The 57,671-nt window shown below is 69.3% G+C and carries 45 protein-coding genes, 3 rRNA genes and 1 pseudogene (2 of these 49 cut by a window edge); 25 read left to right on the top strand and 24 right to left on the bottom strand.

Going from position 1 to position 57,671, the window contains the following annotated elements; all coding sequences use genetic code 11:
* Positions 1-920 carry the 3' portion of a DUF58 domain-containing protein gene (locus RPQ07_RS22635; protein ID WP_313946000.1) on the top strand. It extends 391 nt beyond the left edge of the window, so only the last 920 of its 1,311 coding nucleotides appear in the window; its start codon lies beyond the left edge, outside the window; its stop codon occupies positions 918-920.
* 93 nt (positions 921-1,013) lie between these two features.
* Here the strand turns inward: RPQ07_RS22635 and rrf are convergent.
* From rrf to RPQ07_RS22615, 4 genes are all read right to left on the bottom strand, one after another.
* A 5S ribosomal RNA gene (rrf, locus tag RPQ07_RS22630) occupies positions 1,014-1,130 on the bottom strand.
* Between the two features lie 88 nt (positions 1,131-1,218).
* A 23S ribosomal RNA gene (locus RPQ07_RS22625) occupies positions 1,219-4,343 on the bottom strand.
* Positions 4,344-4,653: 310 nt separating this feature from the next.
* Positions 4,654-6,176 (bottom strand): 16S ribosomal RNA (locus tag RPQ07_RS22620).
* The 16S, 23S and 5S rRNA genes sit together here, the layout of an rRNA operon.
* Positions 6,177-6,767: 591 nt before the next feature.
* Positions 6,768-7,775: a stage II sporulation protein M gene (locus RPQ07_RS22615; RefSeq protein ID WP_313945999.1), complete on the bottom strand. Its 1,008-nt coding sequence runs from the start codon at positions 7,773-7,775 to the stop codon at positions 6,768-6,770.
* A gap of 121 nt (positions 7,776-7,896) precedes the next feature.
* Between RPQ07_RS22615 and RPQ07_RS22610 the strand changes: the two genes are divergently transcribed.
* Positions 7,897-8,958: an RDD family protein gene (locus tag RPQ07_RS22610; protein WP_313945998.1), complete on the top strand. Its 1,062-nt coding sequence runs from the start codon at positions 7,897-7,899 to the stop codon at positions 8,956-8,958.
* Between the two features lie 74 nt (positions 8,959-9,032).
* Here RPQ07_RS22610 and RPQ07_RS22605 read toward each other — a convergent pair whose 3' ends face one another.
* Both RPQ07_RS22605 and ahcY read right to left on the bottom strand, forming a co-directional pair.
* Positions 9,033-9,647, bottom strand: a complete 615-nt coding sequence (locus tag RPQ07_RS22605) for a hypothetical protein (RefSeq protein ID WP_313945997.1) — start codon at positions 9,645-9,647, stop codon at positions 9,033-9,035.
* Between the two features lie 353 nt (positions 9,648-10,000).
* The gene (gene ahcY, locus RPQ07_RS22600; RefSeq protein ID WP_313945996.1) at positions 10,001-11,458 is read right to left on the bottom strand and encodes an adenosylhomocysteinase; all 1,458 of its coding nucleotides are present in this window, start codon (positions 11,456-11,458) and stop codon (positions 10,001-10,003) included.
* Positions 11,459-11,902: 444 nt separating this feature from the next.
* On the opposite strand from ahcY, the gene RPQ07_RS22595 reads away from it, so the two are divergent.
* Positions 11,903-13,996 (top strand): fructose-specific PTS transporter subunit EIIC, encoded by a 2,094-nt coding sequence (locus tag RPQ07_RS22595; protein ID WP_413777846.1) that lies wholly within the window; start codon positions 11,903-11,905, stop codon positions 13,994-13,996.
* Between the two features lie 135 nt (positions 13,997-14,131).
* The gene (lepB, locus tag RPQ07_RS22590) at positions 14,132-14,830 is read left to right on the top strand and encodes a signal peptidase I (RefSeq protein WP_313945994.1); all 699 of its coding nucleotides are present in this window, start codon (positions 14,132-14,134) and stop codon (positions 14,828-14,830) included.
* Positions 14,831-14,913: 83 nt separating this feature from the next.
* On the opposite strand, the gene RPQ07_RS22585 is transcribed toward lepB, so the two are convergent.
* The 7 genes from RPQ07_RS22585 to RPQ07_RS22555 form a co-directional block, all read right to left on the bottom strand.
* Positions 14,914-15,894: a cation diffusion facilitator family transporter gene (locus RPQ07_RS22585; RefSeq protein ID WP_313945993.1), complete on the bottom strand. Its 981-nt coding sequence runs from the start codon at positions 15,892-15,894 to the stop codon at positions 14,914-14,916.
* A 99-nt stretch (positions 15,895-15,993) separates the two neighbouring features.
* Complete coding sequence (gene manA, locus RPQ07_RS22580) at positions 15,994-17,169, bottom strand: mannose-6-phosphate isomerase, class I (RefSeq protein ID WP_313945992.1); 1,176 nt, start codon at positions 17,167-17,169, stop codon at positions 15,994-15,996.
* A gap of 91 nt (positions 17,170-17,260) precedes the next feature.
* The gene (locus RPQ07_RS22575; protein WP_313945991.1) at positions 17,261-18,397 is read right to left on the bottom strand and encodes an SIS domain-containing protein; all 1,137 of its coding nucleotides are present in this window, start codon (positions 18,395-18,397) and stop codon (positions 17,261-17,263) included.
* A gap of 34 nt (positions 18,398-18,431) precedes the next feature.
* Positions 18,432-18,614: a Trm112 family protein gene (locus RPQ07_RS22570; protein ID WP_313945990.1), complete on the bottom strand. Its 183-nt coding sequence runs from the start codon at positions 18,612-18,614 to the stop codon at positions 18,432-18,434.
* Positions 18,615-18,920: 306 nt separating this feature from the next.
* The gene (locus tag RPQ07_RS22565) at positions 18,921-20,285 is read right to left on the bottom strand and encodes a phosphomannomutase/phosphoglucomutase (protein WP_313945989.1); all 1,365 of its coding nucleotides are present in this window, start codon (positions 20,283-20,285) and stop codon (positions 18,921-18,923) included.
* Positions 20,286-20,335: 50 nt separating this feature from the next.
* Entirely contained in the window at positions 20,336-21,952 is a 1,617-nt protein-coding gene (locus tag RPQ07_RS22560) for an L-lactate permease (RefSeq protein ID WP_313945988.1), read from the bottom strand.
* 250 nt (positions 21,953-22,202) lie between these two features.
* Positions 22,203-22,631, bottom strand: coding sequence for a metallopeptidase family protein (locus RPQ07_RS22555; RefSeq protein WP_313945987.1), 429 nt, complete (start codon positions 22,629-22,631; stop codon positions 22,203-22,205).
* A gap of 274 nt (positions 22,632-22,905) precedes the next feature.
* On the opposite strand from RPQ07_RS22555, the gene RPQ07_RS22550 reads away from it, so the two are divergent.
* Positions 22,906-23,328, top strand: a complete 423-nt coding sequence (locus RPQ07_RS22550) for a DUF3499 domain-containing protein (protein WP_313945986.1) — start codon at positions 22,906-22,908, stop codon at positions 23,326-23,328.
* A gap of 78 nt (positions 23,329-23,406) precedes the next feature.
* Here RPQ07_RS22550 and RPQ07_RS22545 read toward each other — a convergent pair whose 3' ends face one another.
* From RPQ07_RS22545 to RPQ07_RS22535, 3 genes are all read right to left on the bottom strand, one after another.
* Positions 23,407-24,924, bottom strand: coding sequence for a DUF5719 family protein (locus RPQ07_RS22545; protein ID WP_313945985.1), 1,518 nt, complete (start codon positions 24,922-24,924; stop codon positions 23,407-23,409).
* The gene (locus RPQ07_RS22540) at positions 24,921-28,778 is read right to left on the bottom strand and encodes a glycosyltransferase family 2 protein (RefSeq protein ID WP_313945984.1); all 3,858 of its coding nucleotides are present in this window, start codon (positions 28,776-28,778) and stop codon (positions 24,921-24,923) included. Before RPQ07_RS22540 ends, RPQ07_RS22545 begins: the two co-directional genes overlap by 4 nt.
* Before the next feature lie 241 nt (positions 28,779-29,019).
* The gene (locus tag RPQ07_RS22535; protein WP_023541320.1) at positions 29,020-29,283 is read right to left on the bottom strand and encodes a WhiB family transcriptional regulator; all 264 of its coding nucleotides are present in this window, start codon (positions 29,281-29,283) and stop codon (positions 29,020-29,022) included.
* Positions 29,284-29,946: 663 nt separating this feature from the next.
* Here RPQ07_RS22535 and RPQ07_RS22530 point away from each other — a divergent pair.
* The 3 genes from RPQ07_RS22530 to RPQ07_RS22520 are packed head-to-tail and all read left to right on the top strand — an operon-like array spanning position 29,947 to position 32,711.
* Complete coding sequence (locus RPQ07_RS22530; protein WP_313945983.1) at positions 29,947-30,447, top strand: cysteine dioxygenase; 501 nt, start codon at positions 29,947-29,949, stop codon at positions 30,445-30,447.
* A 12-nt stretch (positions 30,448-30,459) separates the two neighbouring features.
* On the top strand, positions 30,460-31,416 hold the full coding sequence (cofD, locus tag RPQ07_RS22525; RefSeq protein WP_313945982.1) for a 2-phospho-L-lactate transferase: 957 nt from the start codon (positions 30,460-30,462) through the stop codon (positions 31,414-31,416).
* Positions 31,413-32,711 (top strand): coenzyme F420-0:L-glutamate ligase, encoded by a 1,299-nt coding sequence (locus tag RPQ07_RS22520; RefSeq protein WP_313945981.1) that lies wholly within the window; start codon positions 31,413-31,415, stop codon positions 32,709-32,711. Before cofD ends, RPQ07_RS22520 begins: the two co-directional genes overlap by 4 nt.
* Before the next feature lie 181 nt (positions 32,712-32,892).
* Here RPQ07_RS22520 and RPQ07_RS22515 read toward each other — a convergent pair whose 3' ends face one another.
* From RPQ07_RS22515 to RPQ07_RS22505, 3 genes are all read right to left on the bottom strand, one after another.
* A complete protein-coding gene (locus RPQ07_RS22515; RefSeq protein ID WP_313945980.1) occupies positions 32,893-33,909 on the bottom strand; it encodes a DNA-3-methyladenine glycosylase 2 family protein in 1,017 nt (338 codons plus the stop codon).
* A 98-nt stretch (positions 33,910-34,007) separates the two neighbouring features.
* Positions 34,008-35,090 carry an NDP-sugar synthase gene (locus tag RPQ07_RS22510; RefSeq protein ID WP_313945979.1) on the bottom strand — a complete coding sequence of 361 codons (1,083 nt, stop codon included), beginning with the start codon at positions 35,088-35,090 and terminating at the stop codon, positions 34,008-34,010.
* Positions 35,091-35,175: 85 nt separating this feature from the next.
* Positions 35,176-36,525 (bottom strand): peptidoglycan recognition protein, encoded by a 1,350-nt coding sequence (locus RPQ07_RS22505; RefSeq protein ID WP_313945978.1) that lies wholly within the window; start codon positions 36,523-36,525, stop codon positions 35,176-35,178.
* 128 nt (positions 36,526-36,653) lie between these two features.
* On the opposite strand from RPQ07_RS22505, the gene RPQ07_RS22500 reads away from it, so the two are divergent.
* The 4 genes from RPQ07_RS22500 to RPQ07_RS22485 all read left to right on the top strand — a co-directional run bounded on the left by RPQ07_RS22500 (position 36,654) and on the right by RPQ07_RS22485 (position 43,038).
* Complete coding sequence (locus tag RPQ07_RS22500) at positions 36,654-37,406, top strand: TIGR03089 family protein (protein ID WP_313945977.1); 753 nt, start codon at positions 36,654-36,656, stop codon at positions 37,404-37,406.
* Positions 37,407-37,577: 171 nt separating this feature from the next.
* A complete protein-coding gene (locus RPQ07_RS22495) occupies positions 37,578-39,308 on the top strand; it encodes an LCP family protein (RefSeq protein ID WP_313945976.1) in 1,731 nt (576 codons plus the stop codon).
* 220 nt (positions 39,309-39,528) lie between these two features.
* On the top strand, positions 39,529-41,274 hold the full coding sequence (locus RPQ07_RS22490) for an LCP family protein (protein ID WP_313945975.1): 1,746 nt from the start codon (positions 39,529-39,531) through the stop codon (positions 41,272-41,274).
* 51 nt (positions 41,275-41,325) lie between these two features.
* A complete protein-coding gene (locus RPQ07_RS22485; protein WP_313945974.1) occupies positions 41,326-43,038 on the top strand; it encodes an LCP family protein in 1,713 nt (570 codons plus the stop codon).
* A gap of 80 nt (positions 43,039-43,118) precedes the next feature.
* Here RPQ07_RS22485 and RPQ07_RS22480 read toward each other — a convergent pair whose 3' ends face one another.
* Entirely contained in the window at positions 43,119-44,135 is a 1,017-nt protein-coding gene (locus tag RPQ07_RS22480; RefSeq protein WP_313945973.1) for a glycosyltransferase family 2 protein, read from the bottom strand.
* A gap of 211 nt (positions 44,136-44,346) precedes the next feature.
* Here RPQ07_RS22480 and RPQ07_RS22475 point away from each other — a divergent pair, with 211 nt between their 5' ends.
* The gene (locus tag RPQ07_RS22475) at positions 44,347-45,711 is read left to right on the top strand and encodes an LCP family protein (RefSeq protein WP_313948985.1); all 1,365 of its coding nucleotides are present in this window, start codon (positions 44,347-44,349) and stop codon (positions 45,709-45,711) included.
* A 31-nt stretch (positions 45,712-45,742) separates the two neighbouring features.
* Here RPQ07_RS22475 and RPQ07_RS22470 read toward each other — a convergent pair whose 3' ends face one another.
* Entirely contained in the window at positions 45,743-46,291 is a 549-nt protein-coding gene (locus RPQ07_RS22470) for an acyl-CoA thioesterase (protein ID WP_313945972.1), read from the bottom strand.
* 118 nt (positions 46,292-46,409) lie between these two features.
* Here RPQ07_RS22470 and RPQ07_RS22465 point away from each other — a divergent pair, with 118 nt between their 5' ends.
* Entirely contained in the window at positions 46,410-47,615 is a 1,206-nt protein-coding gene (locus RPQ07_RS22465) for an LCP family protein (RefSeq protein ID WP_313945971.1), read from the top strand.
* A gap of 143 nt (positions 47,616-47,758) precedes the next feature.
* Here the strand turns inward: RPQ07_RS22465 and RPQ07_RS22460 are convergent, their stop codons facing one another.
* Positions 47,759-47,965 (bottom strand): DUF397 domain-containing protein, encoded by a 207-nt coding sequence (locus tag RPQ07_RS22460; protein WP_313945970.1) that lies wholly within the window; start codon positions 47,963-47,965, stop codon positions 47,759-47,761.
* Positions 47,962-48,837 carry a helix-turn-helix domain-containing protein gene (locus RPQ07_RS22455; RefSeq protein ID WP_413777765.1) on the bottom strand — a complete coding sequence of 292 codons (876 nt, stop codon included), beginning with the start codon at positions 48,835-48,837 and terminating at the stop codon, positions 47,962-47,964. The genes RPQ07_RS22460 and RPQ07_RS22455 overlap by 4 nt, the downstream gene beginning before the upstream one ends.
* A gap of 144 nt (positions 48,838-48,981) precedes the next feature.
* On the opposite strand from RPQ07_RS22455, the gene RPQ07_RS22450 reads away from it, so the two are divergent.
* The 11 genes and pseudogenes from RPQ07_RS22450 (at position 48,982) to RPQ07_RS22400 (ending at position 56,236) form a co-directional block, all read left to right on the top strand.
* A complete protein-coding gene (locus RPQ07_RS22450) occupies positions 48,982-49,422 on the top strand; it encodes an ATP-binding protein (RefSeq protein WP_313945969.1) in 441 nt (146 codons plus the stop codon).
* 280 nt (positions 49,423-49,702) lie between these two features.
* Entirely contained in the window at positions 49,703-50,707 is a 1,005-nt protein-coding gene (locus RPQ07_RS22445) for a helix-turn-helix domain-containing protein (protein ID WP_313945968.1), read from the top strand.
* A gap of 44 nt (positions 50,708-50,751) precedes the next feature.
* Complete coding sequence (locus RPQ07_RS22440; RefSeq protein ID WP_313945967.1) at positions 50,752-51,078, top strand: hypothetical protein; 327 nt, start codon at positions 50,752-50,754, stop codon at positions 51,076-51,078.
* Between the two features lie 201 nt (positions 51,079-51,279).
* A pseudogene (locus tag RPQ07_RS22435) lies at positions 51,280-51,407 on the top strand (LytR family transcriptional regulator); the annotation flags it as partial.
* A 174-nt stretch (positions 51,408-51,581) separates the two neighbouring features.
* Positions 51,582-51,989, top strand: a complete 408-nt coding sequence (locus tag RPQ07_RS22430; RefSeq protein WP_313945966.1) for a YciI family protein — start codon at positions 51,582-51,584, stop codon at positions 51,987-51,989.
* 8 nt (positions 51,990-51,997) lie between these two features.
* Positions 51,998-53,143 carry an RNA polymerase sigma factor gene (locus RPQ07_RS22425; protein ID WP_313945965.1) on the top strand — a complete coding sequence of 382 codons (1,146 nt, stop codon included), beginning with the start codon at positions 51,998-52,000 and terminating at the stop codon, positions 53,141-53,143.
* A 224-nt stretch (positions 53,144-53,367) separates the two neighbouring features.
* Complete coding sequence (locus RPQ07_RS22420; protein WP_313945964.1) at positions 53,368-53,559, top strand: hypothetical protein; 192 nt, start codon at positions 53,368-53,370, stop codon at positions 53,557-53,559.
* Positions 53,543-54,070 (top strand): DUF6879 family protein, encoded by a 528-nt coding sequence (locus tag RPQ07_RS22415; RefSeq protein WP_313945963.1) that lies wholly within the window; start codon positions 53,543-53,545, stop codon positions 54,068-54,070. The genes RPQ07_RS22420 and RPQ07_RS22415 overlap by 17 nt, the downstream gene beginning before the upstream one ends.
* A complete protein-coding gene (locus tag RPQ07_RS22410; protein WP_313945962.1) occupies positions 54,067-54,897 on the top strand; it encodes a helix-turn-helix transcriptional regulator in 831 nt (276 codons plus the stop codon). Before RPQ07_RS22415 ends, RPQ07_RS22410 begins: the two co-directional genes overlap by 4 nt.
* A gap of 353 nt (positions 54,898-55,250) precedes the next feature.
* Positions 55,251-55,691, top strand: a complete 441-nt coding sequence (locus RPQ07_RS22405; RefSeq protein WP_313945961.1) for a hypothetical protein — start codon at positions 55,251-55,253, stop codon at positions 55,689-55,691.
* Between the two features lie 116 nt (positions 55,692-55,807).
* Positions 55,808-56,236 (top strand): hypothetical protein, encoded by a 429-nt coding sequence (locus tag RPQ07_RS22400; RefSeq protein WP_313945960.1) that lies wholly within the window; start codon positions 55,808-55,810, stop codon positions 56,234-56,236.
* Between the two features lie 297 nt (positions 56,237-56,533).
* Here the strand turns inward: RPQ07_RS22400 and RPQ07_RS22395 are convergent, their stop codons facing one another.
* Positions 56,534-57,671, bottom strand: partial view of an acyl-CoA dehydrogenase gene (locus RPQ07_RS22395; protein WP_384443602.1) — the 3' portion only. It continues 44 nt past the right edge of the window; the window shows 1,138 of its 1,182 coding nt (coding positions 45-1,182); the start codon falls outside the window, past its right edge — the gene reads right to left on this strand; the stop codon is at positions 56,534-56,536.

Genomic DNA, 57,671 nt, shown 5'->3' with positions numbered 1-57,671 from the left:
ATGCCGAGCGGGTCACCGTCCGGTCGTACGGCCCTCTCGGCCTCGCCGCCCGCCAGAGCAATCACAGCGTCGCCTGGACGGTCCGCGTCCTGCCTCCGTTCGCCAGCCGCAAGCACCTGCCGTCCCGCCTGGCCCGGCTGCGAGAACTCGACGGCCGCACCAGCGTCCTGATCCGTGGGCAGGGGACGGAGTTCGACAGTCTTCGTGACTACGTGCCCGGCGACGACACCCGCTCCATCGACTGGCGGGCCACCGCCCGTCGGACGACTGTTGCCGTGCGCACGTGGCGCCCGGAACGCGACCGCCACATCCTCGTCGTGCTCGACACCGGCCGCACATCCGCCGGCCGAGTGGGAGATGTCCCGCGTCTCGACGCGGCGATGGACGCCGCCCTGCTCCTCACCGCGCTTGCCTCACGCGCCGGCGACCGGGTCGATCTCCTGGCGTACGACCGTCGTGTCCGCGCCCAGGTGCAGGGACGATCCGCGGGCGAACTTCTGCCCGCCATGGTCAACGCGCTCGCTCCCCTGGAGCCGGAACTCGTCGAGACCGACGCGCGTGGCCTGAGTGCAGCAGCTCTCAAGAGCGCTCCGCGACGATCGCTGATCGTGCTGCTCACGGGCCTCGATGCTGCCCCCATCGAAGAGGGCCTGCTCCCGGTCCTGCCTCAGCTCACCCAACGGCACACCGTGCTCGTGGCCGCGGTGGCTGATCCGCACATCCAGGAGATGTCCGCTGCGCGTGGGGATGTGGAGGCCGTCTACGACGCCGCGGCGGGTACGCAGTCCCAGGCTCAGCGGCGCCGCACAGCGGAGCAACTTCAGCGCCATGGCGTCATTGTCGTGGACGCGACCCCGGACGATCTCGCTCCGGCCCTCGCCGACACCTATTTGGCACTGAAAGCAGCTGGCAAGCTGTAGAGAGGCGAATGCGGAGCCCAAGGGCTTTCGCCCATTCGCCCCGGAACGCAGAAAGGCCCCGCACCAGAGGTGCGGGGCCTTCCCACAATGATTGTTCGGCGGCGTCCTACTCTCCCACAGGGTCCCCCCTGCAGTACCATCGGCGCTGAAAGGCTTAGCTTCCGGGTTCGGAATGTAACCGGGCGTTTCCCTAACGCAATGACCACCGAAACACTATGAAGATATCGACCCGGAACCCACACAGACGGGGGTTCGACAGTTCGTTACTTCAGAACTAACACAGTGGACGCGAGCAACTGAGGACAAGCCCTCGGCCTATTAGTACCGGTCAACTCCACCCATTACTGGGCTTCCATATCCGGCCTATCAACCCAGTCGTCTACTGGGAGCCTTACCCTCTCAAGGAGGTGGGAATACTCATCTCGAAGCAGGCTTCCCGCTTAGATGCTTTCAGCGGTTATCCCTCCCGAACGTAGCCAACCAGCCATGCCCTTGGCAGGACAACTGGCACACCAGAGGTTCGTCCGTCCCGGTCCTCTCGTACTAGGGACAGCCCTTCTCAATATTCCTACGCGCACAGCGGATAGGGACCGAACTGTCTCACGACGTTCTAAACCCAGCTCGCGTACCGCTTTAATGGGCGAACAGCCCAACCCTTGGGACCGACTCCAGCCCCAGGATGCGACGAGCCGACATCGAGGTGCCAAACCATCCCGTCGATATGGACTCTTGGGGAAGATCAGCCTGTTATCCCCGGGGTACCTTTTATCCGTTGAGCGACGGCGCTTCCACAAGCCACCGCCGGATCACTAGTCCCGACTTTCGTCCCTGCTCGACCCGTCGGTCTCACAGTCAAGCTCCCTTGTGCACTTACACTCAACACCTGATTGCCAACCAGGCTGAGGGAACCTTTGGGCGCCTCCGTTACCCTTTGGGAGGCAACCGCCCCAGTTAAACTACCCATCAGACACTGTCCCTGATCCGGATCACGGACCCAGGTTAGACATCCAGCACGACCAGAGTGGTATTTCAACGATGACTCCACAACCACTGGCGTGGCCGCTTCACAGTCTCCCACCTATCCTACACAAGCCGAACCGAACACCAATATCAAACTGTAGTAAAGGTCCCGGGGTCTTTCCGTCCTGCTGCGCGAAACGAGCATCTTTACTCGTAGTGCAATTTCACCGGGCCTATGGTTGAGACAGTCGAGAAGTCGTTACGCCATTCGTGCAGGTCGGAACTTACCCGACAAGGAATTTCGCTACCTTAGGATGGTTATAGTTACCACCGCCGTTTTACTGGCGCTTAAGTTCTCAGCTTCGCACGCCCGAAAGCGTACTAACCGGTCCCCTTAACGTTCCAGCACCGGGCAGGCGTCAGTCCGTATACATCGCCTTACGGCTTCGCACGGACCTGTGTTTTTAGTAAACAGTCGCTTCTCGCTGGTCTCTGCGGCCACCCCCAGCTCGAGGAGCAAGTCCTCTCACCAGTGATGGCCCCCCCTTCTCCCGAAGTTACGGGGGCATTTTGCCGAGTTCCTTAACCATAGTTCACCCGAACGCCTCGGTATTCTCTACCTGACCACCTGAGTCGGTTTAGGGTACGGGCCGCCATGAAACTCGCTAGAGGCTTTTCTCGACAGCATAGGATCATCCACTTCACCACAATCGGCTCGGCATCAGGTCTCAGCCTTAACGAGGGACGGATTTGCCTACCCCTCGGCCTACACCCTTACCCGGGACAACCACCGCCCGGGCTGGACTACCTTCCTGCGTCACCCCATCGCTTACCTACTACCACCTTGGATCGCCGGCTCCACCACTTTCCTTTCCCCGAAGGGTCCGGAACGGCTTCACGGGCTTAGCATTAATGGGCTCGATATTGGGCGTTTCAAAGCGGGTACCGGAATATCAACCGGTTGTCCATCGACTACGCCTGTCGGCCTCGCCTTAGGTCCCGACTTACCCTGGGCAGATCAGCTTGACCCAGGAACCCTTAGTCAATCGGCGCACACGTTTCTCACGTGTGTATCGCTACTCATGCCTGCATTCTCACTCGTGAACCGTCCACCACTGCCTTCCGGCGCGGCTTCACCCGGCACACGACGCTCCCCTACCCATCCCAGCGGGCGTTGGCCCTATGTGCTGGAATGACACGACTTCGGCGGTACGCTTGAGCCCCGCTACATTGTCGGCGCGGAATCACTTGACCAGTGAGCTATTACGCACTCTTTCAAGGGTGGCTGCTTCTAAGCCAACCTCCTGGTTGTCTCTGCGACTCCACATCCTTTCCCACTTAGCGTACGCTTAGGGGCCTTAGTCGATGCTCTGGGCTGTTTCCCTCTCGACCATGGAGCTTATCCCCCACAGTCTCACTGCCGTGCTCTCACTTACCGGCATTCGGAGTTTGGCTAAGGTCAGTAACCCGGTAGGGCCCATCGCCTATCCAGTGCTCTACCTCCGGCAAGAAACACACGACGCTGCACCTAAATGCATTTCGGGGAGAACCAGCTATCACGGAGTTTGATTGGCCTTTCACCCCTAACCACAGGTCATCCCCCAGGTTTTCAACCCTGGTGGGTTCGGTCCTCCACGACCTCTTACAGCCGCTTCAACCTGCCCATGGCTAGATCACTCCGCTTCGGGTCTTGAGCGCGCTACTATGTCGCCCTATTCGGACTCGCTTTCGCTACGGCTTCCCCACACGGGTTAACCTCGCAACACACCGCAAACTCGCAGGCTCATTCTTCAAAAGGCACGCAGTCACGACGCAAGGAACAAGTTCCTTGCGCGACGCTCCCACGGCTTGTAGGCACACGGTTTCAGGTACTATTTCACTCCGCTCCCGCGGTACTCTTCACCATTCCCTCACGGTACTATCCGCTATCGGTCACCAGGGAATATTTAGGCTTAACGGGTGGTCCCGCCAGATTCACACGGGATTTCTCGGGCCCCGTGCTACTTGGGTGTCTCTTAAACGAGCCGCATGAATTTCAGCTACGGGGGTCTTACCCTCTACGCCGGACCTTTCGCATGTCCTTCGCCTATCCATACGGTTTCTGACTCGTCTCACCGCCGGCAGACGATGATAAAGAGATCCCACAACCCCGCATGCGCAACCCCTGCCGGGTATCACACGCATACGGTTTGGCCTCATCCGGTTTCGCTCGCCACTACTCCCGGAATCACGGTTGTTTTCTCTTCCTGAGGGTACTGAGATGTTTCACTTCCCCTCGTTCCCTCCACACTGCCTATGTGTTCAGCAGCGGGTGACAGCCCATGACGACTGCCGGGTTTCCCCATTCGGAAACCCCCGGATCAAAGCCTGGTTGACGACTCCCCGGGGACTATCGTGGCCTCCCACGTCCTTCATCGGTTCCTGGTGCCAAGGCATCCACCGTGCGCCCTTAAAAACTTGGCCACAGATGCTCGCGTCCACTGTGCAGTTCTCAAGCAACGACCAGCCACCCACCACCCCGCTGAAAACAGCGAGTTCACTGGGGCCGGCATCGCGAAGGTTCAGACAACTTTCTGTCCGTACCCTCAGATACCCAACAGCGCGCCCGGCACGACCAGTCGAATCCTGTGTTCCACGCCGAAGCAGTACTAACAGTCATCATCTGAGCCGTGCCGAATAGTCAACGTTCCACCCATGAGCAACCAGCACCGGACATTCGCCGATGTACTGGCCTCTGACCTGATCCGAAGATCCGGTAAGAAGTGCTCCTTAGAAAGGAGGTGATCCAGCCGCACCTTCCGGTACGGCTACCTTGTTACGACTTCGTCCCAATCGCCAGTCCCACCTTCGACAGCTCCCTCCCACAAGGGGTTGGGCCACCGGCTTCGGGTGTTACCGACTTTCGTGACGTGACGGGCGGTGTGTACAAGGCCCGGGAACGTATTCACCGCAGCAATGCTGATCTGCGATTACTAGCAACTCCGACTTCATGGGGTCGAGTTGCAGACCCCAATCCGAACTGAGACCGGCTTTTGAGATTCGCTCCGCCTCGCGGCATCGCAGCTCATTGTACCGGCCATTGTAGCACGTGTGCAGCCCAAGACATAAGGGGCATGATGACTTGACGTCGTCCCCACCTTCCTCCGAGTTGACCCCGGCAGTCTCCTGTGAGTCCCCATCACCCCGAAGGGCATGCTGGCAACACAGAACAAGGGTTGCGCTCGTTGCGGGACTTAACCCAACATCTCACGACACGAGCTGACGACAGCCATGCACCACCTGTCACCCGACCACAAGGGGGCACCATCTCTGATGCTTTCCGGGCGATGTCAAGCCTTGGTAAGGTTCTTCGCGTTGCGTCGAATTAAGCCACATGCTCCGCTGCTTGTGCGGGCCCCCGTCAATTCCTTTGAGTTTTAGCCTTGCGGCCGTACTCCCCAGGCGGGGAACCAATGCGTTAGCTGCGGCACCGACGACGTGGAATGTCGCCAACACCTAGTTCCCAACGTTTACGGCGTGGACTACCAGGGTATCTAATCCTGTTCGCTCCCCACGCTTTCGCTCCTCAGCGTCAGTAATGGCCCAGAGATCCGCCTTCGCCACCGGTGTTCCTCCTGATATCTGCGCATTTCACCGCTACACCAGGAATTCCGATCTCCCCTACCACACTCTAGCTAGCCCGTATCGAATGCAGACCCGGGGTTAAGCCCCGGGCTTTCACATCCGACGTGACAAGCCGCCTACGAGCTCTTTACGCCCAATAATTCCGGACAACGCTTGCGCCCTACGTACTACCGCGGCTGCTGGCACGTAGTTAGCCGGCGCTTCTTCTGCAGGTACCGTCACTTTCGCTTCTTCCCTGCTGAAAGAGGTTTACAACCCGAAGGCCGTCATCCCTCACGCGGCGTCGCTGCATCAGGCTTTCGCCCATTGTGCAATATTCCCCACTGCTGCCTCCCGTAGGAGTCTGGGCCGTGTCTCAGTCCCAGTGTGGCCGGTCGCCCTCTCAGGCCGGCTACCCGTCGTCGCCTTGGTAGGCCATCACCCCACCAACAAGCTGATAGGCCGCGGGCTCATCCTTCACCGCCGGAGCTTTCAACCCCTTCCCATGCAGGAAGGAGTGTTATCCGGTATTAGACCCCGTTTCCAGGGCTTGTCCCAGAGTGAAGGGCAGATTGCCCACGTGTTACTCACCCGTTCGCCACTAATCCACCCCGAAGGGCTTCATCGTTCGACTTGCATGTGTTAAGCACGCCGCCAGCGTTCGTCCTGAGCCAGGATCAAACTCTCCATGAATGTTTTCCCGTAATCGGGATGAACACCACAAGAGCGGAACAGCCGATCGGAATAAGACCGACTGTTCACAGCGTCCTCGCTGTGTCATTGCCTACCAACCACAAGGGCCGGCAGGACTTTCAAAGGAACCTCGCCATCCGAAGATGGACGGGGTATCAACATATCTGGCGTTGACTTTTGGCACGCTGTTGAGTTCTCAAGGAACGGACGCTTCCTTTGTACTCACCCTCTCGGGCTTTCCTCCGGGCGCTTCCCTTCGGTCTTGCGTTTCCAACCCTACCAGATTCTTTTTCCGTTCCGTTTCCGGTGGAGTTTGAATCCGATGGCCGATTGGAGTGGCCTTTGCCTTTCGGCTGCACCGACTTTATCAGAAGCATTTCGGCCGAGCTAATCAGCCTGAGTGATCCGGATAAGGAGTCGATTGGCTCTGCGGAAATTTGAATTTCCGTTGAGAGCGAGAGAGACATTATCAACTGCTCTCGGCCTTGTCCAGTCCGAGGCAACCCTCAAAATCTACCTCCCCACATCCGCCGTGTCAACGGTTTTTGCGGGCGGAGAGGACACTAGCAGGTCAGACGGGCCGGACGCACATCAGGCAGCGGCCGGGAGTTCGGCACTGCGGTCGGCCTCGTCGACGTCGCCCGTGTCGCCCGCCCGGGCCGCTCGTCCGCCCAGAACGTAGACGTATGCCAGGAAGGCCAGTTCAGCGACGATGCCGATGGTGATGCGGGCCCACGTGGGCAGGCCGGACGGGGTGACGAAGCCTTCGATCACGCCCGCCACGAAGAGCACCAGGGCCAGGCCGATAGCCATTCCGAGCGCGGCGCGCCCTTGCTGGGCGAGCGCCGTCCGGCGGGACAGAGGGCCGGGGTCGATGAGCGTCCAGCCAAGGCGTAGGCCCGTACCCGCGGCGACGAAGACAGCGGTCAGTTCGAGGAGACCGTGCGGCAGAACGAGGCCCAGGAACGTGTCGAGACGGCCGGCCGAGGACATCAGGCCGATGCCGACGCCCAGATTGAGCATGTTGAGGAACAGGATCCAGATCACCGGGAGGCACAGGAAGGCGCCGAGGGTGAGGCACATGGCGGCTGCCCGTGCGTTGTTCGTCCAGACCTGGGCGGCGAAGGAGGCCGCGGGGTGGCTGGAGTAGTACGTCTCGTACTCGCCACCCGGTTGCGTGAGCCGGCGGAGTTCGTCGGGCGCGGCGATCGACGACTGGACCTCGGGGTGGACGCCGATCCACCAGCCGATGATCGCGGCGAGGAGGGTGGAGAGCACGGCGGTCGGTATCCACCAGTGGCGGGAGCGGTAGACGGCCGCCGGGAAGCCGGCGGTGACGAAGCGGACCGCGTCCCGCCAGGTGGCTCGCCGGGTTCCCGTGACCGTGGAGCGGGCGCGGGCGACGAGCTGCGTGAGGCGGCCGGTGAGTACCGGGTCGGGGGCGCTCGACTGTATGAGGGACAGGTGCGTGGCGGTGCGCTGGTAGAGCGCGACGAGTTCGTCGGCTTCGGCGCCCGTGAGTCGGCGGCCTCGGTGCAGTAGGTGGTCCAGGCGGTCCCACTCGGCACGGTGGGCGGTCACGAAGACATCGAGGTCCATGGTCGGCTGCTGCTCCAGGCACTGGGTGCGTACGGTTCGTACTACTGCGGCGCGCTGCGGATCAGCTTGGCAGACTGATGAAGCAAGGGGCAGGGACGGTCGACGGCGGAGGGCGGCAGCGGTGAGTGCGCTAGTGACGGGGGACGCGGTCGTACTGGGGCTGCAGTCGGCGAAACTGCCGAGTCGAGCACTCGCCATAGTGATCGACCTGGTGGTCGTGTGGGCCGCTTACCTGTTCATATCCATAGGCCTCGCCGTGGCGACGGCCTCACTGGACGAGGCGGCCGTCATGGCGGTGTCGATCGCGTCGTTCCTCCTGGTCCTGGTGGGTGCGCCGATAGCCGTGGAGACCCTGAGCCGTGGGCGCTCGCTGGGGAAGCTCGCCTGCGGACTGCGGGTCGTGCGCGATGACGGCGGGCCGATCCGCTTCCGTCACGCGCTGGTGCGCGGGGCGATGGGAGTGGTCGAGATCCTGATGTCGTTCGGAGTCATCGCGTGCATCGCGTCGCTGGTGTCGGCGCGGGGCCGGCGCATCGGGGATGTCTTCGCGGGGACGCTGGTCGTACGGGAGCGGGTGCCCGCCACACGCGGGAACGTCCTGCCCCCTCCGCCCCCGTGGCTCGTGGGCCGCTTCGCGGAGCTGGACCTGTCGGCAGTGCCCGATCACCTGTGGCTGGCGATACGGCAGTTTCTGACGCGGATGCGCCAGTTGGACCCGGCGGTGAGCTGGTCGATGGCGGAACGGCTGGCGGGTGACCTGGCCGAACGCACGGGGGCGCCCGCGCCGCAGGGTGTGCCTCCGGCCGCTTATCTGGCCGCTGTGGTGAACGAGCGGCAGGCCCGGGATGCGCGACGCGCCTTCGGGGCGGGGGGCGTTGGAGGTGCGCCGATGACCGGGACGGGCCAGATGCAGGCGGCAGCACCCGGGTTCGGCTCCCCGGCCACCGGAGCGAGTGGCGGTGCGGGCGCGGCAGCCGCGGGTGCGGCAATGGGGAACACTGTGAGCCCTGGTGCAGGCTGGACCGGCGGTGGCAGTGAGGCTGCCGGTTCTCAGGCGACGCCCGTAGCGCTCGGGCCGGCCAAGGAAGTCGGTCCCCGCATCCCGACCGGGCCGACCCGCGGTGCCGGTGACCGCGCCGATGGCGGCGCACCGCGGTCGACGGGCTTCGCGCCTCCCGCTTAGGGGCAGGCAGCCGGTCAGAAGCAGCTACCGAACCCGGCGTGGCGGGCTGCCGTGGGCCTCGCTGCGATCGCTCGTCAGGGCAGGGCCGACGGTGGTGTCTCGAGGTCCTCGAGTTCGATGCCGGGCGCCGCGAGAACCACGTCCCCCGCGATGTGCACCGCGTGCTGCTCCCCTGTGTCCAGGGCGCTGACCTGGTATTCGTCCACGGTCAGAGGGCCATTGTCAGTGGCATGCGCTTCACTCTTCACCAGGGCCCAGGACTGATCCACCGTGCGGGGGGCGAGGACTGGATCCGTGAAGGCGACCAGGCGGACGCGCGTCGCCGGGGAGCCGGGGGTGAGCTGCAGCAGGCGGGCGGTCGCGATGAGGAAGGCGGGGGACGTGCCGGTGAAGGCGTGGGCGCGGACATTGCCTTCGGTGGCATGAGTGCCGGTGGGGTCGGTGCGGACCCAGGTGACGCCGTCGAGTGCGGCGCCACGGACTTGCCAGCTGGATGCGTGGAGTTCGAGGCGGATGGGACGGCCGAGTTCGTCGAGGGCGAGGTCGACGGAGCCTGCGTGGTCGCCGGAGGGGGTGGTGATCTGCGAGACGTAGCGCCAGCCGGACGGGCCGGGGGCGCATTGGAAGTGTTCGTTGCCGAGGGGGGTGTGATCGTGCGGATCGTGGAGCGAATAGCGGCCGCGGGGCATGGGGGCGTCGGTGTCCTTGGGCGGTGAGGCTCGTGCCGGAGAGCCGGAGCCGTTCGGGGAGGGTACGGGGCAGGCCCCCGACACGGGGGTGCGGGGGCCTGCCTGGTGCCACTGTCGGCTGTGCTGTCTGTTGACCACGGGCTGCTGACCGCCGCCTGCGGCGGGTGGTGTGACGGCTACCTGCCGCGAGGCTGTCCGGCCGCCGACGGCCACCTGTGGCGGAGGCTGTCACGCTGCCGTCGGCCGCCGGAAGCTGTCCGGCTTCCGTCAGCCGGCCTGTCGCCCAGGTCCGACCGACGGCCGACTGTCCACCTGCGCCGTGCAGGGGGCAGCCGGCCGGGGTCGGCAGACGATCAGTAGCGGTAGTGGTCCGACTTGTACGGGCCCTCGACCTGCACACCGATGTACGAGGCCTGCTCGGGGCGGAGCGTCGTGAGCTTCACGCCGAGCGCGTCCAGGTGCAGCCGGGCGACCTTCTCGTCGAGGTGCTTCGGCAGCACGTAGACGTCGGTCGGGTACTCCTGCGGCTTGGTGAAGAGCTCGATCTGCGCCAGGGTCTGGTCGGCGAAGCTGTTGGACATCACGAACGAGGGGTGACCCGTCGCGTTGCCCAGGTTCAGCAGGCGGCCCTCCGACAGCACGATGATGACCTTGCCGTCGGGGAACTTCCAGGTGTGGACCTGGGGCTTGACCTCGTCCTTGACGATGCCCGGGATCTGCGCCAGGCCGGCCATGTCGATCTCGTTGTCGAAGTGGCCGATGTTCCCGACGATGGCCTGGTGCTTCATCTTGGTCATGTCGGCGGCCATGATGATGTCCTTGTTGCCCGTGGTGGTGATGAACAGGTCGGCCGTGCCGACGACCTCGTCGAGCGTGGTGACCTGGTAGCCGTCCATCGCCGCCTGGAGGGCGCAGATGGGGTCGATCTCGGTGATGATCACGCGGGCGCCCTGGCCGCGGAGGGACTCCGCGCAGCCCTTGCCGACGTCGCCGTAGCCGCAGACGACCGCGACCTTGCCGCCGATCAGGACGTCGGTGGCGCGGTTGATGCCGTCGACGAGCGAGTGGCGGCAGCCGTACTTGTTGTCGAACTTGGACTTGGTGACCGCGTCGTTGACGTTGATCGCCGGGAAGAGGAGGGTGCCGTCGCGGTGCATCTCGTACAGACGGTGAACACCGGTGGTGGTCTCTTCGGTGACGCCGCGGATCTCGGACGCCAGGCGGGTCCACTTCTGCGGGTCCTCGGAGAGGGTGCGGTTCAGCAGGCGGAGGATGTAGGCGTACTCCTCGCTGTCCGCGGTGGCCGGGTCGGGGGCCTCGCCGGCCTTCTCGAACTCAACGCCCTTGTGGACCAGGAGCGTGGCGTCACCGCCGTCGTCGAGGATCATGTTCGGACCGCCGGTGGGCGTGCCGGGCCAGGTCAGCGCCTGCTCCGTGCACCACCAGTACTCCTCCAGCGTCTCGCCCTTCCAGGCGAAGACCGGGACGCCCGCGGGGCTGTCCGGCGTGCCGTTGGGGCCGACCGCGATCGCGGCGGCGGCGTGGTCCTGGGTGGAGAAGATGTTGCAGGACGCCCAGCGGACCTCGGCGCCGAGGGCGACCAGGGTCTCGATGAGGACGGCGGTCTGCACGGTCATGTGCAGCGAGCCGGTGATGCGCGCGCCGGCGAGCGGCTGCTGCGCGGCGTACTCCTTGCGGATCGACATCAGGCCGGGCATCTCGTGCTCGGCGAGGGTGATCTCCTTGCGGCCGAAGTCGGCGAGCGAAAGGTCGGCGACCTTGAAGTCCTGGCCGGTGGCGACAGTCGTCATGGGCGAGCTGCTCCTCGTGGTTGGGTCGAGGTGGGTACGGCTGGCTCTGCGGCGGCGGACACAGGAATGCCCGGGCCACTCGCAGCGCAGTCCGTCGGAGGCCCTCTCTCCCTCGGCCGGTCCGTGAGGACCGCCCGACCGCCATCAGCAGCGACGTCTGAGTCTGGTCACGAATCTACACCGATCCCTGCGGTCGGCCCCAGCCCGCCCCGGGGCGCCCGGGAGCAGGATTCGGCCACATCCCAGGGGCCTTGTCCTTTAAGTGCCGGGCCACCAGGGCTTTTGATGTGGCGCAAACGTGTTGCACGATGCTGCGGGATCGGGAATCTGCACGATCTGCGCCACAAGCGTTAGGAGAAACACGTGACCAGTCCGGAGAGCGAGAAGCGGAAGGTCAGGCTTCTCGCGGTGACCGCCTGTCCGACCGGCATCGCGCACACCTACATGGCCGCGGAGAAGCTGGCACAGGCCGCGGAGGCGCTCGGCGTCGAGATCAAGGTGGAGACGCAGGGCTCCATCGGCGCCGAGAACGTCCTGACTGACAACGATGTCAGAAACGCTGACGGCATCATCATCGCCGCCGACAAGGACGTCGACCGCAGCCGTTTCGTGGGCAAGAAGGTGCTGGCCGTCGGGGTGGCCGAAGGGATCCACCACCCGGAGAGTCTGATCGAGCAGGTGCAGAGCGCGCCCGTGCACGCTGCGGACGGCGGCAGTGGCGGCGGATCGGCAGCCGGCGGATCCGGGGCGGCCGGGGGTGGCAAGGAGCGCAGCACCGTCTACAAGGCGCTGATGAACGGCGTCTCGTACATGATCCCGTTCGTAGTCGTCGGCGGACTGCTCATCGCTATATCCCTCGCCCTCGGCGGTGACGCGACGGCCAAGGGCTATGTGATTCCCGAGGGGAGTTTCTGGGCGGATGTGAACGCCGTCGGTGTCATCGGCTTCGAGCTGATGATCCCGATCCTGTCCGGATACATCGCCTACGCGATCGCCGACCGGCCCGCGCTGGTGCCGGGCATGATCGGTGGCTGGATCGCCGGGCACGGGGAGTTCTACGACTCCGAGGCGGGCGCGGGGTTCATCGGCGCCATCGTCACCGGGTTCCTGGCCGGATATCTGGTCCTGTGGATCAAGAAGGTCAAGGTCCCCAAGTTCGCGCAGCCGATCATGCCGATCATCGTGATCCCGATCGTGGCGACGACGGCGCTGAGTCTGTTCTTCATCTACGTCATCGGTGAACCCATCGCCTGGGTGTTCACGCATCTCACCGACTGGCTGAGCGGGATGACCGGAACCAGTGCGGTACTGCTGGGTGCGCTGCTGGGGCTCATGATCGCGTTCGACATGGGCGGGCCGGTCAACAAAACCGCGTTCCTCTTCGGCGCCGGGCTCATCGCGACCGGCAACCAGACCGTCATGGGCATGTGCGCCGCCGCGATCCCGGTGATGCCGCTCGGTCAGGGGCTCGCCACGCTGATACGGCGCAGGCTCTACTCGCAGCAGGAGCGCGAGACCGGTATGGCGGCGCTGTTCATGGGCATGTTCGGCATCTCCGAGGGCGCGATTCCGTTCGCCGCCGCACGGCCGGCACAGGTGATCCCGGCGAACATGCTCGGTGGTGCGGTGGCTGGAGCGATCGCCGGTGTCGCCTCGGTCGAGGACGCGGTACCGCACGGCGGACCGATCGTGGCGGTGCTCGGGGCGATCGGCGGGGTGCCGATGTTCTTCCTCGCCGTGGCCGTCGGCACCCTCGTCACGGCGATCACGACGAATGCGCTGATCGACATCAAGGAGCGTGGCAACCGCGGTGCGGCGGCACTCGCGACCGCGGGAGCCGGAGCCGTGTCCGGGACGGGGGCCGCGCCTCTCGTACCCGAGCCGGTGCTCGCCGGCGCCGGAGCGGGACCCGGAGCGGGAGCCGGCACCGCGGCCGTGCTCACGAAGGCACCTGCCGCTCCCCCGGCGGCCTCCCCCGCCACCGAGCCCCCGGCCGAACCCGAGGCTGCGCCCCAGGCCCAGACCGAGCCCGAGACTGAGCCCCGGCCTGAGCCCCTGGCCGAGGCCGACGCTGCCGACGACGACGTGCTGTCCGGGTATCTCACCGGGCAGACCGTGAAGGTACGGCTGGAGGCCGGGACCAAGGACGCCGCCATCCGTGAGATGGCCGCGATGCTCGCCACCACCGGGAAGGTCACCGACCTGGAGGCGCTGGTGGCGGCGGCATTCGCCCGTGAGGAACAGGGGTCCACCGGGCTCGGCGAGGATATCGCCATTCCGCACGCCAAGACCGACGCGGTCACGGCCCCGGTGGTCGGGTTCGCGCGGTCGGCCGAGGGCGTGGAGTGGGGTTCGCTCGACGGTACGCAGGCCAAGCTGATCTTCATGATCACGGTGCCGGAGGCGGCCGCGGGCGACGAACACCTGCGGATCCTCGCGATGCTGTCGCGCAAGCTGATGGACACCGGCTTCCGCGAGCGGCTGTCGGCCGCGCCCGACGAGGCGGCGGTCCTCACGGTGTTGCGTGAAGTTCAGTAGCCGTACGCCTGCCGGCACAGGTGCGTGCAGGAGCAGGCCCTAGGCATGACTCAGGGCCATGCACCCCGGGCCCCGCGCGAGAATCGCGCGGGGCCCGGGCCTGTACGGGCCGGGGTGGCGACGTGGGGGGACCACATGACAGCCGGACGCTCGAGGCGGGATCTGCGCGTTGCCGGGTTAGTGCTGCTGGTGGCGGGTCTGCTGGGAATGGCGGGGATGCTGGTGCCGCTCCTGGGGTACTCGGTGCGCGCCGCGAACGGCGATTCGATGACGCCCGGCTTCGCGCAGGGCGACCCCGTCTTCTTCGAGGAGGTGGGTCCCGGTGACGTACGGCGTGGCGACATCGTCCTGTTCCGCGCTCCGTCTCCCGTCGGCCAGGAGACGATGAAGCGGGTGGTGGGCGTCGGCGGGGACAGTGTCGCCTGCTGCGACAGCGGTGAGCGCGTCACCGTGAACGGGAAGCCGTTGCGAGAGCCGTATCTCAGGGACGGAGACGCGATCGGCGGTGCGCCTCCGTACGACGTGAAGGTGCCGGACGGGCAGGTCTTCCTGCTCGGGGACAACCGGATGGATTCCCTCGACTCACGCTTCTTCGAGGGCGGCGGCACGGTGCCGGTGGCGGCGGTGAAGGGCCGCGCGGACGACACCGCCGTGCCGATGCTGCTGGTCGCGGGTGTCACGGTGTCGGGCGTGGCCCTTCTGGCCGGAGTAGGGCTCGCTCTGGCCGGCCGGGTGGCGGGGCGGCGTCGTGCGCGGGCGGCCGGGCAGTTCCCCGGGTCGCCTCCTCCCGGCGCCCCGCCGACTGCCCCTGCCCGACCGACCGGCACGCGGTGAGCAAGCAACGACAGGGCCCCCGGACCGTGTGGTCCGGGGGCCCTCCTGCGCGTATGCAGGATGCCGTTCGCGCGCCCGAGGCGTCAGTGCGCTCCGTCCGGGGCCGGGCCGCCGCCCGGGGACTTCGCCGGGTTCACGCCCGCTTCGGCCGCCGCAGCGTCGTAGATGTCCGGCTCCAGGTAGATGACGCGGGCGATCGGGACGGCGGCGCGAATGCGGTCCTCGGCGGCGTTGATCGCGTGGGCGATCTCCGTGGCCGTGTCGTCGTGCTCCACCGCGACCTTCGCCGCGACCAGAAGCTCCTCGGGACCGAGGTGGAGGGTGCGCATGTGGATGATGCGCGTGACCACCTGGCCGTCCACGAGCGCTTCCTTGATCTTCTCGACGTCCTCGACGCCGGCCGCCTCACCCAGCAGGAGCGACTTCGTCTCCGCGGCCAGGACGATCGCGATGACGATCAGCAGGACACCGATGCAGAGGGTGCCGATGCCGTCCCACACGCCGTTGCCGGTGCCCAGGGCGAGACCGACGCCACCGAGCGCCAGGAACAGACCGACGAGCGCGCCCAGGTCCTCCAGCAGGACGACGGGGAGCTCGGGCGCCTTGGCCCGGCGTACGAACTGCGTCCAGGACAGCGCCCCGCGGATCGCGTTGGACTCCTTGATGGCCGTGCGGAAGGAGAACGTCTCGGCGATGATCGCGAAGACGAGGACGCCGACCGGCCAGTACCAGGCCTCGATCGGGTGCGGGTGCTTGATCTTCTCGTAGCCCTCGTAGATCGCGAACATGCCGCCGACCGAGAAGAGGACGATGGAGACGAGGAAGGCGTAGATGTAGCGCTCGCGGCCGTAGCCGAAGGGGTGTTGCGGGGTCGCCTCGCGCTGGGCCTTCTTGCCGCCGAGCAGCAGCAGGCCCTGGTTGCCGGAGTCGGCGAGCGAGTGGACGCTTTCGGCGAGCATCGACGACGAGCCGCTGAACAGGAACGCCACGAACTTCGCTACCGCGATTGCGAGATTGGCGGCCAGTGCCGCCACGATCGCCTTGGTTCCGCCTGACGCGCTCATGTGTGCGGTATGTCCCTTCGTCCTGACGTCGGTCGCCGGTTCGGTCTTTGCCCGGTCTTTGCGGTGCGCCATTGTTGCAGCACCGGAAGGCGGTCGGCGTCAGACCACCACAGTGGCGCGGAAGAGGGTCCCGGTACCGCCCCTGGTGCCCGCGATCTCCGTCTTGTCACCTGCGGGGACGAACACGGACTCCCCTGGTGCGAGGGCCAGTTCGCCGACGGTGACACCCCCGGCGGTGCAGAGCAGGATCTGCGGGGTCGGCGCGGTGATGTCGCGTGCGGCCGCTCCCGGCGCGAGGACGAAACGCGAGAGCCGGAACTCGTCGGTGGGGGTGTCGTACAGCTCCTCACCGGACGGGGAGGCCTCCGGGCGCAGTACGCCGGGGTCGCCCGCCTCGAAGCGGACGATGCGCAGCAGTTCGGGGACGTCCACGTGCTTGGGGGTCAGTCCGCAGCGCAGGACGTTGTCGGAGTTGGCCATGATCTCGACACCGAGGCCGTCGAGATACGCGTGCGGAACTCCGGCACCGAGGAACAGGGCCTCACCGGGCTGCAGTTGGACGTGGTTGAGCAGCATCGCGGCGATGACGCCCGGGTCGCCCGGGTAGTGGTGGGCGATGGCGGCGTACGGGATGTACGGGCCGCCGAGCCGTTCCGCGGAGAGCGCGGCCGCGTGGACGGTCTTCGTCATCTCCTCGGGGTCGGCGGTCAGCACCGCGGTCAGGACCTCGCGGAGCGCGGACTCCTCCGGGCGGGCGTGCAGCAGGTCGACGTACGGCTCCAGGGTGTCGACGCCGAGGCCGGAGAGCAGTGCCGCGGCCTCCAGCGGGTCCCGGAACCCGCACAGCCCGTCGAACGGCGTGAGCGCGCAGATCAGTTCGGGCTTGTGGTTGGCGTCCTTGTAGTTGCGGTGCGGGGCGTCGACCGGGACGCCCGCGCTCTCCTCGGCGGCGTAACCCGCCTTCGCCTGCTCGAGGTTCGGATGTACCTGGAGGGAGAGCGGGCCGCCCGCGGCGAGGATCTTGAGGAGGAAGGGGAGACGCGGGCCGAACTTCTCGACGACCGCGCTGCCGAGTTCACCGGCCGGGTCGGCGGCGATCACGTCCGACAGCGCGCGTTCGCCCGCTTCCCTGGTGAGACGGGACGGAGCTCCCGGGTGGGCGCCCATCCACATCTCGGCCTGCGGCTCACCGGTGGGTTCGATGCCGAGCAGCTCCGGGATCGCGGTCGTGGATCCCCAAGCGTAGGGGCGCACGGTGTTGGCGAGGCGGTCCATGATCTTTCGGCTTCTCCCTGCTTCATTGCTGTACTGCTGTACTGCGGTGGTGCGGTGAAACGGCGGTGCGGCGAACCGCGGTGCGCTGGTGCTACGCAGGGTGGCCCAGCGCCGCGAGCGCCAGGTAAACAGCGGCGAAATCGGTGACGGCGAGGAGCTCGGCGATCGATTCGAGTTCCGAGCCCTCCTCGGGTTCGAGCTCGCTGATGGGGGTGTCGTGGCCGAGCGCCAGTTCACGCGCCGCGGGAGCCGCGGTCAGTCCGCCGACGGGCCGGTCGCGCAGCAGGACGACCCGGGCACGCAACGCCTGCGGCTCGTCCACACGATCGCGGAAGAAGTCGTCCGGGTCGGCGCCGGCGGCGAAGTCGCTGACGAGGAGCCCGCCGTGCGCGGGGAGCGCTTCGGGCAGTTCGGCGGCGAGCGCGGGGCATCCGGCCAGCTCGGCCAGTACGGCGGCGAACCGGCGGCCCACCGGCGCTGCTCCCCCGCCTTCCGTCCAGACCAGCGGAAGGCTGTCGGCGAGCTCGGCGGCGAGCGTCTTGGCCGGATTGCTGTACGTGGCGATCGCCGGGCCGCAGCGCTCGGCCGTGCGGTCCAGACGTTCCGCGACCTTCTCCAGGATCTCCGGTGGGGCCTCCAGCAGTCCGACCCGGTCGAGCAGGGCCAGCAGCGGGGTGAACAGCGCCCACAGCGCGCCGGGGCTCGCGGCCTGCGTCTCCTCGTACAGCTCGTGCGGGGCGGTGGCCATCGGGACGACCATGCCGTGCGTACCGTCGACGGCCTCGGCGAGCGGGGAGTTGCGCGGGGCGACGGCGACGACGGTGGCCCCCCGGCGGTACGCCTGCTCCGCGAGGAGCGCGAGACCCGGTTCGCTGCCGTCGGTGGTGGCGATGAGCAGCAGGTCCACCGAGCCGGCCCAGCCGGGGAGCGCCCAGCGCAGTGCGCCGGCCGCGGGTGCGACACCGGTGGGATGCAGGCGGGTGACGGGGGCGAACGCACCGGCGAGTGCGCCGATCAGATCGGCGACTCCGGTGGCGGCGTGTCCGGGGCCGGCGACGAGGACGGCACGGGGGCGGCCCTCGGGCTTCAGCTCGGAGATGCCGGCCTCCGCGGCGTGCCGGGCGGCGGTGCGGACCCGCGCCCCGGCCTCGGCGGCGCCACGGAGCAGTCCTCGGCGATCGGCTCGGGCCAGGGCTTCCGGATCGTCGAGGAGCGACTCGTCGAGCATGGGATGGGGTCTCCGATCGCCGTGCGGTGGTGGGTCAGGCGGGGCGGCGTGCTTCGTCGACGAGAAGGACGGGGATGCCGTCGCGTACGGGGTAGGCCAGGCCGCAGTCCTTGCCGGTGCAGATCAGCTCGGGGGTCTGTTCCGCCGTGCTGTCGCTGAGCGGTGCGTGGCAGGCCGGGCACGCGAGGATCTCCAGGAGACCGGCTTCGAGCGGCATGTGTGAGGTTCCCTTCGGGGGCGGACCGGTGCGGTGGTCGCCGAACACGCGGTCGCGGTCATGCGGATTGGGCCACGTCAGCCTACCGCCGGGGGGTGGGGTGCGGCGCGTTCTGGGGGTGAGGGAACGGGCCGCGTACGGGCGCCACCCCTCGGCGGCTCATGGCCGCCGTGCGGGGCGCCGCGTCTCGTACCCACCCGGCGCGCACCGCCCGACCGTGCCGCACCCCTCGTGTACGCCGAGTACGCCGAGCACGTAAGCCGGGCACGTACGCCGAGCACGTACGCCGAGACCCGGACTCGCGCCTCAGCTCTCCCGCACCAGCGCGAGGACCTCGTCCCGCACCTTTGCCATCGTCGCCTCGTCCCGTGCCTCCACGTTCAGGCGCAGCAGCGGTTCCGTGTTCGAGGGGCGGAGGTTGAACCACCAGTCGTCGGCCGAGACCGTGAGGCCGTCCATGTCGTCCGTCGTCACGCCGGGGCGCTGAGTGAATTCCGCCTTCACCGCCGCGGTGCGGCCCGCCTGGTCCGCGACCGTGGAGTTGATCTCGCCGGAGCCGCGGTAGCGGTCGTACTGCGCGACGAGCGCGGAGAGCGGACCGTCCTGGGAGCCGAGCGCCGCCAGGACGTGGAGGGCCGCGAGCATGCCGGTGTCCGCGTTCCAGAAGTCGCGGAAGTAGTAGTGGGCCGAGTGCTCACCGCCGAAGATCGCTCCCGTGTGCGCCATCTCCTGCTTGATGAAGGAGTGGCCCACCCGGGTGCGGACCGGCTTGCCGCCGTTCTCGCGGACGACCTCGGGGACCGACCAGGACGTGATCAGGTTGTGGATCACCGTGCCGCCGGGATGCTTCGCCAGTTCGCGCGCCGCGACGAGTGCCGTGATCGCGGACGGGGAGATGCCCTCGCCGCGCTCGTCGACGACGAAGCACCGGTCGGCGTCCCCGTCGAACGCGATGCCGAGGTCGGCGCCTTCGAGCCGGACGCGTTCCTGGAGGTCGACGATGTTCGCCGGGTCCAGCGGGTTCGCCTCGTGGTTGGGGAAGGTGCCGTCCAGTTCGAAGTACATCGGGACGAGGGTGAGGGGCAGGGACGCGAAGACGGTGGGGACCGTGTGGCCGCCCATCCCGTTGCCGGCGTCCACGACGACCTTCAGCGGGCGCATCGCGGAGAGGTCCACGAGCGACAGCAGGTGGGCGGCGTAGTCGGTCAGGGTGTCCCGCTCGGTCACCGTGCCGGGCGAGGCCGCCGGGGCCGGGGCGCCTTCCGCCGACCACTGCTCGGCCAGCGCGCGGATGTCCGCGAGACCGGTGTCCTGGCCGACCGGGGCCGCGCCCGCCCGGCACATCTTGATGCCGTTGTACTGCGCGGGATTGTGGGAGGCGGTGAACATCGCCCCGGGCAGGTCGTAGTGCCCGGACGCGAAGTACAGCTGGTCCGTCGAGCAGAGCCCGATCAGGGTGACGTCGGCGCCACGGGCCGCCGCGCCGCGGGCGAAGGCGCCCGACAGCCCGGGCGACGTGGGGCGCATGTCATGGCCGACGACGATCGCGTCCGCGCCCGTCACCTGCACGAAGGCGGCCCCGAACAGCTCGGCCAGCGCCTCGTCCCACTGGTCCGGCACCACCCCGCGGACGTCGTACGCCTTCACGATCTGTGACAGATCAGCGGTCACGGGCCAGCCTCCTGAAAGTCTCTGCGGTCGCACCAAACTACCCGCACAAACTAAGGCAGCATCCATCCCAGTACCGCGGTGCTCTGCGCGGTCACGATCAGGCACATGACCAGGAGCAGTCCCAGGCTCCACGGCAGCACCTTGCGCAGGAGATCGCCCTCCTTGCCCGCGAGCCCCACGGCCGCGCAGGCGATCGTCAGATTCTGCGGGGAGATCATCTTGCCGAGCACTCCGCCGGAGCTGTTGGCCGCCGCGAGCAGTTCCGGCGACAGTCCGGACTCGCGTGCCGCCGACACCTGGAGCGCGCCGAAGAGCGCGTTCGCGGAGGTGTCCGAGCCGGAGACGGCGACGCCGAACCAGCCCAGTACGGGCGACAGGAACGCGAGCCCGGCACCCGCCGCGGCGACGAACTGGCCGATGGTGGCGGCCTGCCCGGACAGGTTCATCACATACGCGAGGGCCAGGACGGAGATCACCGTGAGGATCGCGAACCGCAGCTCGTGCACGGTCGCCACCCACTCGCGCGCCGCGTCCGCCGCTCGTACGCCGAGGACGACGGCGGTCAGCGCCCCGGCCAGGAGCACCAGCGTCCCGCCGGTGGCGATCAACGGCAGGGTGAACTCATTGGCGCCGACCGGCTTCCCGTCCGGGTCCGCCACCTGCAGCAGGGGCCAGTCGAAGATCTGCGTCGCCTGCGCGAGCAGCCGTTTGACCGGCGGGATCTGGGCGATCGAGAAGATCACGACGATGAGCGCGTACGGGGCGTAGGCGCGCACCACCTCCCGGCGGGGGTCCTCGCGGTCGAGCTCCTCGCTGCGCACGCCGGTCAGTACGGCCGCCCGCACCGGCTCCTCGGCGGGCCTGCGTGCGCCCGGTACGGCGATCAGGGCGGCCGCGCCCGCCAAGGCGGCGGCGATGTCGGCGAGTTGGGCGGAGACGTAGTTGGCCGCCGCGAACTGGGCCACGGCGAAGGCGACTCCGCAGGCGAGCGCGGGCACCCAGGTCTCCCGCAGCCCTCGCCGCCCGTCGACGAGAAAGACCAGCACCAGCGGTACGACGAGGGCGAGCAGCGGGGTCTGCCGGCCGACCACCGCGGCGACCGTGTCCAGCGGCAGGCCGGTGACCTGGGCGAGTGTCACCACGGGGGTGCCCATGGCGCCGAAGGCCACGGGCGCGGTGTTGGCGACGAGGGAGACGACCGCCGCCTTCACCGGGTCGAAGCCGAGCGCGACGAGCATCACCGAGCAGATGGCGACGGGGGCGCCGAATCCGGCGAGCGCTTCGAGCAGTGCTCCGAAGCAGAAGGCGATCACCAGCGCCTGGATGCGCGGATCGTCGGAGAGCCGGCCGAAGGAGCGGCGCAGGATGTCGAAGTGCTGGGTGCGGACGGTCATCCGGTACACCCACAGGGCGTTGACGACGATCCACATGATGGGGAAGAGCCCGAAGAGCACTCCCTGCGCCCCGGCCGAGAGGGTCTGGCCGAGCGGCATCGTGAAGGCGGCCCAGGCGACCAGCACGGCGACGGCGAGGCCGATCAGTCCGGCGAGGTGGGCTCTCATGCGTACGGCACCGAGGAGCACCAGGACGGTGACCAGCGGGAGGGCGGCGACGAGGGCGGACAGGGCAAGCGAGTTGCCGACGGGTTCCAGGTCCTGCACGAACACGACAGACCTACCTCCGGATTCCGTGATGCGGAAAGCGATCTCTCACCGACCCAGGAATGGTCGTGTCCCCGACAAGCGGAGGTCAATGGTCCGCACAGGGGTTCGTTCGGCTTTCAAGGAATCCGGCGCCCGGCAGGGGGTGGATCCGCGGCCGGCAGGGGTGTGGATCCGCGGGCGGCCGGCCGGCCTCCGGCGGAAGCGGGCTCAGTCCCGCCCGGACAACGTGCTCAGCCCCGCCCGGACAGCGTGCTCAGTCCTGCCCGTACCGCGGGTCCACGGACTCCGGAGCCAGCCCGAGCAGCTCCGCGACCTGCTCCACCACGACCTCGTGCACCAGCAGCGCGCGCTCGTCGCGGTTCTTCGTACGGATCTCCACCGGACGCCGGTAGACCACGATCCGGGCGGGCCGCCCCTTGTCCGCGGGGGCCGAGGCGCCCAGCGGTACCGCCTCGTCCGGCGCTCCCGGCACGTCCAGCACCAGAAAGTCCACCTCGGCCAGCTGCGGCCAGCGCCGCTCCAACCGCTCCATCGAGTCCTGCACCAGGTCACGGAACGATTCGGCCCGGCTCGCCGCGAGCGGCACCTGGGGCGGTGCGACGGGTCCGCGCATCCCGCGACCATGGCGGTCGCGACGGCGTGGCCGCGGCTCGATCGGTGGGGGCGGTACAGGACTGTCCATCACTGACGCAGGGTAGCTCTCCGGGGCGGGCGGCGATCGCGCGCCCGCGCCGAGGAGGCACGATGTCGCAATGTGAGCGTTCCGGCGATCCTTCGGCCCGCTTGCGGGCCGTCCGGCGATCGTCGGCGACGTCGTGATTGACCTCATTTACGCCAAGTCATGACCGGATCACGGGTGGTCGCCGTCCCGGCGCTTCTCCTTCCGCGCAGGTCAGGCCAGTTGCCCGAGACGCCCTCGCAGCGGGCGTCGTACCACGACACGGTGGAGTGACCTGGTGGAGAGTCGTCGCAGCCCGCTCAAGAGTGCGGTACCGTCCAACGTCGTGAGCCCTGTACGTCGCTGTTCGCGCACCGCGTGCGGCCGCCCTGCCGTCGCGACACTGACGTACGTCTATGCCGATTCGACTGCGGTCCTCGGCCCGCTCGCCACCTACGCCGAGCCCCACTGCTACGACCTGTGTGCGGAACACAGCGAGCGGCTGACCGCCCCGCGCGGCTGGGAGGTGGTGCGGCTCACCGATGGCTCCGCCCCGTCCCGCCCCAGCGGCGACGATCTCGAAGCGCTCGCCAACGCCGTACGGGAAGCCGCGCGCCCTCAGGGCAGAGCGGCCGAGGCGCAGAACGGCCGACGGACGGCCGACCCACGGGAGGTCGCCCGCCGGGGCCATCTGCGGGTGCTGCGCTCACCCGACTCCTGAGCGCCGGCACCCCGCACAGCGGTCAACCGCCGTCGGTCGCGACACCCGCACCTCCCTGAGCCGCCGAGACGCCCCCTGTCAGTCGTCCAGTACCGACAGGTCCTGCCGCGCCTTCGGCACCGCCACCGTCCCCCGGTCGTCCGGCAGCGTCTGCACCGTGAACATCGGGATGCCGTCCTGCGGCAGCGCCAGCATCCGCGAGGCATGCACCGGACCGCCCGAGACCGTCTCCACCGTCAGGGCGTACGTGCCCTTCAGACCGGTCGGCACCGGCGGCACGACCGCCGTCGTCGTCCCCGCTTTGACCTTGTAGGTCTTCACGGCGGGGGTGCCGCCCTCGGTGCCCGCCGACGCGGTGACCTTGACCTCGCCCGCCGCACCGGGTGCGGTCAGCGAGAGCGTCGCGCCCTTGGCCGGGTTGCCGGAGACCGTCGCCCGCGCCCCGACGGCCGCCGTGGCCGGGATGAACGCGACCTCCTGCTTGTCGCCCTTGCCGCGGACGACCCGCAGCGCCGCCACGACCGGGGTCGCCCGGCCGCTCTGGGACGGGCTGAGGATCAGCGACCCGGCCTCGCCCTTGGTGACGTCGGCCAGGTCGACACTCGCGGTCATCCCTGACTTCACATGCAGGGTCTCGTGGCCGGCCGGCACGATCGCGCCGTCGGGAGCCGCGAGCTGGATCTTCACGTCCGCGTCGTCCTCACCGGGGGCGAAGGCCACCAGCCGCACGGAGGTGGCGTCGGCGGGGATCCCGGGCAGCACCGCGGTGCCGGCGGGGTCCGCCGACGCGGTCAGCCAGTCGCTGCCGGCCTTCTCGTCGGCGGCCCGCACCACGGCGCCGACCCGGCCCGTGCGGGTCGTGACATGGACCGTGACGTCCGGGGACGGCTGCGACGTCAGCGTGGACAGCAGCACGGGGACGCTCGATCCGGCGGGCACGGGGATGCCCTCGGTCAGCGTGGTCTTGAGCGCTCCGTCCTTGCCGTAGAGCTCGATGTCGGCGACGGCCGGGGTGTCGTCCGGGTTGGTCAGGTGCACGTAGTCCTGGCGCTCCTCGGCGGTGGACGCACCGGGGAACCAGAAGTCGGTGTCGGGCGGGGTGCAGCCGACACCGAGCAGGCCGCGCGCGCCGCCCGCGGTGACCGTGGTGGTCTGCTGGGCGCTCCAGCCGGGCGCGAAACGGCCGGTGGCCGTGCCGACGAGCGCCGCCGCGTCCCCGCCGCTCACCTTCGCCCCGACCGGCTTGCCGGGCTCCTTCAGGGTGAGCAGCGGCTTGGCGGGCCCGGGCTTCTTGGCGGGCGCCTTCTTCGGCACGGTCTCCGGGTCGGCGAGCACCGCGCTGGACGGCTTCAGCACGGCCGTGCCGCTCTTGGCCCCGCCGTCCTCACCCGCCGGCGTGAAGGACGAGTACTCGGTCTCGGCCACCTCGGAGCTGCTCGGCGCGGGGCAGAGCAGGCTGGAGCGCTCCACCGGGAGCCGGGCCGCGGCCGTGGCCTCCTTCTCCTCGGTGCCGCCGGGGGCGCTCAGGGAGGCGAATCCGGTGACCGCGGCGAGGGCGGTGACGGTGGCGAGCAGGGAGATGGTCGTGCGCTTCACTCTGACTCGCCTCGCGTCGTGTTGCCGTGGTTGCCGTTCGGTCCGGGGCGCCGGTCCTGCTCGCCTTCGTACGGGTAGGGCTCGTACTGCCCGTCCGGGTACTGACCCTGCGGGTACTGACCCTCCGGGTACTGCCGGCCGTCCGCGTACGGCTCGTTCCCGTACTGGCCGTCCTGATACTGGCCCTCGGCGTACTGACCCTCGGCGTACTGGCCCTCGGCGTACCGGCCGCCCTGGTACTGGCCGCCCTCGTCGTAGCCGCCGTTCTGGTACGGATCGGCCTGGTAGGGGTCGGCCTGGTACGACTGCTGGTACTGCTCGTTGCCGTAGGTGCCGTCGCTGCCGTAGGGGTACTGGTCCTGGCCGTACGCGGGGCTGTAGCCGGGTTCCGGGTAGGTCTGCTGCCCGTCCCACTCGCCGTACTGCTGCTGGGGGACGGCCGCGTACGGCTGCCGGTCGAAGACGTTCCGGTCCGCCGGGGGCTCGGTGTACGGGTCGGCGTAGTGGCCGTTGTCCTCCGGCGTGCCGGGAGCCGTGGCCGGGACGGGCGGGGCGTTCGGGGGCTGTTCCCCCTCGTTCTCCGCTTCCGCCTCGGCCTCCGCCTGGGCGCGCAGGCGGCGGGCCCGGCGGCCCTCGCCGTCCACCGGCTGGGCCGGTACGGCGACGGCCTCGTCCGGCAGGTCGTCGTCGATCTGCGCCCGCCGGCCGGGCAGGGCGAGAACGACGAGCACCAGGGCGAGGAAGGCCTGTGCCCAGATCCAGCCGGTGTGGGCGGCGGAGTCCTCGTACGTCAGGTCGAGCCTGCCGCCCTCGGTGGGCAGCTCGAAGCCCTGCGCCCAGCCGTCGACGGTCGTCTTCGTCAGGGCACGGCCGTCCAGCGTGGCCTGCCAGCCGTCGTCGGCCCGGTCGGCGATGCGCAGCACGCGCCCTTCGCCGCCCGACGGGATCTTGGTGTGTGCCTCGACGGTGTCCGAGGCGACGGGCAGCGGGTCGCCCTTGCCGGTGACGATCGTGGCGCGGGCGACCTGGCGGTCCACGCGCCACAGCGCGCTGCCGTCGAGCTGGCTGAGACGGCTGAGCCCGGGGGTGGCGTCCAGGACGCGGCTGGTCTGCCGCGGCGCTCCGTCGCGGACGAGGACATAGCGGATCGCGAAGCCGCTGAGCTGGCTGGTCTGGTCGGCCCCGGAGCCGGCGACCAGATTGGCGACGATCTTGTCGAGGCGGGCGTCACTGCCACCCGCCTCGGCCAGTTCGGCGTCACCGAGCCGGCCGCCTGAGCCCCGTACGAGGGTGTACGGCACCTGCGCGGGTGAGGTGCCGCCGAGGACGAGGGTGCGCGGCTGGTCCCGGGTGTCGCTCTCCTCGGCGACGAACGCGGGCACCTGAACCGGGTCACGCCGGGTGAGCGGGTCGGCGGCGCCGCCGATCATCCAGCCCGCGGCCGCGACGACCGGGCCGATGCCCGCGGCCAGCGCGATGAGCACGGCGACGGGCTGCCGCCAGCCGAAGTTCTGGGCGGCGACGCGTGTCCGGCCGCCTTCCGCGCCGAGGACGGCCGCCGACAGCAGGGCGATGCCGTAGACGAGGGTGGCGGGTCCGGCCCAGCCGGAGCCGTTGGCCATGGCCGCGAAGAGAAGCCCGACGAGCCCGGCGGCCCAGGCCGTGCGGACCGCGAACTGCCGCTGCTCGCGCAGCAGCGCGGCCAGAGCCGCGAGGACGATGCCGATCAGCAGGAGCCCGCCGCCCGCCTTCGGACCGCCGGGGCTGATACCGAGTAGGTCGAGCGCCGACGCGCTGCCGCTGCCGATGTCGAGTCCGGCTTCGCGGAGGAAGGCCGAGGGGCTGGTCAGCAGCGTCAGCGACCAGGGCGCCAGGACGAGCATCGGGGTGCCCACGGCGGCGAGGAGGCGCAGCGCGTAGGCCGTGATGTCGTTGCGGCGCAGAACGAGGACGCCGATCCCGAGGACCAGCGCGATCAGCCACACCACGGGAGTGAACGCCGTGGTGACGGTGAGCAGCAGGGCGTACGCCCAGGTCGCGCGCCAGCTGCCGCGCGCACCGGAGCCGGCGCCCGCGCGCAGGCCGTGCGCCGCGACGGCCGCACGGACCATGAGGGGCAGCAGGATCGCGAGGACCGCGGTGCCGAGCCGCCCGGTGGCGAGCGCGCCGGTGGCCGCGGGCAGGAAGGCGTACGCGACGGCCGCCCACGCGCGCAGCAGCCGTGACTCGACGATGGGCCGTGAGGCGAAGTACGCGGTGAGACCGGCGAGCGGCACCGAGCAGACGAGCAGCACGGTGAGCGCGAATCCGGTGGAGCCGAGGAACAGCGTGGACAGGCCCGCGAGGATGCCCAGATAGGGCGGTGCGGTCTGGGTGCCGCCGGTCCCGAGGGGATGCCAGCCGTCCGCGTAGCGCGACCAGAGGTCGGAGACGTCGGCGGGAGCGGGCAGCAGGGCGCCGCCGGCGAGCGATCCGCCGCCGAAGAGCCCGCGGCAGGCGACGACGGAGACGATCAGCAGGAGGGCGAACAGCACCGGCGCGGGCCTGCCCGCGATCTTCTTCAGCCGGGCGAACTGCTCGATCTCGAGGTAGTCGGCGTCGTCACCACCGGGGCCGGACTCGACGGCGCCGTGCCTAGAGCCGCCCGCGTCGGAGTCCTTGCCGGCGCCGAAGTGGCCGGCCACCTGCTCGACCGTGGCACGGACGGTGGCGCCGGTCGGCGGGAAAAGGGAGCGCAGTTCGGCGGCTTCGACGGCTCGGCCGTTCGCTCTTCTGCGGCGGCCGGCGATGATGCGCTCGGGTCGCAGCAGGGTGCCGAAGAGCCCCATGACCTCGTCGACGGCCTGGCCGGGCACCTTGCCGACGAGATACGCGAGGGTGCGCAGCAGCGTGCCGAGGACGATGCGCAGCAGGACGTAGGGAAGGGTCACGCCACGGGCGTTGGTGAGCAGCGTGTAGACGGCCCCGGCCTTGTCGACGCGGTGGGGGCTCGCGACGGAGCGGCCCGCGCAGTCGACGGTACGGCGTTCGCGGGCGGCGGCCTCCGCATGCCGCAGCACGGCGTCGGGGGCGATGAGGACACGGTGGCCGGCGGAGTGCGCGCGCCAGCACAGGTCGACGTCGTCCCGCATGAGGGGCAGCCGGCGGTCGAAGCCGCCGAGTTCCTCGAAGACGTCGCGGCGGACGAGCATGCCGGCGGAGGAGACGGAGAGTACGGAGCGGACCTGGTCGTGCTGGCCCTGGTCCTGTTCGCGCCGGTCGAGTCCGGTCCACCGGCGTCCGCTGTTGGCGATGGAGACGCCGGTCTCCAGCAGCTGCTTGCGGTCGTACCAGCCGCGGAGCTTGGGCCCGACGACGGCCGCGTACTCGTCGGAGTCGACGACGCGCAGCAGTTCGGCGAGGGCGTCCGGCTCGGGCGCCGCGTCGTCGTGGAGGAGCCACAGCCACTGCACCGGTTCGCCGTACGGCAGTTCCGGCATCTCGTACGTCTCGTCGCGCCAGGTCCTGGTGACCGGGTCCCAGCCGCTGGGCCGCTTCAGATAGGGCAGGTCGTCGGGGGTGAGGACGCCCGCGGTGCGGGCGGCCTCGTCGACGGCGGTGCCGAAGCCGGTGCGGCGTGCCAGGTGCAGGACGCGGTCGGCGCCGAGTGCCTCGGTGAGCAGCCGCGCGGAGTCGTCGGCGCTGCCGGTGTCGGCGGCGACGACGTTCTGCACGGGGCGCTCCTGGCCGAGGAGTCCGGCAAGGGCGTCGGGGAGCCAGCGCGCGCCGTCGTGGGAGACGAGCACGGCGGTGACGACGTGCCGCGGGAACTCCGGCGGATGTGCTGAGGCGAACGCGGCTGTGGTGGCGGACATTAAGGTACGGGCCCTCCGGCCGGGGGGTCGCCCCCGATGGGGCGTTGGAGCGTCTCGGACGGGGCCCCACACTAACGGTAGGAAAATGCGCTGGGGTGCGAAGTGCCTGCACGGCCCCGGACACCGGGGGTGCGCCGGACACACGAACGGTCCGCCGGCTGCGATACGGGTGCAGGCGGCGGACCGTGAGGCTTGTTCCGTCGGGTGAGGGCTGGTCGGACCCGGGATATTCGCTCGGTGTTCAGACGGCGGCCTTCTTCAGCCGGCGCCGCTCGCGCTCGGACAGGCCGCCCCAGATTCCGAATCGCTCGTCGTTGGCAAGGGCGTACTCGAGGCATTCGGAGCGGACTTCACAGGCGAGGCAGACCTTTTTGGCCTCCCGCGTGGAGCCGCCTTTCTCGGGGAAGAAGGACTCGGGATCGGTCTGGGCGCACAACGCGCGCTCCTGCCAGCCGAGTTCCTCGTCCGCGTCCTCGACCAGCAGTTGTTCGAACAGCTCGGTCATGTGCGCCCCTCGTCTGTCTTTTGCGTCCCCGTGATGTTGCCGTTTGATCGATGTCGGCCGAACGACACGAGTGAAATTACAAGTGTGTGGATCCGGGCCAGTCAAGCCGAGATCTGCTATTGGGCCCCGTATTCACTCTGCGGAACCAAGGCTATGCAGAAAGTGTTCAAATCACCAAAAATCTGACACATGCCAGCGGCCTGCTCCAACCACCGCCTTCCCCCCTTACCGGGGAAGACGCCGCGGGGTTCGATCTTGTTGCGATCGAGCCGGTGAAGCGATCCGGATCACAGTCCGGTCACAGGACCGCAGCGGCGTTTGCGAGCGCGGTTGCTGCGCCATGTCTCCCAGGCCCTGGGTGCACAAACCTTTCTCCGTGCGCAGTAACCGGATGAGGTGAAAGATTGCCGCCAAATCGGTCATTGAGTTGACATCAAAGACGCCGACCCGGCACCTTTGGTGACATGCCAGCGACCTCAGCGCACTACGCAACCCCCCTCCGTGGGTTCCGCAGCGCTGTCCAGGCGCGCTGTTGCTGTTCCAGCTGTTGATGCCCTAGCGCTCCAGCGACTCCCCGCATGCCGTTCCTTCCGCATGCCGCGTCACCCCTGTCTCGCGAATCCCCCAGCACTGCTCCGTTCTCTGCCGAGGAAACCGCACACCATGAACAGCGACAGCGACCTCCAGATCGCCGGCGACATCCTCGCCGTACAGCACCTTCTCCAGCCTGCCCGTGAGCACCCGGCCACTGTCGCCGATTTCGTCGGGCTCGCCCGCTCCGTCGCCGCCGACCGCGCGCAGTGGGCCCACCTCGTCGAGTACGACGCCACCAGCCGCTGGTACCACCTGCTGCGCACCGGCCCCGGCTACGAGGTGTGGCTGCTGTCGTGGGTGCCCGGCCAGGGCAGCGGGATGCATGACCACGGACCCTCGTCCGGTGTGCTGACCGTGCTGGAGGGCGAACTGACCGAGCGCACCGAGAGCACCTCCCGTTCGCTCGGGGCGGGCGCACAGCGGGTGTTCGCGCCGGGCTATGCGCACGAAGTGATCAACGACTCGCTCGAGCCGGCCGTCTCGCTGCACGTCTACTACCCGGGTCTGACCGAAATGCCGATGCACCCGAGCCAGTCCTCCCCGGCGGCCCAGGACGTCGTACGCGCCTGATTGACTGGGGCCATGCGCATTGTGGTTCTGGCCGGCGGCATCGGCGGCGCCCGTTTCCTCCGTGGTCTCCTGCAGGCCGCGCCCGAAGCGGACGTCACGGTGATCGGGAACACCGGCGACGACATCCATCTGTTCGGGCTGAAGGTCTGCCCCGACCTCGACACCGTGATGTACACCCTCGGCGGTGGCATCAACGAAGAGCAGGGCTGGGGGCGTACGGACGAGACGTTCCAGGTCAAGAGCGAACTGGCCGCGTACGGCGTGGGGCCCGAGTGGTTCGGCCTCGGTGACCGCGACTTCGCGACCCATATCGTCCGCACCCAGATGATCGCGGCGGGCTATCCGCTCAGCGCCGTCACCGAAGCGCTCTGCGCGCGCTGGAACCCCGGCGTGCGGTTGCTGCCGATGACGGACGACCGCGTCGAGACCCATGTCGCCGTCGAGATCGACGGCGAGAAGAAGGTCATCCACTTCCAGGAGTACTGGGTCAAGCTGCGGGCCTCCGTGCCCGCGGAGGCCGTCGTGCCCGTCGGCGCCGACCAGGCCAAGCCCGCACCGGGCGTGCTGGAGGCCATCGCCTCCGCGGACGTCATTCTCTTCCCGCCGTCGAACCCGGTCGTCAGCGTGGGCACGATCCTCGCCGTGCCCGGCATCCGTGAGGCCATCGCCGACGCGGGTGTGCCCGTGGTGGGCCTCTCCCCCATCGTCGGCGACGCACCCGTGCGCGGGATGGCCGACAAGGTGCTCGCGGCGGTGGGGGTGGAGGCGACGGCCGCCGCCGTGGCCTCGCACTACGGCTCCGGTCTGCTGGACGGCTGGCTCGTCGACACCGTCGACGCGGGCACGGTCGGCGAGATCGAGGCGGCGGGCATCCGCTGCCGTGCCGTGCCGCTGCTGATGACGGGCACCGACGCGACCGCCGAGATGGCGCGTCAGGCGCTGGCCCTGGCCGAGGAGGTACGGGCGTGAGGTTCGAGGTCCGGGCCGTGCCCGGGCTGCCGGAGGTCGGCCCCGGCGACGACCTCGCCGCCCTGGTGGCCGCCGCCGCGCCGGATCTCGCGGACGGCGACATCCTGCTGGTCACCTCCAAGATCGTGAGCAAGGCCGAGGGGCGGATCCTCGCCGCGACCGACCGCGAGGCCGCGATCGACGCGGAGACGGTACGGGTGGTGGCCCGGCGCGGCCCGCTGCGCATCGTCGAGAACCGGCAGGGCCTGGTGATGGCCGCCGCCGGGGTGGACGCCTCCAACACCCCTGCCGGCACGGTGCTGCTGCTGCCCGAGGACCCCGACGCCTCGGCGCGGGCGCTCCGCGAGGGACTGCGTGAGTCGCTCGGCGTGGACGTCGGCGTCGTCGTCACCGACACCTTCGGACGGCCGTGGCGCAACGGGCTCACCGATGTCGCCATCGGCGCCGCGGGCGTCCGCGTGCTCGACGATCTGCGCGGTGGCACCGATGCCCACGGCAATCCGCTGAGCGCGACCGTCGTCGCCACCGCGGACGAACTCGCCTCCGCCGGCGACCTGGTGAAGGGGAAGGCGGAAGGGCTGCCGGTCGCCGTCGTGCGCGGACTCGCCCATCTGGTCGGCGACGCAGACGGTGAGGGCGACGGCGCCCGCGCGCTGGTGCGCTCCCCCGCCGACGACATGTTCCGGCTCGGCACCTCCGAGGCGGTACGGGAAGCGGTCGCCCAGCGGCGCACGGTACGCGAGTTCACCGACGAGCCGGTCGACCCGGGTGCGGTGCGCCGTGCCGTGGCCGCCGCCGTCACCGCGCCGGCGCCGCACCACACCACACCGTGGCGCTTCGTCCTGCTCGAATCCGCCGCCGCGCGCACCGCGTTGCTCGACGCGATGAAGGACGCGTGGGTCGAGGACCTGCGACGGGACGGCAAGTCGGAGGAGTCGATCGCGAAGCGGGTGCGCCGGGGCGATGTGCTGCGCCGTGCGCCGTACCTCGTGGTGCCGTGTCTGGTCATGGACGGCTCGCACCACTACGGCGACCCGCGGCGCGACGCCGCGGAGCGCGAGATGTTCGTGGTCGCGACGGGCGCGGGGGTGCAGAACTTCCTGGTGGCGCTGGCCGGTGAACGCCTCGGCTCGGCCTGGGTGTCGTCGACGATGTTCTGCCGTGACGTCGTCCGCAAGGTCCTGGACCTGCCCGCGGACTGGGACCCGATGGGCGCGGTGGCGGTGGGCCACGCGGCCGCCCCGCCGAAGGACCGGCCCGCGCGTGAGGCGGCCGCGTTCGTCGAGGTGCGCTAGGGGCGGGTCGGCCCGTTGAGAAGCGTCGTCCGGTGCGTGCCGTCCCAAGGCGGCCGCAGGTCCTTCCGGCCGAGCCACCAGGACGTGTGGCCGACGACGCGGCGTGGGGTACCTCCACAGCGTGCCGGGAGCGGCACCAGCAGGCGCTCCCCCGGGGACGGGCGCTCCCCGGGGCCGTCGGTCAGAGTTTGCCGATGTCGGTGCGCGGCATCTTCGGGGTGCGGCGCGGAGGCGTACGGCCGCTCAGCAGGATGAAGCGGGCGGCCCGGTGGCGCTGGCCCGCGTAAGGGGCGAGGAGTTCGAGCATCGCGGCGTCGTCGGCGTCGCGGTCGCCCGCGAGCGCGTAGCCGACGATGCGCGGCAGATGCAGATCGCCGGTGGTGACCGCGTCCGGTGCGCCGTTGCTGCGCTGCACGGTCTCGGCGGATGTCCAGGGCCCGATGCCCGGGATCAACTCCAGCCGTGCGCGCGCCTGTTCGGGCTCCATGGCCGCTGCCTCCTCCATCCGGCGGGCCACCCGGACCGCGCGCAGGATCGTGGAGGCGCGCTTGTTGTCGACGCCCGCGCGGTGCCACTCCCACGACGGGATGAGCGCCCAGGTGCGGGCCTCCGGTGTCACGTACAGGCGCATCGCGGGCCCCGGCGCGGGCTCACCGTACTTCCGTACGAGCAGCCGCCAGGCGCGGTACGCCTCCTCCACGGTGACCTTCTGCTCGAGGATCGAGGGGATCAGCGACTCCAGGACCAGTCCGGTGCGGGTGAGCCGCAGACCCGGTCGGCGGCGGTGGGTATGGGCCACGAGCCGGTGGCGGGGAACGAAGACGTCCGGGTCGTCCTGCGCGCCGAGCAGGTCGGGCAGGCCTTCCAGCAGCCACTCCGCTCCGGCGCCCCACGCCTCGGCCTCCGCGGCGCCGCCCCGCAGGGCCACGCGCAGGGTGCCGGGGCCGGCGGGTGTCCGGCAGGCACGCCACACCGATCCGTCCGGCGTGACACGGAACGCGGGGTCGCCGGGGCCACGCCGCAGCGGACCGAGGACGAGCCCGAGGTCGAGGGGCCAGGGCGGCGTCCAGCGACGGGTGCGGGAGGCGGAGACCTGTGCCGGGACGGCGCCGGTGGGCACGGCCGTGTGACCGCCGCGCACCGTGGTGCGGGTCGCCGTCGTCGGGGTCGGGGTCGTCGGGTTGAATCGTCCTGCCACGGTGTATGAGCGTACGGGCCCGCGCCTGACGCGGCGGGCCCTTGCCCGACCCGGCCCGGTGCCGGGCCGGTCTCACCCGCCTCAGCGGCGGGCCCTCGTCACTGGTCCGAGGAGAACCGCACCGCTCCCGCGGGCAGTACCGCGTCGCACCACACCCGCGCACCGTCACGCAGTTCGTTGTCCGCGCCCACCGTCGCGCCGTCGCCGACGACCGTGTCCGACAGGACGGTGCGCGCCCCGACCCGGGCGCGCTCTCCGATCAGGGAGGCGGAGATCACAGCGCCCTCCTCCACCACGGCGCCCGCCAGAACCACACTGCCGTCCACCCGGGCTCCGGGGTGGACGGTCGCTCCCTCGCACACCACGGTGCCGCCGGTGAGCTTGGCGTCCGCCGCCACCGTCGCCGACTCCAGCACCAGACGGTCACCGCAGCGACCCGGCACCGCCGGCGACGGCGCGCGGCCCATGACCAGGTCCGCGGAGCCGCGGACGAAGGCCTGGGGCGTGCCGAGGTCCAGCCAGTAGGTGGAGTCGACCATGCCCTGGAGATGCGCACCGGAGCTCAGCAGATCCGGGAACGTCTCCCGCTCGACCGAGACCGGCCGCCCCGACGGGATCGTGTCGATGACCGAACGCCGGAAGACATAGGCCCCCGCGTTGATCTGGTCGGTGACGATCTCCTCCGGCGTCTGCGGCTTCTCCAGGAACGCGGTCACCCGGCCGCTCGGGTCCGTCGGCACCAGACCGAACGCCCGCGGGTCCTCCACACGGGTCAGATGGAGCGAGACATCGGCGCCCGAGGAGCGGTGCGTCGAGACGAGCGCGCCGATGTCCAGGCCGGTGAGGATGTCGCCGTTGAAGATGAGCACCGGTTCGTCCGGCCCCGACCGCAGCCGGTCGGCGACGTTGCGGATCGCGCCGCCCGTGCCGAGGGGTTCCTCCTCGGTGACGTACTCCAGGTGGAGGCCGAGCGAGGACCCGTCGCCGAAGTACGGCTCGAAGACCTCGGCGAGGTAGGAGGTCGCCAGCACGATGTGCTCGACACCTGCCGCCCGCGCCCGCGCCAGCTGGTGGGTGAGGAAGGGGACACCCGCCGCCGGGACCATCGGTTTCGGCGTGTTGACGGTGAGGGGACGCAGCCGGGTGCCCTTGCCGCCGACCAGGAGGATCGCTTCTGTCACCGTGTCGTCTCTGCTTCCTGTCCGGGCCGGGCGTGATCAGTCGTTCGAGACCGGCCAGTGTATGCAGTGGGCGGCACGTTCCCCGTCAGGCACGTCCCTGCAGCTTGGCCGAGGCGCTCCGGGCGGTGCCGAGCTTGCTGTAGAGGCGGGCTCCCGGACATTCGGTGAGGAACCCGTCGCGGTGTCCGGAGATGACGTTGAAGCTGACCTTCTTGCCCTTCTTGTACTTGCCGCTGCCCCCGGACGTCAGCGTTACCTTCCCCTTCGGGTTGCCCTTGAACAGCCCGATCTTCCACGCGGTCAGCCGGGCGATCGCGGTCACGGCGGCCGCCGGCGGGGTGGAGCGACTGTACGTGCCGAGTACGGCCACGCCCATGCTGTTCGTGTTGAATCCCAGCGTGTGGGCGCCGAGCACCGCTCTGGTCACGCCTCCCGCCCGGCCTTCGTAGATGTTTCCGCACTTGTCGACGGCGAAGTTGTAGCCGAAGTCGCGCCAGCCGCTGCTCACGACGTGGTAGCGGTAGATACTGCGGAGGACTGAGGGCGCCTGCTTGCACGTATAGCTGTTGCCGGTGGCGCTGTGGTGGACGAAGGCCGCCTTGACGGTCTTCGTGTAGACGAAGGTCTTCTCGCGCAGCGACTCGCTCGCACCCCATCCCTTGCGGGTGATGATGCGCGGCCGCGGGCCGATGAAGGGCTTGGCGGCGGCTCCGGCGGCGTCCACCTCCGTCGCGTCGGTCGCGTCGGTCGCGTCGGTCGCGTCGGTCGCGTCGGCGATGCCCGCCTTCACCTCGGCCTGCGCCTGGTCCCGCACCTGAGCCACTGTCTCCTCCGCGCTGAGCGCGGGAAGTACGGTGCCGGCCGCCGAGCTGCCACCCTGGGCCACCCGGTCCGACGCGGCGGGGTCCTCGCCGGGGTCGACGAGTTCGACGCGCATGCCCTCGGGCAGCGGGACCGGCTCCGCGGTCTCGGGCCGGACGCGTACCTCGACGCCGTCCGAAGCACCCACCCACAGGGGGGCCGTGGCGCCGCGCACCATGCCGGACTCGCCCTCGGCCGTGCCGGGGTCGGCGCCGTGGTCGTCGTTGTGGGTCTCGACGTCCTGCCAGGCCGACCACGCGCCGGTGCCGACCGCGCGGGTGCGCACCTGGACCGAGCCGTGCAGTTCGGCATGCACGTCGTCCCAGACGACGCCGATGAGGGAGAAGGGTCTGACGTCCTGTTCAGGGAGCCGCTGCTCGGCGGCAGGTCCGCGCGAACGGTCGGACGACGTCGGTCCGACGGCCGTCAGCGGCAGTGACTGAGTGGAGCCGGGTACGTCCGGCGCCGCTATGACTCGTGGTGGCGCGGCTATGGCGCCTGAGGACAGTGAGAGCGGAAGGACGAGCGCGGCGGAGGCCGCGACACCGATCGAAGAAGCCAGGAATCCACGCATGCAGTTGATCGTGTGCCGGAGCAGCCGACTTCGCTTCCCGGAGAAAAAGGCCGGCGCATCGGTCCGACCGGAGGACCCGTCACCGGTACGGCGGCCTCCCGGGGTACCCCGCCACGTACGCTTGCCGCGTGAACCCCAGCGACCGTACCCCCGCCGACCTGCTGCGATCCGCGCTCGCCGCGGACCCGGCGCGCCCCTTGGTCACTTTCTACGACGACGCCACCGGTGAACGCGTGGAATTGTCCGTTGCGACCTTCGCCAATTGGGTGGCCAAGACAGCCAATCTGCTCCAGGGCGATCTTGCCGCCGGGCCCGGCGACCGGCTCGCGCTGCTGCTGCCCGCGCACTGGCAGAGCGCGGTGTGGCTGCTCGCCTGTTCGTCGGTCGGCGTGACGGTGGAGGTCGGTGGCGACCCGGCGGACGCGGACGTCGTCGTCAGCGGTCCGGACACGCTGGAGGAGGCGCGCGCCTGCTCCGGAGAGCGGGTGGCCCTGGCGCTGCGGCCGCTGGGCGGGCGTTTCCCGCAGCCGCCCGCGGGGTTCGTCGACTACGCGGTGGAGGTGCCGGCGCAGGGCGACCGCTTCGCGCCGTTCGCGCCGGTTGACCCGGCCGCGCCCGCGCTCGCCGTCGGCGGAATGGAGCTGACCGGCGTCCAGCTGGTGGAGAAGGCGCGTACGGATGCGGCCGAACTGGGCCTGGTGAGCGGGTCCCGGCTGCTGACGGGACGCGAGTACGCATCCTGGGAGGGCCTGTCCGCCGGGCTGTTCGCACCACTCGCCGCGGGCGCCTCGGTGGTGTTGTGCCGCAATCTCGGGGAACTGTCCCAAGACAACCTTGACAAGCGCATCGAGAGCGAGCGGGTCACCAACACCGCAGTATGACAAGCCTCCGAGGGCCACTCGTGTGGCGCACACACGGGCCGAGCCCCCGGGCTCCGGCCTCAACTGCGGTGGATGATCGGCGATACGTGTGCTTCAACGCACAACCAAGCGTGAGGTTCAGCCGTCTAGTCCTGCGATCGGCGACCCAGCGCGCCGCCGACGCCATGAAGGATGGACGCAGACGTGACGGACAGTGCTGGCACGCCGGCCGAACCGGACGGCAACGCCGGGGACGAGCGGGCATCGGACCCGCCCGCGGCGGACACCCCCGCGCCTCGTGCGGGCCGGGCCAGCACCCCTCCGCCCGCTGCCGCGGATGGCGAGAACTCGCCATCGGACGAGACGGTTCGGGCGGACGGGACACATGAGGACGTCACGGACGAAAGCGGGACACCCGCGGGCAACAGGGGCGAATCGGCGGATGACGCCGGGGCGCCCGACGGCTCCGGGGACGAGCGCACGGACAACTCGGCAGACGGCCCGACAGACGGCTCAGCAGACGGCTCGACGGAAGACGCGGGCAACGGCCCGGCAGACGACCCGGCGCACGCCACCGCCGACAAGCACTCCACCGGTGAACACTCCCCCGACAGGCCCGCCGAAGCCGAAACCGGCGACGACGAAACCGAAGCCGCCGCCCACGAGTCCGCCGACGCCACCGCCGAACCCACCCAAAACACCCGAACCACCCACGCGGGGACCGACGCCGGCGTAGAGCCCAAGGTCGCCGTCGCCGAAGCCGCCGACGAAGCGGACCCCGCCGCACCCGAGGCCGGGCCCGATGCCCCGGCCCGCAAGCGCCACTGGCTGCGCTGGGTCGCTCTCGGCACCGCCGTCTTCGTGGTGGCCGCCTCCGGGGTCGGCTGGTGGTTCTACCAGAAGCTCGACGGCAACATCACGACCGACACCTCCGCCGCGGCAGAGCTGGAGACGTACGAGAAGGAACGGCCCACACCGGTCGCGCTGAACGCGCAGAACATCCTGCTCCTCGGCTCCGACACCCGCTCCGGCAAGGGCAACAGCAAGTACGGCCAGGACGGCGGCACCCAGCGCTCCGACACCACGATCCTGCTGCACATCGCGGCGGACCGGCAGAGCGCGACCGCGATGTCGGTCCCGCGCGATCTGATGGTGTCCATCCCCAGCTGCCGTAAGCCGGACGGGACCCGTACGAGGGAGCAGTTCGCGCAGTTCAACTGGGCGTTCGAGTTCGGCGGCGCCGCCTGCACCATCCGTACCGTCGAGCGCATGACCGGCATCCGCGTCGACCACCACATGGTGGTGGACTTCAGCGGCTTCAAGGAGATGGTCGACGCCGTGGACGGTGTCGAGGTCTGCCTCAAGGAGCCCATCGACGACGCCGACGCCCATCTGAAACTGCCCGCCGGCAAGCAGACCCTCAACGGTGAGCAGGCCCTGGGCTACGTCCGCGCCCGTAAGAGCATCGGCAACGGCAGTGACACGGAACGCATGGACCGCCAGCAGCAGTTCCTCGGCGCGCTGGTCAAGAAGGTGCAGAGCAACGGCGTGCTGCTGAATCCAGCCCGGCTCTACCCGGTGCTGGACGCGGCGACGAAGTCGCTGACCACGGACCCGGGCCTGGACTCGCTGCGGGACCTGTACGACCTGACGCGCTCGGTGCGCAGCATCCCCACCGAGAAAGTGCAGTTCCTCACGGTGCCCCGGCAGGCGTACTCCGCCGATCCGAACCGTGACGAGCTGAGGCAGCCGGACGCCGCCGAGCTCTTCAAGCGGCTGCGGCAGGACAGTCCGATCACCGTGGTTCCCGGCGGAATCGGTCAGAAGCAGCCCGGCGAGAAGCCGGATCCGAACAGCTCCACGGACCCGTCGCCGTCGCCGACGTTCGCCGGCCGGAACGCGGCCAGCGCCGCCTGCGAGTAAAACGATGACCAAGGCAGGGCGGGGAGTCCATGCCTATTAGGCAGATTGCCCACTTGTAAGGGACGTGGAATTTGTCACGGACGTCGCCCCACGTTGAACTGGGCGGATAGTGTGACGCGATCCGGTGCTACGACCCCGTGTCGCGCACTGCTGGATCGAAAGACCGAGCGCCCTTCGGGGGAGGCGCGTCGCGTGGCACCGACGGAGGACTCAAGCAACCGTGGATGCGCAAAGCCGTGGGCGGGCGGACGAGATCGACCCCGCCGACCAGTGGGTACTCAACCCGCAGACCGGCAACTACGAGCTGCGACTGGGTCAATCCGCAGCGCAGTCGGGCGGCTCCTCCTCGAGAAGCGCCGCCCGTAAGGCAGCCGGCTCCGGCGGCTCCGCCCCGCGGACTCCGTCCCCGCGCAGTGCTCAGGGACGCAGGACCCAGACGCCCGGCCGCGAGGTGCCCCCGCAGCGCTCCCGCCGCGCCGGCGACGCCTCGGGGGGCAAGAACCCGCCCAACGCGGGCCGGCGCAAGCGCAAGCAGGCCAACTCCCGCAAGAAGAAGGCGATGATGTGGACGGGCGGCGTGGTCGCCTTCCTCGTCGTCGCCACGTCCGTCGCCGGATACCTCGTGTACCGCCACTTCGACGGCAACCTGAACACGGTCGACGTGGCGGGAGCCGGCAGCGGCGGCTTCAAGAAGGACCAGGCCGTCAACATCCTGGTCATCGGCACCGACAAGCGCTCCGGCAAGGGCAACGAGTCCTACGGCGACAAGGACAGCGTCGGCCACGCCGACACCACGATCCTCTTCCATGTCTCCAAGGACCGGACCAACGCGACGGCGGTGTCCATCCCGCGCGACCTGATCACCGACATCCCGGACTGCGAGACCAAGACCGGGGACTCGACGAAGATCATCCCCGGTACGCCGAAGACCCGGTTCAACGAGAGCCTCGGCCAGTCGGGCCGCGACCCGGGCTGCACCATGCGGACGGTCAAGGAGCTGACCGGCGTGACCGTCGACCACTTCATGATGGCCGACTTCAACGCGGTCAAGACCATGACGACGGCCGTCGGCGGTGTCGAGGTGTGCCTCGCCAAGGACATCAACGACAAGGACTCCAAGCTCAACCTTCCCGCCGGAAAGCACGTCCTCGCCGGGGAGGACGCCCTGGCGTTCGTCCGTACGCGGCACTCGGTGGGCTTCGGCGGCGACCTCAGCCGTATCGAGATCCAGCAGCAGTTCCTGAGCTCGCTGATCCGCAAGATGAAGTCGAGCGACACCCTGTCGAGCCCCTCGAAGATGTGGGACCTGGCGGAGGCGGCCACCAAGGCGCTCACCGTCGACACGGGCATAGGGAAGATCTCGCGGCTGCGCGACCTCGGCATGGAACTGTCCAAGGTGGATCCGAAGAACATCACCTTCGCCACCGTGCCCGTCGTCGACAACACCGACGGCGCCACGGTGCTGCTGAGCGAGGAGAAGGCCAAGCCCCTCTTCTCGATGATCCAGAACGACACCTCGCTCACCGAGGTGAAGCAGAAGGAGCAGGACGCCAAGAACAAGCAGAAGGGTCTGCTGACCGGACCGAGGGCCGCGGCCGCCGATGTGCGGGTCGCGGTCTACAACGGCAGCAACACCCAAGGGGCGGCGCTGGCGACGCTGACCTGGCTGCAGAACGAGGAGGGCGTCCTGAAGTCGAGCAACGAGGGCAACGCTCCCGAGAAGCTCACGAAGACGACGCTGACGTACGCGCCGAACCAGGCGAACCAGGCCCGCAAGCTCGCGGATCTGATGGGGCTGCCCGCGACGGCGCTGAAGCCGGGGACGGCGAACGCCGAGGGACTCGAGGCGATGACGCTGACCCTCGGTGCGGATTACAAGGGCGCAGGGGTGCCCATCACCGGTCCGGCCAAGGCGCCGGAAGGTGTGCAGAAGGTCGAAGCGGACAAACAGGTGTGCGCCAAGTGACTCGGGACCTCCCGGTCGCTCGGCCTGCCTGAACGACAGGGGGAACCAGGGGTGGGTCAGAACAGCGTGCGGGGAAAGGGGACGCGCGAGGGCGTCCCGCACGCCCGTGAAGTGGGGTGGGACGAGGGGCTGTACGACGAGGAGGGCGACGGCTCCAAGGGCCGTGCGCGTCTGGCTCTCGACGACGAGCGGGAGGCCCCGGCGGCGGGGGCGGCCGGCAGAGGCGGACACGGCCGCCGCGGCCCGGCGGCACGACGACGGCAGAAACGCGGCAAACGCCGCATACTGCGCTGGGTCGCCTCCGTCCTCTCGCTGCTGATACTCGCCACGGCGGGTGCCGGCTATCTGTACTACGAGCACCTCAACAGCAAGCTCAAGAAGGACGATCTGACCCTCGGCAACGACATGCCGGACCACAAGGCCAACGCGGCCGGTCAGACGCCGCTGAACATCCTGCTCATCGGATCGGACGCACGCGACAACGCGGCGAACCAGAAGCTCGGCGGCGCGAAGAAGACCTTCGGCTCGACCCCGCTCGCCGATGTGCAGATGCTGGTGCACATGTCCGCCGACCGCTCCAACATCTCGGTGATCAGCATGCCGCGCGACACCATGCTGAAGATCCCGGAGTGCACGGACCCGGACAGCAAGAAGACCTATCCGGCGTCCCGCTTCGCCCCGACGAACGAGTCGCTGGGGCGCGGTGGTCCGGGCTGCACGGTGGCGACCTGGTACGAACTCACCGGCATCACCATCGACCACTTCATGATGATCGACTTCGCGGGCGTGGTCTCCATGGCCGACGCCATCGGCGGCGTCCCCGTCTGCGTCCTGCAGAACGTGCACTCCCGCAACCGCACCGGCCAAGGCTCCGGGCTCAAGCTGCCCGCGGGCACGCACCCCGTCAAGGGTGAGCAGGCGCTCCAGTGGCTGCGGACGCGCTACGGCTTCGAGGACGGCACCGACCTCGCGCGCACCCACGCGCAGCACATGTACATGAACTCGATGGTGCGCGAGCTGCGCGAGAACACCAAGCTCACCGACCCCAACAAGCTGCGCAAGCTCGCCGAGGCCGCCATCGGGGCCCTCACCGTCGACAACGGCATCGACTCGGTCAAGAAGCTCTACGACCTCGGCGGCCAGCTCAAGAGCGTGCCCACCGGCCGGATCACCATGACGACCATGCCGAACGTCTACTCGCAGCGCCCGGGTTACGCCGGCAAGGTCGAGCCGAAGGAGGGCGACGCCGAGCAGCTGTTCCGGATGGTCCGCGAGGACATCCCGCTGGACGGCAAGGCGTCGAAGGCCCCGCCGAAGAAGCCGTCGGCGCCGGCGGTGTCCAAGGACCCTGCGGCCGCGCCCGCCGAGATCTCGGTGTCGGTGCAGAACGGCACCGGCGCGGACGGCCGGATCCCGCAGAAGGGCCGCGCGACGGAGATCGCCGGGGTGCTGAGCGGCAAGGGCTTCACCCGCGCGGTGGCCGACGCCACGCCCAACGCGCAGGCGAAGACGGTCGTCCGGTACTCCAACGCGGAGTTGGAGGGCGACGCCCAGGCGATCGCCAAGTCCCTCGGGATTCCGCTGACTTCGGTGAAGAAGTCGACGGACGTCACCGGCATCGCGCTGATCGTGGGAGCGGACTGGCGTCAGGGCACGGCCTTCCCGAAGGCGCCGGCCGTCGACAACAAGACGCCCGAGTCGGCGCGCGCGCTCAACGGCAACACCAAGGCCTGCATGAAGATCCAGCCGGGCTTCACCTGGTAGACGGCGACGCAGGACCGCCGACGCGGAGGGCCCCGGGTGCGTGCACCCGGGGCCCTCCGCCGTGAGACGTCTCGTACGCGTCAGGCCGACGCGCTCTGCACGGCCGGACGGCGGCTCGCGATGACCTTCCTCGCCAGCGCGCGCGGGCTCGTCAGGAAGCCGAAGCCCCACGACATGTGCATGGTGGCCAGCGCCACCGGGATCTGGAGCCGTGCCTTGAGCGGCAGGCCCTTGCCGGCGGGGACGGAGCCCGCGGCGATGGCGGCGAGGTAGCCGCCGGGGACCAGCAGGCCCCAGGGGGTGAGCACCGCGCCCACCACGACGCCCGCGGCGATCGCGCAGACCGCGACCGGCGGCGCGAGGTAGCGCAGGTTGATGGAGCCCTGGTGGTAGCGGGCGACGACGTGCCGCCAGCGGCCGTAGTCCTTGTACTGCTTCGCCAGCGCCCGCACCGAGGGGCGCGGACGGTACTGCACCCGCAGCTCCGGCGAGAACCAGATCAGACCGCCGGCCTCGCGGATGCGGAAGTTCAGCTCCCAGTCCTGGGCGCGGATGAACTCCTCGTTGTAGCCGCCCTGCTGCTCCAGCGCCTCGCGGCGGAAGACACCCAGATACACGGTCTCGGCGGCACCGGCCTGACCGCCGGTGTGGAAGGCCGCGTTACCGACACCGATCTTCGAGGTCATCGCGGCGGCGACCGCGTGCTCCCAGTCGTTCTCGCCCTCGGCGTGCATGATGCCGCCGACGTTCTGCGCGCCGGTCTCCTCCAGGAGGCGGACGGCGGTGGCGATGTAGTTCGCCGACAGCATGCCGTGGCCGTCGACGCGCACCACGATCGGGTGGCTGGAGGCCTTGATGGCGGCGTTCAGCGCGGCCGGCGTACGTCCGGTGGGGTTCGGCACCGTGTGGACGCGGGGGTCCTCACGTACGAGTTCGGCGGCGATCTCGTCGGTGCGGTCCGTGGACGGGCCGAGCGCGATCACCACTTCCATCTCGCCGCCGTACTCCTGCTCGAGGATGTGGCGTACCGAGTTGCGCAGGTGCCGCTCCTCGTTGAGGACCGGCATGATCACGGAGACAGGGGGCATGGCGTTCATCGGGCGCCACGTTACCGCGAACGGGGGACACGGAGGCGCGGCGGCCGTTCCCTGCCCCTGGCAGCAGATCGTATGGGCCTACGGTGTGCAGGATTCCCCCCACGTCACCCACGGAGGTGCCTCCCCCGTGCCCACACCGCCCCGCTCCCCCCGTCCCCGGCCGAACCCGAGGCCCCGGACCGGACGGCCGGTCCTCCGGCCGCGCTGGGGCCTGCGGGTGGCGACGACCCTCTCGGTCCTGGTGCTCGGCGCGGGCGCCATCGGGCATGCGGTGGTGACCAGTCTGGACACCGGGATCAGCCGGGTGGATCCGTTCCGCGACATGAAGAACCGGCCCGCGGGCGGGCACGGGATGAATCTGCTCCTCGTCGGCACCGACGGCCGCGACAAGATCACCGCCGAGCAGAAGGAGAAGTACCGCCTCGGCGGAGCGCCCTGCCGCTGCACCGACACGATCATGCTGGTGCACATCTCGCGCGACCGGGAACGGGCGAGCGTGGTCAGCCTGCCCCGCGACAGCTACGTCGAGATCCCCGCCCACACCGACCGGAACACGGGCAAGCGCCACGAGGCCCACCCGGTGAAGCTGAACGCGGCGTACTCGGAAGGCGGCCCGGGGCTGACCGTCAGCACCGTCGAGCAGCTGACCAAGGTGAAGATCGACCACTATCTGGAGGTCGACTTCACCAGCTTCATGAAGACCGTGGACGCGGTCGGCGGGGTGGAGATCTGCACGGCCCAGTCCATGAAGGACGCGTACACCGGTCTGGATCTCGCCGCCGGCACCCACCGGCTCGACGGCGGCCGGGCGCTGCAGTACGTGCGCTCGCGCCATGTCGACGGCGCGTCCGACCTGGGCCGGATGCAGCGCCAGCAGCGCTTCGTCGCGGCCTTCATCAAGCAGGCCACCGGCACCGGCGTCACGCTGAACCCGATGAAGTTCCGCCAGGTGACCTCGGCCATGCTCGACTCCGTCCGGGCCGACGCGGGCTTCGGCCCCGACGAGATGCTGGCGCTCAGCAGGGCGATGCGGGGCTTCTCGGCGGCGTCCTCGGAGTTCACCTCCGTACCCATCGGCGCGATGGGCCCGGCCAAGGGCATCGGTTCCACGGTCACGTGGGACGACGCGAAGGCGCAGAAACTGTTCCGGATGATCCGCGAGGACAAGCCGCTCGCACCGGCGACCGCACAGAGGCCGAAGGTCCCGCTGGTCGATGTCGCCCCGCAGCAGATCCGGGTGCAGGTCTACAACGGGACGCGTGCCGACGGCCTCGGCCGCAAGGTGGACTCCGCGCTGCGGGCGACCGGCTTCAACACGACCGGCTCGCCCTTCAACGGCGGCGGCAGCCCCGTGGTGCGGCGCACCTTCGTCGAGTACGACCCGCGCTGGGACCGCTCCGCCCGCTCCCTGGCGGCGGCGCTGCCCGGGTGCGAACTGCGGCCCGTGAACGGCCAGGGGCAGACGCTGAAGGTGACCGCGGGCGCCGACTACAAGGGGGTGACCACCGTGCGGGCGAAGGATGTGAAGCAGGGCGAGTTCGACACGGTGAAGGGAGACCAGGTGGTCTGCCCCTGACGGGGCGGCCGCCCGCCCCGGGCGCCGGGCTCTAGTCCTGCATCCCGTCGGCGGCGCGCTTCTCGCGCAGTTCCTTGATGGCGCGGCGACGGGCCAGCCGGTGCGTACGCCGGATCTGGGCCTCCTGGTAGCGCCGCCGGTCCCGCTCGGTCTCGGGGACCACCGGCGGTACGGCGCGGGGCTTGCCGTCCCCGTCGACCGCCGCGAACACCAGATACGCCGAGCCGACCTGCTGGGCGGGGGTCGACTCGTTCCAGCGCTCGGCCATGACCCGCACACCGACCTCCATGGAGGACCGGCCGGTCCAGTTCACCTGGGCCTTCACATGCACCAGGTCACCGACCCTGACCGGCTCCAGGAACACCATCTCGTCCATGGACGCCGTGACGGCGGGACCACCGGAGTGCCGGCCCGCGACCGCGCCCGCCGCGTCGTCCACCAGTTTCATGATCACGCCGCCGTGCACCGTGCCGAGGAGATTGGTGTCACTGCCGGTCATGATGTGACTGAGGGTGGTACGGGACGCCGAAGTGGGCTTGCCCGGAATTACGGACTCCGAGCGCTGGGCCTGATCTGTCATGACGTCCACCCTATGCGGGGGTCACACAATCGGGTCATTGCATCAGCTTGGCAACAGGCCAGGTCCGATTCCCCACCCCCTCTATATGGCGCGAGGTCCCACCGGCACACTGGTCGCCATGAACGATTGGCCCGAAGGATACGGACGCGGCAGCCAGGGCTCTCAGCCCGAGGGCGCTCGCGTGATGCGCCATGTGCAGCGACGGCCGGTCCCGCAGCAGCAGTCGCAGGGGTACGACGACGCCCCCTACGACAGCGGCTACAACACGGGCCAGGTCTACGGCTCCCCGCCCGCCGGCGGCCCCGGCGCCCCGCCGCCCCAGGGCCACGCACCGCGCGGTTACGGCCCTGACTGGCGTCGCCGGATCAAGATCGGCTCGCTCGTCCTGGTGGTGGCGCTGCTCGCGGTCACGATCGGCACGTACTTCTGGGCCGACGGCAAGCTCAAGCGCGAGGTCGACCTCTCCAAGGTCATCGAGCGTCCGGGCGCCGGAGACGGCACCAACTATCTGATCGTCGGGTCCGACAGCCGTGAGGGCATGTCGGCCGAGGACAAGAAGAAGCTGCACACGGGCTCGGCCGAGGGCAAGCGGACCGACTCGATGATGATCCTGCACGACGGCTCGAACGGCCCGACGCTGATCTCGCTGCCTCGTGACTCGGACGTCGAGATACCGTCGTTCAAGGGCTCCGATTCCGGCAAGCTCTTCCCGAACACCGGCCGCCGGGTCAAGCTGAACGCCGCGTACGCCGAGGACGGCCCGGAGCTGCTGGTCCGTACGGTCGAGCACAACACGGGTCTGCACATCGACCACTACGTCGAGATCGGCTTCGCCGGGTTCGCCGGCATCGTGGACGCCATCGGCGGTGTCGAGATGGACATCCCGAAGGCCTTCAAGGACAAGAAGTCGGGCGCCGACTTCCAGGCCGGCAAGCAGACGCTGGACGGCGAGCAGGCGCTGGCGTTCGTCCGGACCCGCTACGCCTTCGCCGGCAGCGACCTGGACCGTACGAAGAACCAGCAGAAGTTCCTCGCGGCCCTGGCCTCCCAGACGGCGACGCCGAGCACGATCCTGAACCCCTTCAAGCTCTACCCGACCATGGGCGCGGGCCTGGACACCCTGATCGTGGACAAGGACATGTCGCTCTGGTCGCTGGGCCAGATGTTCTTCGCGATGAAGGGCGTCACGGGCGGTGAGGGCACGTCGATGAACATGCCGATCTCGGGCACCAGGGGCGGCAACCTCGTCTGGGACAAGGCGAAGGTGAAGCAGCTCGTGGAGCAGCTCAAGAACGACGAGAAGGTCACGGTCACCGGCAACTGACGGTTCCCGACCGCCTGGGAAGAAGCCCGCACGCATACCCAGGGCGACAAACCCGCCCGCCGGCGACGACCAGATCAGCTTCTTCTGACCGCAACGCGCCCCGAACCCGGATCAACCGGGCTCGGGGCGCGAGTGCTCAGGGGTCAGCTCCCGGAGGCGTACGTCACGAAGTCCGCCCATGCGGCGGGTCCGAAGCCAAGCTCCGGGCCCGGCACGTTCTTGGAGTCGCGCACGTGCACCGCGCTGACCATCGCAGCGACCTCGACACACTCAGGGCCGTCGTTCGTGCTGTAGCTGCTCTTGACCCACGTCAGCTCGGAGGGGTCTCCGGCCGAGGGCTTGACACTCATGTCTCTCCTGCCAGTTTCTCGATGAAGGTCCGCGACAACCGAGGCGTCAGCGCCTGGGCCCTGATCAGGCCGTAGCGCATCTCAAGGATCTGGACCTCCTTGGGCTCGGTGATCAGCCGACTGGTGAGCTGGACCTCGTTGTGCGCCACAGCCGTGCCGTCGCTCAACTTGAGCACCTGGTGAGACCCACCCAGACCCGCATGCTCTTCCGTCTCCGTCGGCATGACCTGGATCTCGACGTGCCTCAACGAGCCTAGTTCCAGCAGGTGTTCGAGCTGTCGGCGTAACACCATTCTGCCTCCGGTGGGCCGCCTCAGCGTCGCTTCCTCCTGGACGAACGTCAGCAAGGGGGCCGGCTGCCGCCCGAAAACCGACTGCCTGGATAGTCGCGCAGCCACGAAGCGCTCGACCCGCTCCTCGGAGAACGCGGGACGCCGCTCGCCGTAAAGCGCGCGGGCGTACTCCTCGGTCTGAAGCAGGCCGTGCACCACAACACTTGCGTACGCGCCCATCTCGACCGCGCCCGCCTCCAACTTCGCCAGGTCCCGGACCTTCTTCGGGTACCTCGCCTCCGCCACGTCCGTCTTCATCGCGGCCAGTTTCCCGTCCGCGCCCAGGACCTCGTCCGCCCTGTCCAGGAACTCCGGTTTCGGGATGCGCTTGCCGGTCTCGACCTTGTAGACCTGGTTCTCGCCGTACCCGATCGCCGCGCCCAGGTCAGCCGCGCGCATGCCCGCCGCCTCCCGCCAGAGCCGGACCTGCCGGCCGACCGCCGCGATCACCGCTCCCGAGTCGTCGTCCTCCAGCTCGACGTCCCGGTCCGGCTCGTCCGCCCCGTCCGCCATGCGGTCCCTGCCGACTTCGCCCGCCATACGACACCCGCCTCCACCCGTGTCCGTACCGTGTCGCGTTCGACGCCGTACCGGATGGACAGGGCTGTACACCACCTGGACAGTCACTGTCCGTACACGCGTCGCTCTGTTCAGCGTAGGCACGGCCCGGCCACGCTGAGTCACGTGAATCAGGAAATCACCCGAACCGAATCCTCCGCTCCCGTGCGGCAGTTCACCGTGCTGCTCTCCCCCACCCTCCGGGGTGCCCGGCTCGCCCGGCTGCTCACCACGGCGCAACTGGCCTCCTGGGGGCTCCGTCCGGAGTCCGCCGCGCAGATCGTCGCCGAGCTGGCCACCAACGCCACGGTGCACGGCCGCGTACCCGGCAGGGACTTTCGGCTGGATCTCACCGTCGACGACGAGGGCAAGCGCCTGCGCATCGAGCTCACCGACACCCGTGGCGACCGCCTGCTGCCCCGTCCCGGCATCTCCACCGCGCCGGCCGCCGACTCCGAGTCCGGGCGCGGTCTGCTCATCGTCGAAGCACTCGCCGACCGGTGGGGCGTGACCCAGGGGCCCGTGCCCCGTAAGACCGTGTGGGCCGAGCTCGACCTCGTACCGTGACGGGTCACACGGGGTCGCGGATGGCTACGACCCGGTTGTCGGCGACGCGATGCCGCACGACGCAAAAGCTCTCAAGAACGTGGGAAAGAACCGGGGAAAGCACCCATCCCACCCCACCCGGCCCCCGTCACTCTCCCGGGTGACCTTGGCCCATCGGGCTGGATTTCGGGCGGGTTGGCGGGCATATGCTCGCCGCGACAACCGCAGACATGCGTCGGCCCCCGGCCGGGACGGCAATCCCGATCGAGGGCCTGACCACCGAGGAAGTAGAGGCTTCCCGATGGATACCCAGCAGGTTAGCGCGCCCTCGCGCGCCTCGTCCCGCGTTCCCGGGCGCGTCGCCGCCTTCGGCGTGATCCACGTCAACGCGGTCCACACCAGCCGCTTCACGATCGTCGGCAACCACCTTGCTCAGCACGGTGAGTTGTCCCTCACCGCGATCGGGCTCGCCGTCCACTTCCAGTCGCTGCCCGACGGGGCGAAGGTCGGCATCAAGGTCCTCGCCGAACGGTTCCCGGAGAGCGAGGCGCGTATCGCCGCCGCGCTGCGCGAACTGGAGGAACACTCCTACCTGGAACGCACCCTGGTGCGCCTCCCCGGTGGCAAGCTCGTCACCAGGACGGTCTCCTACAACCAGCCCGGTGGCACCCCGGCTCCCACCGCAGCGCCCCGGCCACGGGCCGAGCCCACCCGACCGGCCTCGGTCCCGGCCACGCCCCCGGCGCCCGCAGCGGAACCCGAGACCGCAGAGCTCCCGGCCCCGGAGGCCGCCCCACCGGAGGCCACGGTCGCGGAGCCCGCACCGGCCCCGGGCTCCGTACCGCCGCCGCCCGCGCGCCCACGCCCACCGCTCCCCGAGCCACAGAGCCCCGACCCGGAGCGCCACCGCGTGGCCACCGATCTCCTCTCCGGCCTGCGCCGCGATCACCCCCGCCTGCTCCTCGGCGAGCGCGACGTCCGACGCCTGGCCCCGGCCGTCGCCTCCTGGCTGGAACGCGAAGCCACCCCCGACGCTGTCCGCCACGCCCTCACCACCGGCCTGCCCCACCCCCTGAAACATCCGGCGGCCCTGCTCGCCCACCGACTCGCCTCACTCCTCCCGCCACCGCTCCCCGACCTCCCCGTGCCGGATGTCATCCATCCCATCCAGGACTGCACCGGGACCTGCAAGCGCGTCTTCCGCGCCCCCGAGCCAGGCCTCTGCCGCGACTGCCGACGCGAAGCCCGAGCCAGGGACGACACCGAGGCACCGCCGGCAGCGGACGCCCAGGCCCAGGCCGCCTGACCGGCCCGGTACCCCCCGCCCACCCAGCAAGCACCGGAGGAACCATGGACGACGCCATCGAGGCCGCCCGCGCGCACCAACGCGCCACGGTCTACGAGGAACTCGTCGACATCGCCACCCGGCTCCAGTTGATCGTCCGCCTGAAGAACGGCGTCGACCCGCACGTCGGCTCGGCCCTGCACGCGGTCCGCTTCGCCGTCACCATGCTCTGGCCCACCCTCCCGGAATCCTCACCACCCGGCTACCGCCACGACAGTGAGGACCTGCTCGCACTCGCCGCCCAGTGGCGGGAAGCGGCCCTGGAGATCGGCGAGTTCGCCGTCGAACCCCCTGCCCTGCGCCTGGTCGGCGACACCACCCCACCCGCCTGAGGCCGCCGCCACCCGCTGCGGACCGCCCGTGAGCACACCGTCCAACGGAGCTCTGCGGGTGGGTGAGCTGCGTCCGAGTCAGCTGCTGCACAAGTCCGCATTCGGCACCGCACAGACCGCTCCGCACCGGGCAGCATCCATGGCAAGATCATCGCCGCCGATCGCCGCCTCGCTCTGCTGGGCAGCGCGAACCTCAGCGGTCACTACGTCGAGATCGGCTTCGCCGGCATCGTGGACGCGCTCGGCGGTTGCCGGGATGGACATCCCGAGGGCCCTCAAGGACAAGAAGCCGGCCGCCGACTTCCAGGCCGGCAAGCAGACGCTGGAGGTTCCCGACCGCCTGGGAAGGGCCCGCCGCGCTGTGTCGCGCGGCGGGCCCTTTCGCATCCGCCCGAAAAATCTCCGGCGGTGACGTCGAGCGATGTCGAGAACCCGTGCCCGGCTCCGTCCCCGGGGTGCAAGCGACCACAATGGGTCGCACCCACACCGAGGAGAGATCCACGATGGCGAAGTACCTGCTGCTCAAGCACTACCGCGGCGCCCCGGCTCCGGCCAACGACGTGCCGATGGACCAGTGGACGCCGGAGGAGATCTCGGCCCATATGCAGTACATGAACGACTTCGCGGCCCGGCTGGAGCAGACCGGCGAGTTCGTCGACAGCCAGGCGCTCGCCCCCGAGGGGACATTCGTCCGCTACGACGGTGAGGGGCGCCCGCCCGTCACCGACGGTCCGTTCGCCGAGACCAAAGACCTGATCGCCGGCTGGATGGTGATCGACGTCGACAGCCACCAGCGTGCCGTCGAGCTGGCCGGCGAGCTGTCTGCGGCCCCCGGGGCCGGCGGCAAGCCGATCCACGAGTGGCTCGAGCTGCGCCCGTTCCTGGGCTGCCACGAGACCATCACGGAGTGACCCCATCGATGAACGAGGCCCTGATCCGGAGCCTCACGCCCGGCGTGCTCACCGTCCTCGTCCGCCGCGGTGCCGACTTCGCGGCGGCCGAGGACGCCGTGCAGGACGCGCTGGTCGAGGCCGTCCGCGTCTGGCCGGCCGACCCTCCGCGGGATGCGAAGGGCTGGCTGATCACCGTGGCCTGGCGCAAGTTCCTCGACGTCACCCGCTCGGACGCGGCCCGCCGCCGGCGTGAGGACCTCGTCGAGGAGGAACCGGCGCCGGGCTCCGCGCCCGCGGTGGACGACACACTCCAGCTCTACTTCCTCTGCGCCCACCCGTCGCTGACGCCGTCGTCCGCGGTCGCGCTCACCCTGCGCGCCGTGGGCGGGCTGACCACCCGCCAGATCGCCCAGGCCTACCTGGTGCCGGAAGCGACCATGGCGCAGCGGATCAGCCGGGCCAAGCGCACCGTCTCCGGCGTGCGCTTCGACCAGCCCGGCGACGTCGCCACCGTGCTGCGCGTCCTCTACCTGGTCTTCAACGAGGGCTACTCCGGCGACGTCGACCTCGCCGCCGAGGCCATCCGGCTCACCCGGCAGCTCGCGGCCGCGATCGACCACCCCGAAGTCGCGGGCCTGCTCGCCCTCATGCTGCTCCATCACGCCCGGCGTGCCGCCCGGACCGCACCCGACGGCAGTCTGGTGCCGCTCGCCGAGCAGGACCGCGGCCGGTGGGACACGACGTCGATCGCCGAGGGCGTCGTGATCCTCCAGACGGCCCTCGCCCGCGACCGCTTGGGCGAGTTCCAGGCCCAGGCCGCCATCGCGGCACTCCACGCGGACGCGCCCACGGCCGGGGAGACGGACTGGGTGCAGATCGTCGAGTGGTACGACGAACTCGCGCGCCTGACGGACAGTCCGGTCGTCCGCCTCAACCGCGCGGTGGCCGTGGGCGAGGCCGACGGCCCGCGCGCGGGCCTGGCTGCGCTCGCGGCGCTGGACGACACCGTGCCCCGCCACACCGCGGTGTCGGCGTACCTCCACGAACGCGACGGCGACCTGCCGACGGCGGCCCGCCTGTACGCCGAGGCGGCCCACAAGGCCCCGAACCTCGCGGAACGGGACCACTTGACCCGCCAGGCGGCGCGGTTGAACGCCCGCGGGGGTGGCTGACGGGGCGGGCTCCGTCGCCGTCACGACCTCTGATCATCCGTGCGTGAGGTGGCACCACCGCTGGTCAGCCGAGGGATGCCACCGCATCCGCGATGAGGGCGCGGGCGGCCGCTCCCCGTCACGGCCTTGGGACCGGTTTCCAGTAACGGAAACTCGAACCCCTTGTTCCTCGGGTTGGGGGCCGCGAGCATCGGACGCGACACCCGACGACGAGGGGGCAGGCCGTGAAGCTGACACGACTGGTAGGTCAGTGCGACGAGGGCGAGTGTCCCACCATCTTTGCGACCGATCGGGGCACGCTCGTCGTGCAGGGGGACCGCGTGGCCGACCACGGGCAGGAGATTCCAGCCCACGAAACCATGGTGGAAATCCCTGTCGAGCTCATCCGAAAGGCCATTCGTGACAACCTCATCTAACACACTGGGGGATTGGCTCAACGACTTCAGTCGGGAGGCCTTCCGGCTGGAGACTCTGGACGATTACAGCAAGTCGGGTGGCGTTGACGCCTATCGGGCATTCCTTGCCGGCGAGCCGCAGCCAGAGGCTTACAAGGCCGCTGGATGGATGGCGACGGTCGGGGACGCGGTCCGGTCGGGAAAGCGAATCTATCGCGTCCACATCCTCTCGCGCCCGTTGACGGATTACCTACGCTTCGAGCTCTCCTGGGGGTACCACCGCAACATGGCGGTCGGCGAAGAGTTCTTCATCCTGGATACGACCACCAAGGAAAACCCGATCTCGGATGCACCGGATTTCTGGCTCTTCGATGAGCGAGTAATCGGAGCCATGAACTACGACGAGGAAGGTAGGTACCTGGGTGCCGATTTCCTCGGAGAAGATCAGCTGTCCAGGTTCCTGGCGTACAGAAACACGGCTATGGCTCAGGCTGTGCCGTTCGCTGACTGGTGGGCGAAGTACGGCGAGTGAACAAATCCAGCCTTGGATCAGCGCTGCGGGAACTGCGTGAGTCTTCCGGGAAGGAAGCGAAGGCGGTTGCCCGTGGCGCTGCCATGTCTCGCTCCAAGGCGTCCAAGATCGAGAACCAGATCACAGCGCCCAGCGTCACCGACGTCGACTGCATCCTCACAGCTATAGGCGTATCGGATGAGGTCAAGGCCGAGTACATGGCTGCTGCCAGAGAGGCGGCCACGGAAGTCACAGCGTGGCGGCTTATTCGCCGATTGGGCTACAGCCGTAAACAACAACAGGTGCAGGCCCTTGAATCACAAACAGCCCTGCTGCGCCTATTTCAGCCCTCACTCGTTCCCGGACTGCTTCAGACGCCTGAATACGTGCGGGCGGTTTTTGCCCGAAGAAACCTGACAGAAGAACAGCTGGAGCGCACCGTCGGCGCGAGGCTGGCACGTCAAAATGTTCTGTACTCGGAAGGGAAGTCCTTCCGTTTCATCATCACGGAATCGGTCCTCCGGTGGCGCCTTGTCCCAGCCTTGATGATGGTGGGGCAGCTCGACCGATTGATCTCTGCCTCTCGGCTGCCCAACGTGGATATCCGAGTCGTCGCCCTGTCTACCCCACAGGTGGATTTTCCTGGCCACTCGTTCTCCATCAAGGACGAGCGCACGGTAACCATTGAGACGGTCCACGCGGAAACGGTGGTCACCGATCCTAGGGACGTCGCCCTGTACGTAGCCAAGTTCGAAGGATTCAGCGGGACCGCCGTTGCCAGTGACGACATGCGGTCCCTACTCGAAGGCATCCGAGACGAGCTTTTGCGCGAACAGGAAACCGGCTAGAACCTGGCTCCGCCCCCGGCCACCATTGGCTGTCGAATCCTGGAGACAGCGGCGAAGGGGTGCGCAATGGCAACCACGACGGACACGTTCGAGTACGCGAGACCCCGAGACCTCGCCCTCGGTGATTGCGAGCTGTCTCTACGCGGAATGCGGCTGGGCTGCCGTTCCCGGCCCTGACGTGGCCGAGGTTGACCGGCAGTGCATGACCCACACGGGCCTCGACGCCGGACACGGCCGCTTTCTCCGAGGGTTCGAGGACATCGACCTTGTTCATCGGGTCGAGACGCCCTGACACAGCCCCCCGCCCCTCGCCAGGGCGGGCAGCAACACCCATCGACAGAAGGAGTCGCACGATGACGACCATGGTGGAAAGCCCCGTCGCCTTACGGCACGGGCGGGATCTTGTCAGCCCCGAGCTGTTCGAGCGGCTGGCCGCGTTCTGCGCGGACGAGTACGGCCTCGAGCGGGTCGTGGCCGATCGCGTGATGGACCAGGCCATCGCCTTCGTGTACGTCCTGGGCAGCCAGAAGGCCTATGACATGGCGCCCAGCGAGCGAGTGGACCCCGGATGGCACTCGTTCATGCTCCACACCCAGGAGTACGCCGCCTGGTGTCAGGAGCAGTTCGGCTACTTCGTCCACCACGCACCGAACGCCAGGGTCCGGACGCGCCCACTGATGGTGTCGGTCACCGACCGCCTCAAGGCCGCCGGGTTCGACGTCGACGCCCGGCTGTGGGGCACCGCAGCCGAGTGCAACCAGCCGGCCTGCTGCGGCGACGGCGACGGCTGCTGACCCGCTGACCCGCTGACCCGCCCCAACACACGGATCACGGCGTGATCCGCTCGTACGAAGTAGGACCCGGACACGTCACAGGTGCCCGGGTCCTACCCTGAGCGAAGGTACCGCCCATGCCGTCTGATGAGGGTCTGACCGGGAGCAGCAGGGTCACCGTATTCGCCCTGTCCGGCGTGGTCTTCGGGTACGCCACGCACCACCTGGACCAGCGGCGAATCGGAGACGTGGCCATCGTCGGACCGCTGACTCCCGGGGTCGAGTGGCCGCGCCTGTGGCAGATGGCCCGCAACTGCGGGCGGCCCACTGCCAGCGAGACCGAGCCGGCCCAATGGGTGCTCACTCAAGCAACCCGGGCCTTCGTGTGCGGCAGCGACCGCATCGCGCAATTCCATGAACGGGGGTGGAAGTTGGAGCCGGGTGGAAAGCGCGTCCGATTCGATTTGACCTACGCCAACCGCGACCAGCTCTGGATGGGGAACCTGACTGTCGAAGGGCTCACCCCGGACCAGGTAGCGGAGCGCCCTACGCTCTACAACGCCTGACCGCGAACATCTTCGAAGGGGCCGAGCAGCGCGGGCACGCAGCCATCGCAACCATGCTGACCCCCGGCGCGGATGACCCCACCGAACGAGACGACGTGGCGTGACCCAACCGAAACAGAAGGCCCCCGACATCGGGGGCCTTCTCGTTTTTGCAGGTCAGAACCTGTTTCGCGCCCAGTGGCAGCCCAGGATTCCCCAGTATGACGCCCAGGAACAGTCCCGAACGGGCCCGAGGGGACCGGAAACCGATCACCGCTCCTGGAGCACTCCCGAGCGCATCTGACCTGCGAAACCCTGCTACGGCAGGTTCCGCGCCATCACGATCCGCTGCACCTGGTTCGTGCCCTCGTAGATCTGCGTGATCTTCGCGTCGCGCATCATGCGCTCCAGCGGGTAGTCACGGGTGTAGCCGTAACCGCCGAGCAGCTGGACCGCGTCCGTGGTGACCTCCATCGCGACGTCGGAGGCGAAGCACTTCGCCGCCGCGCCGAAGAAGGTCAGGTCCTCCTTCGCACCTCCGGCGGACACCCGCTCCGACTTGGCCGCCGCCGAGTACGTGAGCTGACGCGCCGCCTCCAGCTTCATCGCCATGTCGGCGAGCATGAACTGGATGCCCTGGAAGTCCGCGATCGGCTTGCCGAACTGCTTGCGCTCCTGGACGTAGCCCTTGGCGTAGTCGAGGGCGCCCTGGGCGACGCCGAGCGCCTGGGCCGCGATCGTGATGCGGGTGTGGTCCAGGGTCTTCATCGCGGTCGCGAAGCCCGTGCCCTCCTCGCCGATCATGCGGTCGGCGGGGATGCGGACGTTGTCGAGGTAGACCTCGCGGGTCGGGGAGCCCTTGATGCCGAGCTTCTTCTCCGGGGCACCGAAGGAGACGCCCTCGTCGCCCTTCTCGACGACGAACGCCGAGATGCCCTTGGAGCGCTTCGTCGGGTCCGTGACGGCCATCACCGTGTAGTACTCGGACTCACCGGCGTTGGTGATCCAGCGCTTCACGCCGTTGAGGACCCAGAAGTCACCGTCGCGTACGGCCTTGGTCTTCATTCCGGCGGCGTCGGAGCCCGCGTCCGGCTCGGAGAGGGCGTACGAGAACATCGCGTCGCCCTTGGCGAGCGGGCCCAGGTACTTCTTCTTCAGGTCCTCGGAGCCGGACAGGATCACCGGGAGGGAGCCGAGCTTGTTCACGGCGGGGATCAGCGAGGAGGAGACGCAGACACGGGCGACCTCCTCGATGACGATCACGGTGGCCAGCGCGTCCGCGCCGGCGCCGCCGTACTCCTCGGGGACGTGGACGGCGTGCAGGTCGTTGGAGACAAGAGCGTCGAGGGCCTCGCGCGGGAAGCGCGCCTCCTCGTCGACCTCGGCCGCGAAGGGAGCGATCTTCGCCTCGGCCAGCGAACGGATCGCGTCACGGAGCATGTCGTGCTCTTCGGAC

Origin of the sequence: Streptomyces sp. AM8-1-1, from assembly GCF_032229325.1 — a bacterium.
GTDB lineage: Bacteria > Actinomycetota > Actinomycetes > Streptomycetales > Streptomycetaceae > Streptomyces > Streptomyces achmelvichensis.
This window is presented reverse-complemented; position numbering and strand designations above follow the sequence as displayed.

Coding starts and splice junctions, on each gene's coding strand:
- RPQ07_RS22400 (WP_313945960.1), top strand. CDS start 55,808: ATGCCGTCTGATGAGGGTCTGACCGGGAGCAGCAGGGTCACCGTATTC.
- RPQ07_RS22585 (WP_313945993.1), bottom strand. CDS start 15,894: ATGAGCGCGTCAGGCGGAACCAAGGCGATCGTGGCGGCACTGGCCGCC.
- RPQ07_RS22495 (WP_313945976.1), top strand. CDS start 37,578: ATGGACGCAGACGTGACGGACAGTGCTGGCACGCCGGCCGAACCGGAC.
- RPQ07_RS22575 (WP_313945991.1), bottom strand. CDS start 18,397: ATGCTCGACGAGTCGCTCCTCGACGATCCGGAAGCCCTGGCCCGAGCC.
- ahcY (WP_313945996.1), bottom strand. CDS start 11,458: ATGACGACTGTCGCCACCGGCCAGGACTTCAAGGTCGCCGACCTTTCG.
- RPQ07_RS22615 (WP_313945999.1), bottom strand. CDS start 7,775: ATGGACCTCGATGTCTTCGTGACCGCCCACCGTGCCGAGTGGGACCGC.
- RPQ07_RS22570 (WP_313945990.1), bottom strand. CDS start 18,614: ATGCCGCTCGAAGCCGGTCTCCTGGAGATCCTCGCGTGCCCGGCCTGC.
- lepB (WP_313945994.1), top strand. CDS start 14,132: ATGACAGCCGGACGCTCGAGGCGGGATCTGCGCGTTGCCGGGTTAGTG.
- RPQ07_RS22530 (WP_313945983.1), top strand. CDS start 29,947: ATGAACAGCGACAGCGACCTCCAGATCGCCGGCGACATCCTCGCCGTA.
- RPQ07_RS22425 (WP_313945965.1), top strand. CDS start 51,998: ATGAACGAGGCCCTGATCCGGAGCCTCACGCCCGGCGTGCTCACCGTC.
- RPQ07_RS22605 (WP_313945997.1), bottom strand. CDS start 9,647: ATGCCCCGCGGCCGCTATTCGCTCCACGATCCGCACGATCACACCCCC.
- RPQ07_RS22505 (WP_313945978.1), bottom strand. CDS start 36,525: ATGCGTGGATTCCTGGCTTCTTCGATCGGTGTCGCGGCCTCCGCCGCG.
- RPQ07_RS22445 (WP_313945968.1), top strand. CDS start 49,703: ATGGATACCCAGCAGGTTAGCGCGCCCTCGCGCGCCTCGTCCCGCGTT.
- RPQ07_RS22440 (WP_313945967.1), top strand. CDS start 50,752: ATGGACGACGCCATCGAGGCCGCCCGCGCGCACCAACGCGCCACGGTC.
- RPQ07_RS22465 (WP_313945971.1), top strand. CDS start 46,410: ATGAACGATTGGCCCGAAGGATACGGACGCGGCAGCCAGGGCTCTCAG.
- RPQ07_RS22455 (WP_413777765.1), bottom strand. CDS start 48,837: ATGGCGGGCGAAGTCGGCAGGGACCGCATGGCGGACGGGGCGGACGAG.
- RPQ07_RS22555 (WP_313945987.1), bottom strand. CDS start 22,631: ATGGACAGTCCTGTACCGCCCCCACCGATCGAGCCGCGGCCACGCCGT.
- RPQ07_RS22430 (WP_313945966.1), top strand. CDS start 51,582: ATGGCGAAGTACCTGCTGCTCAAGCACTACCGCGGCGCCCCGGCTCCG.
- RPQ07_RS22535 (WP_023541320.1), bottom strand. CDS start 29,283: ATGACCGAGCTGTTCGAACAACTGCTGGTCGAGGACGCGGACGAGGAA.
- RPQ07_RS22470 (WP_313945972.1), bottom strand. CDS start 46,291: ATGACAGATCAGGCCCAGCGCTCGGAGTCCGTAATTCCGGGCAAGCCC.
- RPQ07_RS22595 (WP_413777846.1), top strand. CDS start 11,903: ATGGCCGCGGAGAAGCTGGCACAGGCCGCGGAGGCGCTCGGCGTCGAG.
- manA (WP_313945992.1), bottom strand. CDS start 17,169: ATGGACCGCCTCGCCAACACCGTGCGCCCCTACGCTTGGGGATCCACG.
- RPQ07_RS22480 (WP_313945973.1), bottom strand. CDS start 44,135: ATGAACGCCATGCCCCCTGTCTCCGTGATCATGCCGGTCCTCAACGAG.
- RPQ07_RS22540 (WP_313945984.1), bottom strand. CDS start 28,778: ATGTCCGCCACCACAGCCGCGTTCGCCTCAGCACATCCGCCGGAGTTC.
- RPQ07_RS22405 (WP_313945961.1), top strand. CDS start 55,251: ATGACGACCATGGTGGAAAGCCCCGTCGCCTTACGGCACGGGCGGGAT.
- RPQ07_RS22460 (WP_313945970.1), bottom strand. CDS start 47,965: ATGAGTGTCAAGCCCTCGGCCGGAGACCCCTCCGAGCTGACGTGGGTC.
- cofD (WP_313945982.1), top strand. CDS start 30,460: ATGCGCATTGTGGTTCTGGCCGGCGGCATCGGCGGCGCCCGTTTCCTC.